Below are 57,400 nucleotides of genomic sequence, written 5' to 3'. Positions count from 1 at the left end.
CCATTCGCAACCCCGAGCGCCACGATGGCACCGACAAGGAACAGATTGCACATCTACAGGCGGGCTTGTTTCGGCGCTCATGGCCGAGGCCCCAGATACGAACCGCTCAGCAGGGCTCCATTCGCTCAGCGGGCACAAGGCCCATGCGAGTTATCGAGCTTGCCTGCTGCCGGTCTGACCTGTGGTGACGATCTGCGCTCGCGTCCGCGTGTGGGAAGATCGGGATGTCTGTCTGGTGGCACATCGCTGGCTCAGGTCACACTTCACGTCTTGGCGGCCCAACAGCGTTGATCTGCGCAGGCTCCTCGATACCCAGGCCTGAATCCATATGCCGAGCAAGCGCGAGACTTTCCCATCCGTTAGGCGTCATGAAGCATCCCCTCCGCATACTCCACCTCTTTGCCATAGCAGTGCTGGCACCACCACTCACCGATCCGGCCTTTGCTCAGGCGCCAGCAGCATCATTAGATCGGCTGGTTCCAACCGAACGGCAGGTGGCCCTGGGACTCGATAAGTTGTCGCCCGAACAGCGGGCGGGAGTTGTCCGCCTGCTCCAAGAAGCCTATCAACTTGGCGTACAGAACGGGAAAGAACAAGGCGCAGGAGGCCGCGCGGCTCCGCAGTCTCCGGCTCCAAGTCCACAAACGCCTAGCGTCATCGAGACACAAGTGAGTGGCGATTTCAACGGATGGGAAGGCGAAACTATCGTCAAGCTGATGAATGGGCAAATTTGGCAGCAAACTGAGTACCACTACTACTATCACTACTCATTCATGCCAAAGGCGTTGATCTTTCGTAGTGGCGGCGGCTACAAGATGAAGATCGACGGAATCGACAAGGCCGTCGGGGTCCAGCGGCTGCGTTGACGCCTCTCAAGAAACTCCACGCAAGTGACTGACGCACAAGGACCTTTTCAGGCCGCCTGCGGTGCCGGCGCAGTCGGCACCAGCGTCATACCCATCTGCTGCGCCCGCTTGTTGAGGTTGTGCAGCACCCGCTGCCGATAACGCTCCTCGTACCAGGCCTGCCCTTGATCGGTGTATTCCTCGCCCTTGGTCAGCATGCTGTAGATCAGCCGTGCCAGTTTGTGCGCGGCCGCCGTCGCCGCCTTGGGTTTGTCCATCCGGGCGCACAGGCGGCGGAAATACGCGCCCAGCGCCGACTGGCTGGTGCGCAAGGCCGAAGCAGCCAGCCGCAGCGCCCGTGCCGCTCGGTTCGCACACCGCTTGGTCTTGCCGCTCATCACTTTGCCGCCCGTGATCTTCGTGCCCGGACACAGTCCCAGCCAGGACGCGAAGTGCTTGTCGGTCGGGAATCGGCTCATGTCCGTGCCGATCTCGCTAACTTGTCGGTTGAAGCGGACGCTTTGCGGCAAGCGGCTGCACGGCACAGTGAAAAATCCTGCACCGTGCGGCCCCTTGCCGCAACTTGCCAGTCACCTTTACGTGAGGTTTCTTGGAAGCCCATGCCAATTGCACTCCAACCTCCGTTCGTGACTTTTTTGATCATTGCGGCAACACTCCTTCTTCAGTACCTGTCCGGCCCTTGGAAAGCGATCTTCCACGTGCCGGCACTGGGAGTGCTGCTTTTCGTGGCAGGCTGCTCTTTGACAGTCTTGGCGCGCACCTACTTCACATTTCGGAAGACCACGTTGTTTGTTGGTGCTACTTCCTCAAGCTTGGTCTGTGACGGGCCATTCCGGTTTTCCCGCAACCCCATGTATGTGGGTGTGGTGATGTCATTGCTTGGCGTTGCCGTATGGTTTGGAACCCTGCCCATGCTGCTGGCTCCATCGCTCGAATTTCTCTTCCTGCACTGTTTCCATATTCCGCGCGAAGAAGTCATGTTGCGAGGCACCTTTGGGCCCGCGTATGTCGCCTATCTGCAACGGGTTCGCCGCTGGCTGTGAATGCCCAACTTTCCTGTCCGACAAGAAACTTTCAAATTTCCCGAGGTATCACGATGAGGCGATGGATTGGGCGCTGGTTGATCGGCGTGTCGGTTATTCACTCTCTACTTTGTTTCGTCGTATTCGGCAAAGTTTTTCAATCCATCTTTCTGAACGGGTTGTTCGATACCGTCGGGCGCGACCCATCCATCGGGGTCGCAGTCTGGTGTGTCTTGTTCGGCGCAGTGCTCTTCATCTGCGGGCTGGCCATTTCTTCACTTGAGCAAGCATGCGCGAACGGCATGTTGCCCAAGTCGCTCGGCTGGAGTTTGTTCGCGCTCTCAGCGGTCGGGGTGGTGCTGATGCCGGCTTCTGGCTGGCATTCCCGCCGGCCATTGCAATTCTCGTCAGGAAGCCGGGCGGGCGGGTTTAACTCGGCGTTCTCAAGTCCGAAATGCAACACCTCGCCATCCGGCAAGGCGTGCGATGACGAGGCGATTCCAGCAGATGCAAGCCGAAGCGCGCGTGACGTTGGCGGCGTCGCGGCAACAGGGGCAGCGCCTGCGGCCGAGCGGGCAGGTGCTCGGCCGCAGTGCGGGTCGGCTGAGCCGGGAACTCACCCCGCCGCCAACGCCTGCCCGATGTCATGCGCCAGGTGATCAACCGCCTCCGGCGTGGTCGCCCACGAGCACATGAAGCGCGCGCCGCCGCCGATGAAGGTGTAGAAGGCCCAGCCGGCCGCGCGCAGGCGGGCGATGGCTGGCTCGGGCAGGTTGACGAAGACGCCGTTGGCCTCGGTGGGCAGCAGGCGCTCGGCGCCGGGCAGGGCGGCCAGGTGGCGCGCCAGGCGCTGGGCCATCGCGTTGGCGTGGGCCGCGTGGCGCAGCCAGGTGCCGCCTTCCAGCATCGCCAGCCAGGGGCCTGACAGGTACCTCATCTTGGAGGCCAGCTGGCCCGCTTGCTTGCAGCGGTAGGCGAAGTCGGCGCCGAGCGCGCGGTCGAAGAAGATCACCGCCTCGCCCACCGGCAGGCCCATCTTGGTGCCGCCCAGGCACAGCACGTCGACGCCGGCGCGCCAGGTGATGTCCGCCGGGCTGCCGCCGAGCGCGGCCGCGGCGTTGGCGAAGCGCGCGCCGTCCATGTGTACCTTCAGGCCGTGGCCGTGGGCCAGGCGGGCGATGCCGGCGATCTCGCCGCTCTGGTAGAGCGTGCCCATCTCGGTGGACTGGGTCAGCGTGACCACGCGCGGGCGGGGGTAGTGGATGTCGCTGCGGCGCTGGATCACCTCCTGCACGCCGGCGGCGGTGAGCTTGCCGTGGCGGTGTGGCGCGGTCAGCAGCTTGGAGCCGCCGCTGAAGAACTCGGGCGCGCCGCACTCGTCGGTGTGGACGTGGGCCGTCTCGCTGCAGATCACCGCCTGGTGCGACTGGCACAGATTGGCCAGCGCCACCGAGTTGGCGGCCGTGCCGTTGAAGACGAAGAAGACCTCGGCATCGGCCTCGAAGACCTCGCGCAGGCGGTCGCAGACGGTGTGGGTGTCGTCGTCGTTGCCATAGCTGGCGGCGAAGCCGGCGTTGGCGCGGACGAATGCGTCCAGCGCCTCGGGGCAGATGCCGGCGGTGTTGTCGCTGGCGAACTGCAGGTAGTGGCCGGCTGGCTGGCCGGTGCCGCCGTGGATGGCGGGGGCGGCGGGGGCGCCCGGCATGGCGGCGGCCGTCGGGGTGCCGGCGGTGCCGGGGATCTCGGGAACGGCTTGGGGCGATCGGGCCATGAGGGTGCTCCGGGGGCGTACACTGGATCGGATGATTTCCGGATTATCGAACAGATTTCCGGTTTATCGAACACGCTGGAGCGTGGCGCCGCAGCCCTGACGACAGCCCGACGCAGACCGTGCCCGACGCCACACGCACGGCCTGCCTCGGGTGCGTCCGGTCGGTCTGCCGCCCCGCTTGCGCGCGCCATCATCGCCGCCCTTCGGTCGTTCCGCGCGGGTGCCTTCGCGTCGATCCTTGCCGCCTCCTGCTTCACCCCGTTCCGTGCCGATGCCCGCCCTGCCTGCCGCCGCTGCTTCCGCCCTCCACGAACCCGCTGCCGGCGGTCCGCCGGCCGTCGGCCAGCGGCTGCAGGCGCTGCGCAAGGCCCAGCGCCTGTCGCTCGACGAGCTCTCGCGCCGGGCTGGCGTGTCGAAGTCCATGCTGTCGGACGTCGAGCGCAACCAGGCCAATCCGACGGTGGCGGTGGTCTGGCGCCTGGCGCAGGCCCTCGGCGTCAGCCTGGGTGATCTGCTGGCCGAGGGCGGCCACGCGGTGCCGGCTCCGGCCGTGAGCGTGCTGCCGGCCCATGCCGCGCCGCTGATCCGCAGCCCCGACGGGCTGTGCGAGCTGCGCATCCTCGGCCCGCTGGACCTGGCCGGCCGCATCGAGTGGTACGAGCTGACGGTGCAGCCCGGCGGCGAGCTGGTCTCCGAAGCGCACGAGGGTGGCACGCGCGAGCACCTGACGGTGCTTGGCGGCAGCTTGAGCGTCAGTTGTGGCGGGGCGGCGGCGGGGGCGGCCGCCGGTACGGACGCCGCGCTGCCCGTCGCACCGGCCGCGGCCGAAAGCCACCTGCTGCGCCACGGCGACAGCGCCCGCTACGCCGCCGACCGCCCGCACGCGATCCGCCATGCCGGCCGCGGCGTGGCGCGCGCGCTGCTGGTGGTCGAGCTGCTGGGCTGAGTCTCGCCCGGCGCCGGGCGCTGCCCCTCCGCCGCCCGCGCCCCTCAGATCTCCGGCATCGGCGCAGCGCCCGGGCGCTGCGCGCACTCGGCGAACAGGCGCACGCTGCAGCCGGCGCAGACGGCCGGATCCAGCCGCGGCACGATGGCCGCCAGCGCCTCGCGCTTGTCGCTGAACACGTGGTCGGTGCCGAGCCGGGCCAGCAGGCCGTCGCGCCGCCACTGCGCCAGCACGTCGGGCCGCGGGCGGTGGAACCACAGATCGCCGCCGCGCGCGCGCCGCGTCTGCAGCTCCTGCCCCCACAGCGCCGAGCCGGCGACATCGACGAAGTTCATGCTCTTGGTCATCACCAGCAAGTGGCGTTGGCCGGGCGCCGCGTCGCGCAGCGCCTGCAGCCGGTCGGCCACATGGGCGGTGGCGCCGAACCACACCGAGCCCTCCATGCGCAGCAGCTTGAGCTGCGGGCATTCGGGCAGGGTGTGCGCCGCCAGCAGCCGTGCCTCGTCCAGCACGACGAAGCGCCGCGGCTCGGCCGCCCGGTCGAAGCCCATGCTGCGCAGCGCCGGTCGTGCGGTGCGCTGCAGATAGGCGCCCAGCGACAGCGCGCTACCGATCAGCACCGCCTGCGCCAGCGGGGCGAACAGCGTGGCCAGCAGCGTCAGTGCGGCGATGGCCAGCTCGGTGCGGCTGGCGGTGGCCAGCCGGCGCCAGGCCGGCGGGTTCAGCAGTGTCCAGCCCACCAGCACCAGCAGGCCGGCGACGGCGGCCATCGGGATGTGCGCCAGCAGCGGCGCGCTGAAGGCCACCAGCGGCACCACGGCCAGGCCGGCGAACACGGCGGCCAGCGGCGTGCGCGCGCCGGCCTCCAGGTTGGGCAGGCTGCGGTTGAGCGAGCCGCAGCTGACGTAGCCGCCGCTGACGCCGGCCGCCAGATTGGCCAGGCCCTGGCCGAGGAACTCGCGGTTGGCGTCGATGCGCTGGCCCGAGCGCTCGGCCACCGCCTTGGCAATCGCGATCGACTGCGCCAGCGCCACCACCGTCAGCGCCGCGGCCGCGCCGAGCAGCTCGCTCCAGCGGGCGGCGGGCAGATCCGGCCAGGCCAGCGGCGGGATGGCCGAGGGCAGCGGCCCGAGCACCGTCAACAGCCAGGCCGGGCCGAGCGTGCCGCGGGCCACGGCGGCCTGCAGCAGCGCCCCCGCCGCCGTGCCGGCACCGAGCGCGATCAGCATGAAGGGCCAGCGCGGGCGCCAGGCGCGCAGCCCGGCGGCCAGGGCCAGCGTCAGCAGGCCGGTCAGCAGCGCGCCGGGGGCCTGGGTCAGTGCGGCGCCGAGCCGCTCCGGCGCGGTGGCCAGTCCGTACAACGCCGACGCCGGCACGCCGGCCAGATCCGGCAGCGCGTGGACGACGATCAGCAGCGCCGCGCCGCTGGAAAAGCCCAGCAGTGCCGTCGGCGAGATGAAGTGGGCGATGGCGCCCAGGCGCAGCGCGCCGGTGGCCGTCTGCAGCAGGCCGACCAGCAGCGTCAGCGCCAGCGCGGTCTGCACCCAGAGCGGGCTGCCAGGCGCCACACCCGGCAGCAGCGGCGCCAGCATCGCGGCCAGCGCCAGCGAGTTCGCGTTGGTCGGCCCGGTCACCACATGCCGGCTGCTGCCGGCCAGCGCGGCGACGATGCAGGGCAGCACCGCCGCATACAGCCCGTGCTGCGGCGGCAGCCCGGCCAGCGTGGCGAAGGCGATGGCCTGCGGCAGCACCAGCAGCGCGCTGAGCAGGCCGGCCAGCGCGTCGGCGCGCAGGCCGGTGGCGTCCAGTCCGTCGGCCCAGGCGGGCCGCAGGCGGGACAGGGCGGCGGTGCGGGCGGAGGTGCGGTCGGACGTGCGGGCGGAGGGGTGGGTGGGCGAGACCGGGGGCGCGGGCGCCGGTGCGCCGGTGGTGCGGTCGGCGGGGGCCGCCGATGCGGCGACAGCCGCCGAGGCCGCTGGGGCTGCTGGGGCCGCTGGGGCCGCTGAGGCGGAGGCGGGTCGGCGGTCAGGGGCGTCGCTCACGGCGCCGATTCCACCATGGGTGCGCGCCGGCGCTGTCGCCGGGCCGACCTGGATCGGCGCGCGGGCGACGGCGCGGTGGCGGTTACCACCACTGCCGCCACCGCCACCGCCACCGCCTCAGCGCAGCTCGAAGTCGACGCCCGGCCCGCGCGTTCCGGCGGCTGGCGTCACCGTGTCGCGGGCCTGGCCCGCAGCCGTGGCGGCGGGCCCTGATGCGGCGGCCGATGCGGCACCTGAGGCGGCGCCCGCCCCAGGTGCTGCCTCAGCCGCCTCAGCCGCCGCCGCTGTCGCCGTCGTCGCCGCCACCGGCGGGCCGGTCTCCACCCGCGAGGCCGTCAGCAGCAGCCGTTCGGCCGGCACCTGGCGGGCCAGCCAGGCCTTGACATGGTCGGCCCGGCGGTCGGCCAGCGTGCGCAGCGCGGCCGCGTCGACCGTCTGCAAGGCCAGCAGATCGGCCTCCATCGCGGCCGCGGCCGGGGGCTCGCGCAGCCGCTGCAACAGCGAGGGGCGCTGCGGCAGCGGGGCCCGGTCCCAGACCTGGCGCAGCCAGCGGGGGCGCTCGTCGGGGCCGAGGCTGACCTCGGCCGGTGTGCCGCCCAGGGCCCGGGCCTTGGCCTCGCGCAGCTGCTGCTCCAGGCCGGCGCGGCGCAGGGCCGGGCCGTCGGCGGCGGCGTCGGCGCGGCCGGTGATCTCCAGCTTGAGCTGCGGCCGCTCCAGCAGGGCCTGCGCCAGCGTCTGCAGTGCGGGCAGCGCGCGCGCGTCGCCGTCGAGGGCGTCGGAGCCGGCCAGGAAGGGCGTGTGGCCCAGCTCGGCCTGACCATCGCCGAAGGCCTGGGCCAGCAGCGTGAACGGTGCCGTCACCGCCTTGGTCACCAGGTTGACCAGCACCTTGACCAGCAGGCCGCCGACCGAGAACTGCGGATCGTCCAGGCTGCCGCTGACCGGCAGGTTGACGTCGATCACGCCGTGGCGGTCCTGCAGCAGGGCCACCGCCAGCCGTACCGGCAGATTCAGGGCATCGGGGCTGTCGACGGCGTCGCCGAAGCGCAGCTGGTCGACGTAGAGCCGGTTGTCGGCCTGCAGCCGGCCGTGTTCGATCCGGTAGTGCAGCGTGGTCGACAGCGTGCCCTGCTCGATGCCGTAGCCGGCATAACGGGCCGTGTAGGTCGACAGGCGGGTGATGTCGATGCCGCGTGCGCTGGCCGTCAGGTCGGTCAGCAGGCGCGGGCCCAGCGGGTGCACCGTGCCGTCGATGGCCAGCGGCGCGCTGTCGTCGACCTTGCCGCCGATGTGCAGTGTGGCCGGCTGCGGGTCGTCCCAGGCCAGCGCCGAGACGCGGCCGTCCAGCCCGGTCAGGCGGGCCGAGTAGTTCGGCCGGATCCAGAGGTCGGTGAAGTCGGCCTCGCCGTCGGTCAGCGCGATGGCCTGCCAGCGCAGCCGGGTCGGCCCGGCGGTGGCGGCGGCGGCCGCCTCGGTGGCGGAGGCCGGCGCGCGTTGCGGTTGGGGCGTGGTCAGCGAGCGCTCGGCCTCGTCGCTGCGGCGCACGATGTCGCGCAGGTTCAGCCGTCCGTCGCCGTTGACGATCACGCGGCCGTAGAAGCCGTCGAGCGTGATGCGGCCCAGATCGGCCTCCCACGACGACGGACGCCACTGCAGCGCGCTGCCGTCGAGCGCCAGCGTGCGCCAGCGCAGGAAGTCGGCGCCGTTGAGCCGGTCCTGGGCCTGCAGCGCGCGCAGCGCCAGGCGGCCGCGCCAGCCCGCGGCCGCGATGGCCGGCGGCGGTGTGCCGGCGGCCGCCGCCGCGGGCGAGGCCGGGCCATCGAGCGTGAGCCGGCCGTCGGCGTCGAAGCGGGCCGAGTGCAGGCTGAGGTTGACGTAGGGGTCCAGCCAGGGCTGCAGGGCCGACAGGTCGATGTCCTGCGTGCGCAGCCGGGCGCGCACCTGCAGCGGCGCGCGGCGCACCTGGCCATCGACGGCCAGCCGGCCGTCCCGGCCGAAGCCGCTGGCCAGCTGCAGCGTGAAGGGCTGGCGGGCGTCGCTGTCGAGCTGGCGCAGCGTCAGCGCCAGATCGCGGGCCTGCCAGTGCTGGCCGCCGGCGGTCTGCGCATCGTCGAAGCTCAGCGCGCAGCGCCGGCAGCGCAGGGTGTCGATCGACCAGCGCGGGGGCGGGCTCGCGGCCGGGGCGTCCGGGCGCGGGCGCGTGGCGGCGCGGTGGGGCGCCGCTGCGGGGCGGGTGCCAGTGGCCGCGGCACGGGCACCGGTGGCCGCCGGTCGTGGGCCGGCGGCCGCCGGGGGCAGCCAGGGCAGCGCGCCGTCCGCGCCGCGGCTGGCGCGCAGCGCGGCGCCATCGAGCGAGACCGTGCCGATGCGGGCCTGCAGCGGCTGGCCGGCCTGTTGCTCGATCCGCACGCCGTCGACGCTCAGGCGGTCCAGCGCCAGATGGTCTGCGCCGCGGGCCGGGGGCCGTCCTGGCGCGGTCCGGCCGGTCGTCGGCCGGTGTGGCGCCAGGCGCAGCGTGTCGAGCTGGGCCGAGCCCTCGTCCAGTCGCCAGCCCTGTGGGTCGATGGCGGCGTGCAGCGCCAGCGTCAGCCGGCCCTGCTGCCAGTCGACCGGCAGGCGCGCGTGCCACGGCGCCAGCCAGGCCCGGGTGTCCAGGCCCTGCAGCGCCAGGCGGCCGGACGCCTGGCCCGCCAGCGGCTGTAGCGTGGCCTCGGCTTCCAGCGTCGCGTCGAGGTCGTCGCGGGCCTGCAGCCGGGCGCGGGCGCTGTGCTCGGGCCGGCTGTCCAGGTCGTCGATCTGCAGGGCCAGCGCGCGCAGTCGGCGGTCGGCCGGCCAGGCCGCATGGCGCAGCCGCAGCTGGCCGTCGTCGAGCGCGATGTGCGCGATGTGCCAGCGCCAGGGCGTGCCCGTCGCATCCGCCGTATCCGTCGTACTGGCCGTATCCGTCGCATCCGCCGCACCGCCGCCCTCCCGCGGCGGAGCCGTGGCGGCCGGCGCCGCGTCCAGCGCCCAGGTGAGGTCCGGCCCCTGCAGCTGCACGCGGCCGATCGTCAGCTGGCGCTGCAGCGGCTGCAGATCCAGCGCCTCGATGCGCAGCCGTTGCCAGGCCAGCGGGACGCTGCGGCCCTGCTGCCACTGGCCACGCAGGCCGTCGATCTGCAGCTCGCCGCTGATCTGCAGGCGGGGCTGCGGCCGGGGCGCTGCGGCTGTCGTGGCCGCGGTCGCTGCCGTGGCCGCTGCCGTGACTGCCGTGGCCGCCGTGACCGTTGCCGCCGTTCCCGCCCCCGTCGGCGCGGTCGAGGCGCCGGCGGGCCGGTCGGCCGCGGCGGGGGCCTTGGTCGTGGCCGTGGGGGCCTGCGGCTGGCTCAGGCGGATCTGCAGCCGTGCCGCTGCCCGGCCGGCGTCGAGCGCCAGCGGCAGCGGGTGGCTCAGCCACGGGCCGGCGGCACGCAGCAGCGGCGCCAGTTCCAGGTCGCGCCAGTCCAGGTCGATCGCCACCTGGCGCTCGGGCCGTGCGAACAGGCGCAGCTGGCCGTCGACGCGCAGCGTGCTGCCGTCGAGGCGGGCCTGTGCCTCGGCCGGGCTGGTGTCGTCCGCGTCGGCCGGCCGGGTGGACAGCCGAGGCAGGGCGAGCGACAGCGCGTCGATGCGGTGCTCGCCGGCGTGCTGGCGGTCGACCCAGCGCAGGCTGCCGCCGTCCAGCCGCAGGCCCTGCAGCACCAGGGCCGGGGGCTCGCCGGGGGCCGCAGCCGGCGCGTCGGCCGGGCGGGCCAGGCGGTCGAGCAGCGGGGCGATGTTGAGGCGGCCGTCGGCCGCGCGCTCCAGGTAGAGCTGCGGGCGCTGCAGGCTCAGGCCGTCGATGACCGGTGCGCGCTGCCACAGGCTGTCCAGCAGGGCCAGGCGGGTGCGGGCCTCGGCCAGTTGCAGCCAGGGGGCGTCGGCCGGGCCGATGCGCAGGCTCGCGATGCCCAGGCGCAGCGACCAGGGCGCGATCGTCAGCGCCTCCAGCTTCACCTCGGTGCCGAGCGCCTGGGCCGCGGCCTGCGCGATGCGCGGCCGCAGCCAGCCGGGCAGGGCCTCGCCCACACCCCAGGTCCAGCCGCCGAGCGCCAGCGCGGTCGGCAACAGCCAGCGCAGGCCACGGGCCAGGCCGTGTGGGGACGGTGACGGGGGGGTGTCCCGGGCGATGTCCGGTGCAGTTTCCGGGGCGGCCGGCGCGGCGGCTGGCGTGGCGAGGCGGGCCGGCGGCGCGGCGTGCTCCGGCTGCTCCGGGTGCTCCGGCATCTGCGGGCGGTCAGTCATGGCGCGGGGTGTCTTGCGGGCCGGCCGTGGAGGTGTGGGCGGTGGCGGTTGCGGTTGCCTTGGCCGCAGCGTTGGCAGCCGCGGTGATGGTCACGGTCGCCGCGGTGACGTCCGCAGGCCCATCCGGCACCGCCGGCCCATCCGCTGCCGTCGCTGCCGCCGGTGCCGACGGTTCGACAGGCGCCACGGGCGCCCGCACCACCCAGGACACGCCGAGCGCGGTCAGTGCGGTGCCGGCCAGCGTCCAGCCGGTGATGCGTTCGCCGAACAAGGCCCAGGCCATCAGGGCCGTGGTCGGCGGCACCAGGTAGAGCAGGCTGGCGACCTGCGTCGCCGCGCCGCGCTGGATCAGCAGGTACAGCAGCGAGCTGCCGCCCAGGGTCATGCCCAGCACCGACCAGACCATCGCGCCGATCAGCGCCCCGTTGGCCACCGGCGTGGCCGCGCCGTCCACCAGCCGCATCCAGCGCATGGGCTCGTCGTCGAGCAGGGCCAGCGGGGCCATCGCCAGCGCGGCGGCGCTGAGCTGGATCAGGTTGGCGGTGCGCACGTCGCAGGGGGCCAGATGGCGCTTCTGGTAGAGCGTGCCGGCGGTGATGCCGGCCAGCGCCAGCAGGGCGCAGCCCAGGCTCAGCGGCCCCAGCTCGCCGTGGCCGAGCTTGGTCCAGACCACCATCAGCAGGCCGGCCAGGCCCGCCCCCAGCCCGGCCCATTGCCGCGGGCTGACGCGGTCACCGGTGGCCGACAGCCAGACCGCCGTCAGCACCGGTTGCAGCCCGACCAGCAGCGCCACCAGACCGGCGCCCATGCCGGCCTTGACCGCCGTCCATACCCCGCCGAGGTAGACCGCGTGCATCAGCACGCCGCTGACGGCCAGATGGCGCCACTGCGCGCGTCCACGCGGCCAGGGCGCGCGGGCCAGACCGGCCCAGGCCGCCAGGCAGGCGACCGACAGACCGAAGCGCACCAGCAGGAAGCTGGCCGGCGGCGCCCAGGGCATGCCGTAGCGCGCGACGATGAAGCCGGTACTCCAGATCAGGACGAACAGCGCAGGCATGGCGCGCGAGTGCACCGGGGAAACAGCGGACATCGGAGACAAGGCGGTGCATTCATGCGGAGCGCGGCGGGGGCCGGATTGTCGACGATGGCGCTCGCCGGTCCGGTCGCCCGGCCGGGGCGTGGGCGCCATGTCCCGGCCGGGTCCGTGCCGTGCGCCCGTTCACGGTGTCCCTGTCCCCACGCAGCGATCCAGAATCCCCGATGGTCGGCGGTCGCGCCGCCGGGGTTGAATCTCGGCCATGGCGGTGCACAGGACCGAGGGCATGGATGTGGAGTCCGGGGAGGGCGCGGGATCGCGTGGCGCGTCGGCTGCAGCCGGCGCAGCGGCCGCAGCCGGTGCAGCGGGTGCAGCGGGTGCAGCGGGTGCGGGCGCCGACCCGGCCGAGCACCGCGCCATCCACCTGCCGGCGCTGCATCCGCTGCCCGTGCCGGCGCTGGCCGCGGCCCTGCCGGCGCCGGATGCCGTGGTCCGGGAGGACCTGGTCATCGATCCCGCTCCCGACGCCGACCCTGACCCCGCCCGCCATGCCGCGCTCCGGCTGCAGGGCCTGATCGACCGGGCGCGTCGCCAGCCGGACCTGCCGGTGCTGCCGGGCACGCCGCGGGCCGTGGCGTCGCGAGCCGGTGCGGCGGCGGTCCATCTGCAGGAGTTGAGCGCGGTCGTCCATGCCGACCCGGGCCTGGTCTGGCGCCTGCTGCGGCGGGCCAACGGTGCGCTGGCGCAGAGCAGCGGCGGCGCTGCCGGGGACGTGCCACGGGCGCTGGCCATGCTGGGCTCCGAGACGCTGGCACGGGTGGCCGCAGGGGGGCCGCGTCTGGACCTGGACGATGCCAGCCCGCACAGCCGCCTGCAGGGCGAGTCCTGTCTGCGCGCGCTGATCGGCGCGCAGCTGACGGATGCGCTGTGCGATGTGCCGCAGCTGGTCGCGCGTGCGCCGGCGGTCGGACTGGCGCCGCATCTGGGCCGCATGGTGGTGGCCGTGCACGCACCACAGGCGGCCCTGGCGCTGCGTGCGGCGCGTCTGGTACAGGATGACGCCGGCACCGAGGAGGTGGCCGTGCGGCGCCACTTCGGCTGCGGCTATGACGGCATCGCGCAGACGCTCAGCCAGGCCTGGGGCCTGCCGCCCAGCCTGCAGCCGGTGCCCGCCCCCGCGGCCGACGACTGGCCCCGCCACCGCAGCGACGATGCCCAGGAGCGTCTGCGCTGGCTGGCCCGCATGGCCCACGAGGCGAGCGACCTGATGCTGGCCTGCGCGCTGCCGCAGGGCGTCGGGCCGGGCGGACGACCGTCGCCGGTGCTGACGGTCGAGGCCGCGCTGGCGCAGCTCAGCCTGCGGGCGGCGCGGGTGCTGGGCCTCGAGCCCGAGACGCTGCGGCAGGACCTCAGCGCGCAGCAGGCCCGGCTGCCGGCCTTGCTGGCGCGCATCGGACTGCCGGCCGAGCTGCTGCAGCCCCCGCAGGGCGACGCGGTGCCGCCGTCGCTGGCGCTGCTGCTGCAGGGCCTGTGGCGTCATCTGGCGCCGCGGCGCGCGGTGCTGTTGCTGTCACCGCATCTCGGGCGTCAGCGGCAGCCTTGCGTGGTGGTGGCCCAGCGCGGGCTGCCGCTGGCCGCGGCCCAGCGCGAGGCCTGGCAGGTCGATCCCTGGGCGGGCCGCGACCTGTACGCGCGGCTGTGCCAGACCGGCCGCCTGACCCTCGTGGCCGACGTGATGGCGCCGAACCTGCAACGCCACCTGCCGCCGGCCTTCCTGCGCCAGCCGCCGGGCCGTCATTTCCTGCTGCTGCCCCTGCAGCGGGCGGGCCGTCTGATCGGCCTGATCTACCTCGACCGCGACGAGCGGCAGCCCTTCGAGCTCGACGCGCCGCGCCAGCAGCAGATCGTCGCGGCGGCCGAGGCCGCGGTCAGTGCGCTGACGGTCGGCTGAGCCGGCGCCCGTCACACGGGCCGGCCGCGCACCGGTGGCCGGTGCGCGGCGCCGGCCTCACTGCATGCTCTGGATGCCGAGCTTGTAGACCTCGGCGGCCAGCTCGGACTGGGCCTGGGCGCCCTTGACCTGCTGCCACTGCGCGCGGTTGTTGTTCATGCTGGTGCTCACCGCCTGCTCGACCACGCGCTTGGCCATGCCCTCGTCGAGGCCGACCAGCACGAACATCGTGCCGTCCGGCGCATAGGCGGTGCGGTAGACGCGCGAGCCGACCAGCGTCTCGGCCGTGATCGCGTTGGCCGTGCTGCTGGCGACCTGGTCGACCGTCTCGCTCTTGCCGCTGCCGGTGGTGGCGACATGGGCCTTCACGCCCGCCGTCACCATCGTCTTCATGCGCTGGGCCAGGCGCACGCGGCCCGACAGCGTGGCCTGGTCCTGCTGGAAGGCGGCGCCGGCGGCGGTCTTCTGGTAGGAGCCGGCCTCCCAGACCGCCACGCCATCGAGTGCGCCCTGGCCGCAGACCCAGATCGGCGCCTTGGCGTTCGACTGCGGGAACACGCAGTCGGGCTGCTCCTCGATGCGGGTCTGCTTGAGCGGGTTGCTGCCGCAGGCGGCGACGAGCAGGGCGGTGGCGACGACGGCCAGCGAGGCGGGGCGGAACGGACGGGTCATGGCGACTCCTGGGGCTGCGGGCCTGGACGGCCCGTTCGGGTGGATGCGGGGTGACGGGGGACTGGGACGCCGGCGGCGTGCCTCAGGGCTGGATCAGGGCTGGATGGCGAGCGCGAAGTCGGGCACGCCCTGGGGCGCGACGGTGACCGCCGACTGGCGGCCCTGGGTCAGCTGCTTGACCCGGTCGGTGATGTAGTAGTCGAGCATGCGGAAGGTGATGCGGCCGGTGCGTGCCTCGTCGGCCTTGCCGCTCAGGCCCTCGACCAGGGATTTGGTGAAGGCGCCGTTGCCCCAGGCCGGGTTCTCCAGCGCCTGCTGGCGCCCGGTCGAGGCACTGAAGACGACCACGCCGGCATCGTCGCTGGCCAGATCGTTGATGACGGCGCTGACGTCGGGCTGCTGCGGCTTCTTGCCCGCACCCAGCACGTTGGCGGAGTGGCAGGTGTCGATGAAGAACAGCGCCTTGCCGGCCAGGTTCTCGGTCGCCGACTTGAACTGCTTGTGGCTGATGGCGCTGGCGCCGACCTTGGCGAAGTCGAAGTCGTGGGTGATGAAGACATAGCCGGCCTGCGGATCGTTCATGCCGTGGCCGGCGACGAACAGCATGCCGACGTCGTGCTGCGTGACCTCGCGCTGCAGCCACTCCATGCCCTTGGCGATCGCCTCGCGCGTGCCCTGGGCGTCGGTCAGCAGGCGGGTCTCGACGCTGCGGTAGAGCCGGCCTTCCTGGCGCTTCATCGCGGCGGTGAAGTCGGTGGCGTCCTTGGCCGGCAGGTTCAGCGCCGGCACGTCGGCCGAGCGGAACTGGCCGACGCCGATGGCCAGCACGTACAGCCGCGGCTTGCGCAGGCCCTGGGCCGAGGCGGCGGCCAGCGCCGCGGCCGGGCTGGTGGCGACCTGGGCGAGCGTGCCGGCGGCCTGCGCGGTGGTGGCGGCCGCCGCACCGGTGGCCGCCGCGGCGGCGGTACCGGCCGTGGTCGCGGCGGCGGCCACGGTGCCGGCCGCCACCGTCCCGGCCACACCGGCCGCCGCGGTCACCGCACTGCCGCTCTTGGGCGCGGCCGCCGGGGGCGTGCCTGCCGCGGCACCCGCGCCGGTCGGCGGCGCCGCGGTGACCATCGCCGCCGCCGTGCCCCAGGGGATGCGCACCGTCATCGCCGCCGAGGTGCCGTGGCGGTTGTCGGCCAGCAGCTGCAGCTGCTGCGGCCGGCCGGCGAACTGCACCCGCACCTCGCGCAGCTCGCTGCCGGGCTCGCCGGCCACCGGGCGTGGCGCGCCGACGGTCTCGATGCGGGCCGGCCGGCCGTCGGCCCGCGCGCGCAGGCCGCTGACCGGCGCCCGCGCGTCGCTGCGCAGGCGCAGCACCAGGCGGGCCTCGCCGCCCTGGCCGTCGGCCGCCGGCGTGACGGCCGGTGCGGCGCCTTCGAGCTGCAGCAGCGGCGGCAGGCTGGCCGACAGCGTGGTGGCATCGGCGGCCGGTGCACCGGTCTTGCCGGCGGCCGCATCGGCCTGCTGCACGGCCTGGGCCAGATCGCGCAGCGCCAGCACGCGGTCGATCACGTCGGCGCGGCGGAAGCGCTCGCGCAGCGTCCACATCGGATGGAAGTCGGCGGCCGCGTCCAGGCCGCGGTTCAGGTGCCAGCCCAGCAGCTCCTCGGCGCCGGGGGCGGCGTCGAACTGGCCGCCGGGCGTCCACAGCACCCAGCGCTTGCGGTCGGCATGCGGAAACAGCGCCAGCAGCTCGGCGCCGTCGCGGCCGCGGTACCAGCGGATCACGCCGTCCTGGCCGGCCGTCACCAGCAGTTCGCCGCCGGCCGTGATCCGGGCCGCCCAGACGAGCGCCGGCGCACGCACCTGCCACACGGGCTGGCCGCTGGCGGCGTCGAACAGCCACAGCTTCGCGTCGGTGCCGAGCGCGAAGCGCCGGCCGTCGGCCGAGAAGGCCAGGCTGCGCGCCGTCTCCAGCTCGCCGATCGGCAGCGGCTGACCGCCGTACTGCGGCTGGCGCTGGTTCTCCCAGCCGTCGACCGTGCGGCCGTCGTCGGCCTGCAGCCGCGGCGGGGCGAAGGTGGCCGGTGGCGTGCCGGCGGACGGCGCGGCGCCGTCGGCGGGCACCGCGCGCAGCACCCGGCTGGCAAGGTCGAACTCGTGCATCGCCTCGCGGAAGCCGAACCAGAAGCGCACTGCCCGGCCGTCCTCGCTGACCTGGAACTGCCGCGCCAGGCTGTTGAAGCTGGCCAGCGGCGAGTGCCCGCGGGGCTGGACCTGCCCGGCCGGATCGACGAAGCCCCAGGCCGGCTCGCCCGACAGGTAGAGCACGCGCTGGCCCGGCAGCGTGGCCAGCGCCAGCACCGAGGCGCCGGCCACCGGCCGGTCGGCGAACTGCTGCCAGTCCTTGCGCGGCCAGACCCGCAGCTGCCAGCGGCCGCCCTCGCGGTGCGTGCCACCGCCCCACAGCTCCTGCCCGTCCGGGCTCCAGGCCAGGCTGGAGAACACCGACTGGCCGTCGGCGGCCGGCGCCGGCCGGCCCACCAGCTGCAGCGACTGGCCGTCGAGCACCAGCACCTGCGGCGAGTCCTCCAGACCGAGGGCGATCAGCTGCCCGTCGGGCGAGAAGCGCACCTGCGCGATCTGGCGTCCGCCCTGCGGCCGGGCCACGCCGGCCAGCGTCAGGCGGCCGCCATCGACGTTGTAGACGCGCAGCCGGCCGTCGATCGCCCCGGCGGCCAGCACCCGGCCATCGGCGCGGAAGTCCAGCGCGTAGAGGCTGCCCGCGTAGTCGGCGTCGTGGGCGATCGGGCGGCCGCTGGCGTAGTCGAAGGTCTTGAGGCCGCCGTCATCGCCGAGACCGACGGCCAGGGTGCGGCCATCGGGCGTCAGCGCCAGCGTGACCACCGGCAGCGCGCTGCCGACGTCGATGCGCCGCAGCATGCGGCCACTGGCACGCTCGAACACGTAGACCGCGTTGCGGCCGTCGAAGCCGGCGCCACTGCGCCCGGCCACGGCCACGGTCGAGGCATCGGGGGCGATGGCCACCGCCTGCAGCCGGCCCTCGGCGGCCAGCGCGCCGCCCTCGGCGATCGGCGGGCGCAGCACCGGGCCGGCCGCGCCATCGGGCAGGCGCCAGCTGCGCGCGGTCTTGTCGTCGGAGACGGTGACGGCCCACTGGCCGGCCGCATCGACGGCCACCGCACGCGCCAGGTTCACGTGCATGCCGGCTTCCAGCCGCAGCAGTGGCAGGGCGGGCGGTGCGGCGGCCTGCACCGCCGGCGCCAGCAGGCCCCACAGCGACAGGCCGCACAGCCACAGACCGCACAGCAGCAGCCCCGCCCGCCCGGCCCCCACGGCCGACAGGACGATCCGGATCCAGGAGCGGCGGCGGACGGCGCCGGAGGCGGCGAAGGGGCTCATGCGTGCGGCGCGGCGGGACAAAAAAATCATTCTAGGCAGCGGGTTCCACGGCAGGATGACACGGATCATGCGGCCGCCCGCGCTTCATCCTTTTCCCTGCGGATGTCGCGGCAGGCGTCCGTGGCGGGGGTCCTGGGCGGCTCCTAGACTCGTCGGCATGACCGCGATGGACGATACATCGACGCCGTGCCCGCACGGCCCCCGCCACTCCCCGATGGCCGGCCCGCACCGGCGGCCCCTGCCGACCTCGCCACCGGCCTCACGTCCGGCCTCAGGTCCAGCCTCAGGTCCGGGCCGGGCGCTGGCTTGGCTGGCGCCCTGGTCGTCGCTCGTGCTGATGGTCGTGCCCGGGCCGGCGTGGGCCGATGTCGCCCATGTCGAGCGGGCGGTGCTGATGCTGCGCGCCGGCTGCCAGATCGAGCAGGCCCGGCTCGATCTGGACCCGCGCGATGACGGCCGCCTGTGGCTGTCGCTGTCCGAGGGGCCGGCGCTGCGGGCCCGCGTCAGCCTGGTGCATGCCGACGTCCAGGCCTTCACCGAGCGCACGCTGAAGCTGCAGGGCACGCAGTCGCTGCAGGCCAGCGGCTGCATGGGCCAGGCCGTCAACCGCATCATCGGCAGCCTGCTGAAGCTGCCGCCGGACGTCGCCTCGCTGCCGTTGAGCGTGCCTGTTCCTTCGCCCGCGCCCGCGCCTGTTCCCGTGCCCGCCGCGCCGCCGGTGGCCGCCGTGCCGCCGCCGCCCGTCGAGACGCCGCCGGTGGTCGCCACCGTCCAGCCGGCACCGGCGGCGCCGCCGCCAGCCACCGGCGAACGCGTGATCGACAGCGGCCCCTTCCGCTGGACCTTCGAGCCGGTGGTGGTGCAGTCCGCCGAGCCCGGTCGCCGCAACCTGGTGCGGGCCGATCTCGGCATCGAGCTGCGCAACACCGGTGAGGTGCCCTTGCGCGTGGCCTTGACCCACCCGTGGCCGGCGCTGCATGCCGATGGCGGCCTGCGCCTCGACAGCGAGTGGGGGCAGCTCAGCGGCCTGCCGGTCGAGCACGACCACCAGCCCTCGCGCTGCGGCGACCATGCCGAGCGCTACCTCGAACTGCGGCCGGGCCAGGCCGTGCACCTGGCCTGGCGCCACCGGCTGGACCTGGGCGACCGCGACCTGCCGGCGATGGCCTGGATGCGGGTGGCCGCGCAGCTGATGGTGCGCGATCCCGCGGCGCGCCGCTGCTGGCTGGAGCAGGTGCCGTCCGAGCGGCTGTCGCTGCGGTCACTGCGCTGAGCTCGGCGCACCGCACCGCAGGCCGGGCGCTCCGCGCAGGCGTCCGCCCGGCGTGACGGGCCGCCGGCCGAGGCCCTCCGCACACGGCCGCTGCATCCGCCTTGACCGTCCTCAAGGCGGCCACGGACGGACACGGCGAGCATCGCGGCCATGGAAGTCTCCGGCTCCGCCGTCGACGGCAGGCCCGTCACCGGCGCTCCTCCCGCATTCGCACCTGCATCCGCCGCCACCCCCGTCTTCACGGCCCGGGGCCTGGCCAAGACCTACCTGGCCGGCGATGTGCCGGTGCCCGCGCTCAAGGGGGCGGATCTGGACATCCGGCGCGGCGAGCTGGTCGTGCTGCTGGGCCCGTCGGGCAGCGGCAAGAGCACGCTGCTGAACATCCTGGGCGGCCTGGAGACGGCCAGCGCCGGCACGCTGGACTACGACGGCCCCGGCCTCGGGCGCCTGCGCATGACCGAAGCGGATGACGCTGCACTGACGCGTTACCGGCGCGAGCACGTCGGCTTCGTCTTCCAGTTCTACAACCTGATCCCGAGCCTGACCGCGCGCGAGAACGTCGCGCTGGTCACCGACATCGCCACCGATCCGATGCCGGTCGACGAGGCGCTGGAGCGGGTGGCCCTCGGCCACCGCGGCGACCATTTCCCGGCCCAGCTCTCGGGCGGCGAGCAGCAGCGCGTGGCCATCGCGCGGGCCATCGTCAAGCGGCCGCAGGTGCTGCTGTGCGACGAGCCCACCGGCGCGCTCGACATCGCCACCGGCCGCCTGGTGCTGCAGACGCTGGCACGCATCAACGCCGAGCTGGGCACCACCACGCTGGTGATCACCCACAACGCCGCGATCGCCGAGATGGCCGACCGCGTGCTGCTGATGGGCGATGGCCGCCTGCAGCGCGAGACCGTCAACGCCCGGCGCAAGAGCGCCGACGAGCTGCACTGGTGAGGCGGCGGGTGAAGGCCCTCGACATCAAGCTCTGGCGCGATCTGCGCCTGATGTGGAGCCAGGCGCTGACCATCGCGCTGGTGGTGGCGGTGGGCATCGGCGGCTTCCTGATGTGCCTGTCGGCGGTGCACAGCCTGGAGCGGGCGCGCGATGACTTCTATGCCGAGGCGCATTTCGCCGATCTGTTCGCCACCGTCAAGCGCGCGCCGCGGTCACTGGTGGCCCCGCTGCTGGCCACGCCCGGCGTGGCCGATGTGCAGCCGGGCATCGAGCAGATCGTGCGCATCAGCCAGGACGGCAGCAGCGATCCGGCGCTGGGCCGGCTGATCGGCCTCGACCCGCGCGTGCCGCGGCGGCTCGACCAGGTGCGGCTGGTCGAGGGCCGCTGGCCGGCCGACGGGGGCGGGCGGCTGGAGGCGCTGGTCTCGCGCGGCTTCGCCCAGGCCCGGGGCCTGGCGCCCGGCAGCCAGGTCTCCGCCCTGGTCAACGGGCGCCAGCGCCGGCTGCACATCGTCGGCATCGCGCTGTCGCCGGAATACATCTTCGCCGGCCTCTTCGGCAGCCCTGACCAGCGCGGCTTCGGCGTCTTCTGGCTCGACGAGGACGCGCTGGCCGCGGCCTGGGACATGGCGGGCGCCTTCAACACCCTGGCCGTGCGCCTGGCGCCGGGTGGCGCGCGCGATGCCGACGGCGTGCTGCCGGGTGAGGCGGCGGCCATCCGCGCCCTCAGCGCGCCGCTGCGGCGCTATGGCGGCGCGCCGCCCTACGGCCGCGAGCACCAGGCCTCGCACCAGATGCTCGACAGCGAGATCCGCACCCAGCGCCTGCTGGGCACGGTGCTGCCGCTGATCTTCCTGGCGGTGGCCGCCTTCCTGATCAATGTCGTCGTCTCGCGCCTGGTGGCCACGCAGCGCGAGCAGATCGCCGCGCTCAAGGCGCTGGGTTACGGGGATGCGCAGATCGCCGGTCACTACCTGAAGCTGGTGGCGGTGATCATCGCCCTCGGGGCGCTCGGCGGCGTGGCCCTCGGCCACGGCCTGGGCCGGCTGCTGCTGGGGCTGTACGCGCAGAACTTCCACTTCCCGCGTCTGGTGCTGCACGTGCCGGCGGCGCTGGTGGCGCTGTCCTGCGGGCTGACGCTGGCCGCCGCGCTGGGCGGCACGCTGTCGGCCATCCTGGCCACGGTGCGGCTGAGCCCGGCGGCCGCCATGCGCCCGCCGGCGCCCGGGCGCTACGGCCCCACGCTGGCCGAGCGCCTGGGCTGGCGCCGGCTGAGCCCCGGCCTGCGCATGATCCTGCGCAACCTCGAACGCCGGCCCTGGCGCTCGGCCGTCAGCGTGATCGGCGTGGCCGCGGCGGTGGCCATCGTGATGATGGGCCACTTCTTCCGCGATGCGATCGACGGCATCGTCGACACCGAGTTCGGCCTGAAGATGCGCAGCGACGTCTCGGTCTGGCTGACCGAGGCCGATGACGCCGGCATCGACCGTGCGCTGGCCCGCCTGCCCGGCGTGCTGGCCGTCGAGCCGACGCGCTTTCTGGCCGTCACGCTGCGCCACGGCCACCGCAGCGAGCGGGTGCAGCTGCGTGCCGGGCCCGCGGATCCGGCGCTCTACCGCATCGTCGATCTCGACGGCCAGGCCCAGCGCCTGCCCGGCGACGGCCTGGTGCTGACCGACCGCCTGGCCGACAAGCTCGGGGTGCGGCCAGGGCAGCCGCTGCTGGTCGAGCTCGACAGCGGCCCGCGGCGCAGCCTGGTGCTCGGCGTGGACGGCACGGTGCGCGAGGCCATGGGCCTGAACGCCTATGCGCGGCTGGACGCGTTCAACCGCGCCACCGGCGAGCCGCCGGCGCTGGCCAGTGGCTACACCGTCACGCTGCTGCCCGGCAGCGAGCCCCGCTTCCTGGAGGCCACGCGTGGCCTGCCGGCCATCAGCGGCGCCTTCAGCAAGGCCAGCATGCTGCGCAACATGCAGGAGGTGACGGCGCGCAACCTCCTCATCATGAGCGGCATGCTGACGGTCTTCGCGGCCGTCATCGCCGTCGGCGTGGTCTACAACAACGCGCGCATCGCGCTGGCCGAGCGGGCCTGGGAGCTGGCCAGCCTGCGGGTGCTGGGCTTCAGCCAGGGCGAGGTCAGCTGGCTGCTGCTGGGCGAGCAGGCGCTGCTGATCGCGCTGGCGCTGCCGCTCGGCCTGCTGGCGGGCCTGGCGATGGTGCACGGCACCGCCGCCGCGCTGACCAGCGACCAGTTCCACTTTCCCGCCATCGTGCAGCCGCGGACCGCGGCCCTGGCCGTGCTGACCGTGCTGCTGGCGGCCGCCGGCACCGCCGCCATCGTGCGCCGGCGCATTGCCCGCATCGACATGGTCTCGGCCCTGAAGACCCGCGAATGAGCCCGGCCCCGATCCGTCGTCCTGCAACCCCGTCCGGTGGGCCGCCCGCGGTGGCCGCCGGTCCTGTCCGAGAGGCGGGCCCGCGCCCGCGCTGACCCATGTCGATGACCTTGCGCAAGCGTGCCGTGCTGGCGGCCGGCGGTCTGGCCCTGGTGGCCGCACTGGCCTGGGCCTTCAGCCCCCGTCCGCTGGCGGTGCAGACCGCCGCCGTCACCCGCGGCCTCTACGAGCAGGCCATCGAGGAAGACGGCCGCACCCGCCTGCGCGAGCGCTGGGTGCTGAGCGCCCCGGTGGCCGGCCGTCTGCAGCGCATCACGCTGCGCGAGGGCGATGCGGTGGCCGAGGGCGACACCGTGGCCTGGCTGCAGCCCGGCGCCGCACCGCTGCTGGACGCCCGCACCGAGCGCCAGAACCGTGCCCAGCGCGAGGCCGCCGCGGCCGCCGTGCAGCGTGCGCTGGCCACCGAAGCCCAGGCCCGCACCGCCCGCGAACAGGCCGAGCTGGCCGAGCGGCGCAGCGCGCAGCTGGCCGCCCAGGGCTTCGTCTCGGCCACCCAGCGCGACGCCGACCGGCTGAACACCCATGCCGCCCGTCAGGGCCTGGAGGCCGCCAGCGCGGCCGTGCGCATGGCGCGCGAGGATCTGGTCCGCGCCGAGGCCGCCCTGGCCCCGCCCGCGGCGGCGCTGCCGCTGAGCCGCGCCGGCGGCCAGGCGCCGCTGCGTCTGCGTGCGCCCCACGGCGGCCAGGTGCTGGCCGTGCCGCTGACCAGCGAGACCTCGGTGGCCGCCGGCACCGCGCTGCTGGAGATCGGCGATCTGCGCCAGCTGGAGGTGGTGGCCGAGCTGCTGACCGCCGACGCGGTCCAGGCCCGCGCGGGCGCGCCCGTGCAGATCGACCGTTGGGGCGGCGAGACGCCCCTGCGCGGCCGGGTGCGCCGCGTCGAGCCCGCCGGCTACACCAAGGTGTCGGCGCTCGGCGTCGAGGAGCAGCGGGTCAAGGTGCTGATCGACATCGATCCCGATCAGCCCGCGGCCGCCGCGCTGGGCGATGGCTGGCGGGTCGGCCTGCGCATCCTGACGCTGCGCCAGACCGATGCGCTGCAACTGCCGGTGGCCGCGCTGTTCCCGCGGCCCGATGCACCGGATCCCCAGGGCCGCGCGATGGCCGTCTACACCGTCGATGCCGAGGGCCATGCCCGTCTGCGCCCGGTCACGCTGGGCGGGCGCAACGGCCAGCAGGCCTGGTTGCGCGACGGCCTGGCCGCCGGGGCGACGGTGATCGTCTATCCGCCGGCCGGGCTCACCGAGGGCGCGCGGGTGCAGGCGCGCACGCCGTGAGGCCGGCGCGGCCCGCTCAGCCCGGGCCCGCCAGCGGCAGGGTCAGCGTGAAGGTCGATCCCACGCCCAGCTCGCTGCACACCTCGATGCGCCCGCCCAACTGCTCGGCCAGCGTGCGCGCGATGTAGAGGCCCAGGCCGGTGCCCTGGGTGGCACCGTCCGGATCGACGCGGTAGAACTTGGTGAACAGCCGGCTCATCATGGCCTGGCTCAGGCCCACGCCCTGGTCCCGCACGGCGATGTGCGCGCAGCCCTCCGCCGGGTCGAACGTCAGCGTCACCGTCACCCGGTCGCGCGAGTACTTCAGCGCGTTGCTCACCAGGTTCAGCAGGATCTGCGTGAGCTTGGCGCGGTGGCTGCGCACCACCAGCGGCCGCGGCGCGGGCCGCAGCTGCAGCCGGTCGGCCGCCTCGGGCGTGGCCAGCGTGCGCAGCACGTCCTGCACCTCGGACTCCAGCGCCAGGTCCTGCAGCACCAGCGGGCCGCCCTGGCCCTGGGCCTCGATGCGGCTGACGTCGAGCAGGTCGTTGAGCAGCTGGCTCAGCCGCAGCGACTGGTGGTGGATGCGGCCGATCAGCTCGCGCTGCACGTCGGGCGCGACGGCTTCGGTCAGCAGCAGGCCGGCGAAGCCGCGGATGCTGGTCATCGGCGTGCGCATCTCGTGGGCGGCGGTGGCCAGGAACTCGCGCTGCATCTGGTGCAGCTGGGTCTCGGCCGTCACGTCGCGCAGCACCAGCAGCATGGCCGCGCTGCGGCTGTCCTGCTGGATGCGGCGCAGCTCGATCACCCGCTCACGGGGCTGGCGCACCGGCCACTGCAGCCAGCCGTGGCGCTCCAGGCCGGTTTCCAGATCCGGAGCGCCTTCGTCGGCCAGCGCGGCCAGCGCCTCGAAGCACTTGCGCCGCGTCAGGCCCACCAGGTACAGGCCGGTCAGGGTCTTGACGGCCGCGTTCTGCAGGCAGACCCCGCCCTGCTCGTCGAAGGCGATCAGGCCGTTGGGGTTGTCGTGGTGGACGGCGTGCAGCATCGCCGACTGCTGGGACAGCCGCGCGATCAGCTCCCGGCTCTCGGTCACGTCGGCCAGCACGGCCACGACATGGGTCAGCAGGCCGTTGTCGGGGTCGTGGAAGGGGGTCAGCGTGAACTGGGCCCAGTAGGGCGTGCCGTCCCGGCGGTGGCTGGCCACCACGGCACCGGCCGCGCGTCCCTCGCGCAGGGCCTGGTCCAGCGTGGCCGCGCCCTCCTGGCCGTTGGGAATGCCGGTGAAAAAGCGCAGCGAGCGGCCGAGGATCGCCGACTCGTCATAGCCGGTCAGGCGGCAGAAGCTGCGGTTGACCAGCACCATCGGGTGCCGCGGCGACATCGCGTCGATCACCACCACGCCGGCCCCGGTCAGGTCGAGGGCGCGCTCGCGGATGTGCTGCAGCTGCTGCTGCCGCACATTGGTGGTGATCTCGCTGAAACAGGCCTCCCAGCCGCCGGCCGACGGGCCGTCGCCGGCGTGCCAGTGCAGCGCGCTGAACTCGATCCAGCGCAGGCTGCCCGGCTGCGGCCGCAGCGGCATCGGCTGACGGCGGTCCAGGGCGTCGAGCGTGCCGGCCCGTGCCCGGGCCAGCAGCCCTTGCCAGGTGCCGACGGCCTGGGGGGCCAGGGCATCGGCCAGCGGCCGGCCGATGCAGGCCTCGGGCGCCAGACCGACGACCGCGGCCCAGGGGCCGTCGATCTGCAGCAGGCGGGCCTGGGCGTCGAGCCGCAGGCGCACCGGGCGGCGGTCGGCATCGGCATCGGCCCCGGTGGCGATCTCGGTGTCGGTGTCCGCCAGTTCGCCGCGGTGCTCGATCGCCGCCAGCGGCGTCAGCGTGACCAGGGCCTGCACGCTGCCGTCGTCGGGCGCTGCGTCCGGCGCTGCGTCGGCCGGTGCTTCCGGTGGCCCCGGTGGCCGGACCGGCGGGCTGGTCGACAGCAGCAGCTCGACCGCCCGGCCGGTGGCATCGGGCAGGCGGATCGGCCAGGCGTTGCTGCTGCCGGCGCGCATCAGGTCCAGCAGGCGCTCGACGCACAGCGCCGGCAGGCCGGCCTCGCGCAGGGCCTCGTCCAGGCGGCCGTGGGCGGGCAAGCGGCCCAGCAGGCTGCGGCCCGCATCGCGCTGCAGCAGCCGGTAGTGGCCGTCGGGTGCCAGCTGCAGCCACAGCACGGCGGGTGCGGTCTGCACCTTCATGAGGGCTCCTGCGTCGGCGGCCAGGCGGTGGCCGGGCCGAACAGCCGGCCCTGGAAGTGCGGGCAGTCCTGGGCCATCAGCCACTGGTGCTCGCCGTCGAGCTCGACGCCCTTGGCCGTCACCTCCAGCCCCAGGCTCTGGCCGAGCCGCAGCAGGGCCCGGCACAGCGTCTGCCGCTCCGGATCGTGGTCGACGCCCTGCACATGGCGCCGGTGCAGCTTGAGCGCCTGCAGCGGCAGGCGCTGCAGCAGGCTCAGCGGCGTGCCGCCCTCGCCGAAGTCGTCGACGGCCAGGCGCACGCCCAGCGCCCGCAGCGCGTCCAGGATCTCGCCGAGGCCGGCGTGCAGGCCGTTGACGCGGCCGTCGTCCTGCGGCGGGGTCTCGATGAGCTCCAGCTCCAGCCGCGGCGCCAGCGCATCGTGCTGGCGCAGCACGCGCTCGACGAGCGCGACGAAGCGCGGGTGCTGCAGCTGGCCCAGGCTGACGTTGACGCAGACGGTCCAGTCGCGCGTGGCGGCCGACCGCTGCCAGCGGCCCAGTTGCTCACACGCGCTCTGCAGCACGAAGGCCGCGATGTCGTGGCCCAGTCCGGCGCGCTCGGCCTCGGGCAGGAAATCGGGGGCCGCCAGCAGCCCGCTGTCCGGGTGATGCCAGCGCAGCAAGGCCTCCTGGCCGATGGTGCGGCGCTGGCGGTCGACCACGGGCTGGTAGTGCAGGGCGAGCTGGCCATCGGCCATGGCCTGACCGAGCTGCTGCAGCCGCGTCTGGCTGGGGGTGGGCGTGGCCTCCTGCGAGCGGGCCAGGCGCCAGTTGTTGCGGCCGGCCCGCTTGGCCTGGTACATGGCCTGTTCGGCCAGACGCATCAGGTCGTCCGCCAGGTGCCAGCTGGCGCCGTCGCGCAGCAGCACCACGCCGAGGCTGGCCGTGGCCGACCAGCGCAGGCCCGAGAGCTCGTAGTCGCGCGCCACGCGGGCCAGCACGTCACGGGCCAGGGCCTGGGCGCTCGCGGTGGCGGCGGCCACATCGGCCGGCAGCCCGGTGATCAGCAGCGCGAACTCGTCGCCGCCCAGGCGGGCCAGCGTGTCCTCGCGCCGGGCCAGGCTGGCCAGATGGCGCGCGACCTGGCGCAGCAGCTCGTCGCCCTGGCCATGGCCGGCGGTGTCGTTCAGGGCCTTGAACTGGTCGAGGTCCAGGTAGAGCAGGGCGCCGTTCTGGCCGAACTGTTCGGCCGTCGCCAGCGCCTGCTGCAGGTGGTCGAGCAGCAGGCCGCGGTTGGCCAGCCCGGTCAGCGCATCGTGAAGGGTCAGTCGTTGCAGATCGCGCGCGGCGGCCTTGCGCTCGTCGATCGGGCGTTCGATGGCCACCCAGTGCGTGTACCAGCCGTGCTCGTCGGCGACCGGCGCGATGGTCATCTCGACCCAGAAGGGCTCGCCGTCCTTGCGGTAGTTGATCAGCTCGGCGCTGCAGGTCTTCCAGGCGGCCAGGTCGTCGTTCAGGCGGGCGACCACGCGGCGGTCGGTCTCCGGGCCCTGCAGCAGGGCGGGCGTGCGGCCGATGACCTCCTCGCGCGCATAACCGGTGACCTCGGTGAACGCCCGGTTGACGTAGAGGATGCGCTGGCCCGGGTCCTCGCCGTCACGGGTGTCGGTGATGACGACCATGTCGTTGAGCCGCTCGATGCACGAGCCCAGCATGCGCAGGTCGTTCTGCATCGTGCGGCCGCGGTGCAGCAGCACGGCCTCGGCCAGGGCCTTGGCGATGTCGTGGGCGTCCTCGACCTGTTCGTCGCTCCAGGGCTCGCTGCGTCCGCCCAGCATCTGGGTCCAGCGGTCGAACGAGGCGCGCGGCCCCAGCACCACCTGGCCGTCGGCCGTCACCACCTCGGTCTTGGCCGGCGCACCGGCCCATTGCACCTTGCGCGGCTGCTCGTGGCGCAGCAGCATCAGCACCGCACCCTTGAGGTTGGGCAACCGCACCGCCAGGGCGCCCGACCAGGGCCGCCACGCGGCGGCCAGCGCGGCGCCGGCCGGACCGGACAGCGCATCGCAGTGCCAGGCCGGCGGGCCGGTCCCGACGTCCGGCGCGGTCGCTCCGGCGCTGGGCGCGGCCGGTGTGCTCGCCTGCAGCACCCAGTCCAGCAGACCGGGCGGGACCTGGGGCCGCAACAGCCAGGCGTCGTCCAGCCGCAGGCCGACGGCGTCGACCTCCAGCGCCGTGCACAGCCCGGGCAGGGCGGTCCGCAGCGCGGCGTCGAGGTCGGCCGCGGCCGCCACCTCGCGGATCACCCGGGTCAGGGCGGTGCGCAGCGCCTGCTGGCGCTGCATGCGCGTGTGCAGCAGCAGGGCGTCCAGGCGCGCCAGCGTCAGCTCGGCCACCAGCGTGCACAGCAGCAGGGTCAGCCGGCGCAGCTCGTAGGGCGGCGCCTTCGGCGTGCGGTGGTGGCAGGCCACCATGCCCCAGAGCTCGCCGTCCTTGAGCAGCGAGATCGTCATCGTCGCCCGCACCCCCATGTTGTCGAGGTAGCGCAGGTGCATCGGCGAGGGCTGGCGCAACAGGCAGTGGCTCTGGTCCAGCGGGCCGTCGGCCGGCTCGGTGGCCTGCAGCGTCACCGGTTCGGCCTGCACGTCGGCGATCACCCGCAGCAGGTTGCTGCGGTAGAGGGCGCGGGCCTGCGGCGGGATGTCACTGGCCGGAAAGCGCAGGCCCAGGAAGCGCTGGTCGAGGCCCGGTGCGGCCGATTCGGCGATCACCTCGCCGCTCCAGTCCGGCAGGAAGCGGTAGATCATCACCCGGTCGTAGCTCGACAGCAGGCGCATCTGCTCGGCGCAGCCGTGCAGGAAGTGGTCGAGCGTCTGCTCCCGGTCCTGCCGGCCGAGCAGGCGCATGGCCTGCTGCAGCTGCGCTTCCTGCGCGCGCAGGGTCGCCGCGTCGTGCTGCGGGCCGTTGGTCCAGGGCAGCACCTCGATCACCACCAGTGGGCCGACGCCGTGGGTGCTGATCTCCCAGGCCGAGGCATCCAGGCCCGCGCGCGGCCGCAGCCGCAGCGCCAGCGGGGTGGACGGCCCGTCGGCCACGCTGTCCAGCAGCCGGGGCAGATCGTCGACGGGGCCCTCCAGCAGCTCGTGCAGATGGCTGGGGGGCGGGGCGTCGGCCGGCCAGTCCAGCAGACGGTCCAGCGCGCCGGTGTGATGGCGCAGGCGGCCGTCGGTGCGCGCCACGGCCAGCAGCAGGCCGTGCGGCTGGCACTGGCCGAGCGTGTGGATGCGCTCGCGGGCGCAGGCGTCGAGCGCGGCGTCGTCGACGCGGTGAGGCTCGTCGGCGCTCATGCGGTGGCGCCGGTCTGCCGGGCCTCGCGGGCGCCGGCCGCGTGGCCTGCGGGGTGGGCCTGCGCCGGAGCTGACAGGCCGGGCGGCGGCAGCGGGCCGTCGAAGTGGGTCGCCAGCCAGACGAAGACCGCCCGCGCCGCCTCCGTCGCCCGCTGCAGATCGGCGGGATCGGCCAGGCGGGCATCCGCCGCCTGCTGCCAGCGCGTCCAGCTCAGGGCCTGCTGCTCACCGGACGCGAAGAAGCGCACCGCCGGGGCCAGGTCCGGCCCCAGGCGCTGCAGCAGGCGGCGGGCGATGACCTGGCCGCCCAGCGCGGCGCCGCGCAGCACATAGGCCCAGCCGAGCGCGCCGGCCACGCTCTGGGGCGCGGCCAGCGTGGGCAGGCCGGTGGACGGGCCGGCGGAGGAGCCGGTGAAGGTGCCGGTGAAGGTGCCGATGGATGTGCCGGTGGATGTGCCGGTGGACAGGCCGAAGCCGGGGTCTGATCCGGCCGGTGTCCGGGCGGCGGCCGGCAGCCGGGCCTCCAGCCACGCCAGATCGGCCCGGCCGATGGCCGTGCGCGGCGCGGGCAGCAGCTGGCCCAGGGCGCGGGCATGGGGTGCGCGGTCCAGCGTCCGTTCCAGCGGCCCCCAGGCCTGCAGCCAGTGCGCGAGCAGCGCCCGGTAGCGCACCGCGTTGAGCGCCGGATCGTCCAGGGCACGGGCCAGGGCCGATCCTTCCAGGTGCCGGTGCTCCGGCAAGGTCAGGTCACGCAGGTGTCGGGTCGGGGCGGACATCGTGGAGGGCGGTCAGGGCAGCCGGACGGGAGCGGACAGGGCCGGGCAGGCCCGGTGCGGTACGGCGGGGACGGCGGGGACGGCGGGGACAGCGGGGACGGCGGATGAACGGCGTGCCGCACGGCGCATCCGATCGGGCCGCGGGCTTCTCCGCTTATCGGTCGCCGCGGCGGCGGATTGAGCGCTGCCGTTCCGGATCCGGTCCGCGGATGACGTCCGCCACGCCGGGGGGCCGCGGCCATCGCGGGCCGCCGGGGGATCCGCACCGATCGGCCCCCTCCTGTTCACGGGAGATGCGGCCCCCGGACCCCCCGGAGTGCGCGTTCCCGGGCGCAGCCGGCGGCGACCGGGCCCCCTCACAATCGGCGTCATGCACCAGGGGGGTGGTCAGCACCGACACCGCCCGGCCCCCGGGGGCCCGGCCCCGGGCCACCGAGAACCGTCGAGGGAGAGTCAACCGTGTTCCATTCCATGCTGGTGGCCCGCCCACCGGCCGATGCCGCTGTTCCGTCACCGCGTGCCCTGGCACGTTCTTCCGCCCGCCGCCCGGGCCTGACGCCGTTGTGGGCCGCGCTGGCGGCCGCCTGCGTCCTGGCCTTCGCCGGCACCGAGGCCCGCGCCGCCACCACCGCCTGGGACGAGGCCGTGCAGGGCGATCTGTCCAACGACTGGCGCAACCCGGCCGAGGTCACGCTGGCCTACGGCGAGAACCTGATCTCGGGCGCCACCGGCCGCGCCGCCCCGGCGGGCACCGGCGTGATCGACCGCGACTACCTGAGCTTCACCGTGCTGCCGGGCCAGACCGTCACCGCCATCACCGTGCTGGCCGGCACCCAGAGCGACACCGTCAGCTACCCGGTGTCCTTCGTCGGCCTGATCGCCGGTGACCAGGGGGTCGATCCGGCCACCACGCCGACCAGCACGCTGGCCGCGCAACTGATGGGCTACCACCTCTACGGCCCGGCCGATGTCGGCAGCGACATCCTGGCGACGATGTCGAGTGGCACCGCCTTCACCGGCGCGCCGTACAACCAGCCGGCGGCCCAGGGCTTCAGCCTGCCGCTGGGCGAGGGCACCTACACGCTGTGGATGCAGGAGACGGTGGTCGGCCAGTTCGACTACCGCTTCAGCGTCACCGTCGTGCCCGAGCCGGCCTCGGCCGTGCTGGCGCTGGCCGGTCTCGGCCTGCTCAGCCGCCGTCTGCGGCGCGGCACTGCGCCGCGCTGACGGCGACCAGGCGCGTGGCCATGCGCCCGGCCTTGGCCACGTAGACCTCGGCGCCGCGGCGCAGCCGCGCCAGATCCGCCTCCTCCAGCGTGCGCACGGCGCGCGCCGGGCTGCCCAGGATCAGCGAGCGTGGCGGAAACACCTTGCCCTCGGTGACCAGCGCACCGGCGCCCACCAGGCTGTCCTCGCCGATGACGGCACCGTTGAGGATCACGGCCTGGATGCCGACCAGGCTGCCGGCCCCCACGCTGCAGCCGTGCAGCATCGCCTGGTGGCCGACGGTCACGCCCTCGCCGAGGGTGATCGGGTAGCCCGGGTCGACATGCAGCACCGCGCCTTCCTGGATGTTGCTGCGCGCACCGATGGTGATGTGCGTGTTGTCGGCCCGGATCACCGCGCCCGGCCAGACGCTGGCCTGGGCGCCCAGGCGCACGTCACCGATCAGTGTGGCCTCGTCGGCGACCCAGCTGTCGGGCGCCAGGGTGGGCATCAGGTCGTCAAGGCGGTAGATCGTCATCGGGCTTCCGTGCGGGAGAACAAAAGGGGCGTCTGCGGTCGGTCGTGACCGCCGCGGCAGACCGGGCCCCGCATGGTGCCAGACCCGCTCCGGTCGTGGTCCGCGTGTGTCCGTGGGGCCCGCCGGGCGCCGGCCGCGTCCCCGAAATTCAGGGGCGTGACCCGGGGTCTGCGTTCGCTGGCGGCGCGTAGACTCTAAGCCTCCAGATACGCGGGCGATCCGCGTCGGTTGCTTCTTTGTCCGTCGTTCCATCCGTCCTGTCCGTTTTCTGCCCGTCGGCCGCCGTGCGCTGCACGGCCGGTGCGCCGGTCTTCCGTGGGCCACGGTCTGCGCCGCTGGCCGCGCGGGCCCGGTGCGGGTGGCGGGCGGTGGTGTGCGCGGGGCTGCGGGTCGGTCTGCTGGCCGGTCTGCTGTGGGCCATCGGTGGCCTTCTGCTCGCCGCCCACGCCGCCGCTGGCGCTCCGTTGCGCGACGAGCCGGCCATCGATCTGGCCGGACCCGCCGAGGCCCTGCCCCTCGTCGAGCGCATGCAGGTCCTGCGCCGTCCCTACGATGACGTCCAGGATCCCGGGCTGCTGCTGCGCCAGACCGGCTGGCTGCCCGCCACCGTGGCCCATCGCAACGCGTCCTGGCAGCCGTCGACGATCTGGTTGACGGCGCGCTTCACCAACCGCGGCAGCCAGCCGCTGCAGCGCCATCTGGTGCTCACGCCCTGGCGGGTGCAGCGCGTGGCGATGTCGTGGCGGCCCGATGACGCGAGCGCCCCCTGGACCACCGTGGCCGGCGGCCGTGATGCGCTGGCCCGCATGGCGCGCACCGAGTCGGCCGAGCCCCGGCTCACGCTGACGCTGGCCCCCGGGCAGACGGTGCGCGTGCTGGTGCGCCTGCAGGACCTGACGGTGCCCACCACCCAACTGACCGCCTGGGCCCCCGCGGCCTGGCAGCGGGCGCAAACGTTGGACCTGATCGGTCAGAGCGGGATGCTGCTGCTGGCCGGCCTGATCTTCGGCCTGCTGGCCCTCTCGCGCGAGCGCGGGCTGATCCTGCTCGGAACCTGGTTCGGGGTCTGCGTCGGCTTTGAGCAGGTGTTCAACGGCATGCTGCTGGTCTGGCTCTGGCCGGCGGTCTTCGCGCCCCTGTCGGTCAGCCTGATCGCCGTCTTCGGCGCCCTGGGCACGGCCTTGTTCGCCTGGATCACCCAGGTGCTGCTGCGCCTGCCACCGCGTGAGCCGCTGACCGCGATCCTGCTCGGCCATGCGCTGCTGACGGTGGCCGTCGCCACCCTGGCCTTCTTCACCGAGGACCATGCCCGCGTGCGGCTGGCCGTCAGCAGCCTGGCGCTGATCGGCCTGCTGTGGTGGCCGGTGGTGGTCTGGCGCCAGCGGGCGCGGGTGCCGGCCGATCGGGCCGGGGTGCGGCGTGCGCTGGTGCTCTCCTGGGCCGTGGTGGTGCTGTATGCGCTGATCGCGCGGGGCGGGCCCAAGACGGCCGGGCTGCAGGTGCTGCGCGAGCTGCTGCGGCTCGATGTGCTGTCCATCGGCTGCGTGATCGTCGTGCAGCTGGCCGCGCGCCGGCGCCAGCGCCGGCTCGAACATGGCCGCATGCACGATCTGGCCTATCAGGACAGCCTGACCCTGCTGCCCAACCGCCTGGCGGCCAGCCAGTTCCTGGGCGCGGCGCTGCAGGCCCTGGACCAGGGCCGGCACGCGGGCCTGGGCGTGCTCTACCTGGACCTGGACGGGTTCAAGCAGATCAACGACACGCACGGCCACGCCGTCGGCGACCGCCTGCTGTGTGCCTTCGCCGACCGGCTGCGGGAGCTGGTGATGCCGGGCGATCTGGCCGCGCGGCTGGCGGGTGACGAATTCATCGTCGTGCTGCCGGCGCGCGAGGCTGAGGCCGTGCGGGCGATCGCCCTCCACATGGACCGCGCGCTGCGCGAGCCCTACACCATCGACGGCGTGGTGCTGCACGCCGGGGGCTCGATCGGCCTGGCCTGCGCCCCGGCCCATGGCCGCGATGCCGAGACGCTGATGCGCCACGCCGACACCGCGCTGTACGCCGCCAAGCGCGACGGCACCCGCCAGGTGCGCGAGTACGAGCCGCGGATGAGCCTGGCGCTGGCCGAGCAGCAGGCCCTGCGCGAGGCGCTGCACGAGGCCTTGCGCACCGAGGCCTTCGAGCTGCACTACCAGCCGCAGCGCCGCCTGAGTGACGGCCGCGTCACCGGAGTCGAGGCCTTGCTGCGCTGGCGCCGCGCCGATGCCACGCTGATCGCGCCCGGCCGCTTCCTGGCCGTGGCCGAGGAATGCGGGCTGCTCGCCGAGATCGGCACCTGGGCCCTGCGCCAGGCCTGTCGCCAGGCCGTCGGTTGGGGCGACCTGACGGTGTGCGTCAATGTCTCGGCACCGCAGCTGCGCTCGGGTCGCCTGCTCGACGAGGTGCGCGATGCGCTGCAGCGCAGCGGTCTGCCGGCGCAGCGCCTGGAGCTCGATCTGACGGAGGCCTCGCTGGCCGCCCTGTCGCCCGAATCCCAGGCCCAGCTGCCGCAGCTGCGGGCGCTCGGCGTGCGCCTGGCGATCGACGACTTCGGTGCCGGCCATGCCAGCCTCGCCTGCCTGCAGCGCTTCGCCGTCGACCGGCTGAAGATCGACCATGGCTGCGTCGCCGCCCTGGAGCAGGGCGCCGGTGGCCAGCAGGCGGCGCTGCTGGTCTCGCTGCTGCAGGTGGCCCGCCGCTTCGGTCTGCAGACGGTGGCCGAGCGGGTCGAATCGGCGGCGGGCTGCCAGCGCCTGATCGAGCTCGGCTGCGACTGCGTGCAGGGCCACGCGGTGGCCATGCCGATGCCGGCCGCGCGTGTCGCGTCCTGGTTGCTGCAGGCGCCTTCCGGCTGGGCCACCTTGCAGCTCGGCGCGGGGACTGCCGGCCGGTCTTGATCTGAGTCAGGTCGGCGCCCGCCGGCTTGAGGCCGAATCGGTGCATCGGTCCTGACCGCACGGGTGGGGACTTCCGGCACGGGCCCTGCCCGTGGACCGATGATGGCGGTGCCGTCCGGCACCGGCGTGCAATCGCGCCACGGCCGAGGCAGGCCCGAAGGGAAGCGGTGGGTGATGAATCCCTGGCAGAACTCTGCGCTGGCGCTCGAGGGTGATCCCCGGGCCTGGTCCTGGCTGCGGCGGCTCGTTGCCGGCGGCCACGGGCTGGTGCTGGCCGTGCTGGTGCTCGGTGTCGTCGGCGTGCCGTCCTGGGCGGAGCGGCTGCTGCACGCCGGCGTCGATCCGGTGCTGCGCACCGGTGTGCACCTGATGTGCGAGAGCCTGCTGGTGGCCAACCGGGTGGCCGTGCTGCTGCTGCTGCTGGGTCTGCAACGGTCGCCCCTGCGGCCGGCGCTGCGCCCGCTCGGTCCGACGCTGGCCGTGGTGCTGGTCTGCGAGACGCTGCATCTGCTGGGCTGGCTGGGCCTGGCCGGTCCGCAGGGGCGCTGGGCCTCGCCGGTCTGGGCCTGGGTGGCGTTGCTGCTGCAGCTGCCGGTGTGTGCCTGGACCGCCTGGCGGCTGCCGCGCACGCTGCCCGATGGCGGGCCCTGGCTGCGCCAGGCGCGGCTGGGCCTGTACGCGTCGGTGCTGCTGCAGGTGCTGGCCGCCGGGGCCTTCATGCGCTCGTCGGCGCCGGCCGATGCCGCCTGGCTGGCCGCCCACCTCGACAAGCTGCTGGCCGCGCTCGGTCTGACCTGGGCGCTGTACGCGCTGGGCGTGCGGCTGCCGCTGGGCGCGCTCGAACGGCAGCGGGCGCAGCAGCGCGCCCTGCTGGCCGCGCTGCCGGCGCCCGTCTGGTTGAAGGATCCGGACGGCGTCTACCTCGCCTGCAACGCGGCCTTCGAGCGCCTGTTCGGGGCGTCGGAGTCGGCCATCGTCGGCCGGCGGGACACCGATTTCGTCGACGACCAGCAGGCCGCCGACTTCGCCCGCACCGACCGCCAGGCCATGGCCCAGATCCTGCCGCAGACCGACGAGAAGTGGCTGACCTTCAAGATCGACGGCTACCGCGGCCTGTTCGAGACCACCAAGTCGGTGATGCGCAGTCCGGGCGGCCGGCTGATCGGGGTGCTCGGCATCGCGCACGACATCACCCGCGCCCGCGCGACCCAGCAGGCGCTGGACCGGCGTGAGGCGATCTTCGGCGCCATCGCCAGCCAGGCCATCGATGCGATGGCGCTGATCGATGCCGACGACGGCCGTCTGCTCGAGTTCAACGATGCCGCGCCGCGCATGCTCGGCCATGACCGGGCCGGCTACACCGGTCTGGGCATTCCGGACCTCGAAGCGGTGATGGACCGGGCCGAGGTGCTGCGCCGTCTGCAGGTCCTGCGCGACGGTGGCGAGACCTCCGTCTTCGAGTCCCGCCACCGCCACCGCGACGGCCGTCTGCGCGACGTGCTGGTGCGGGCCCGGGCGGTCGAGGTCGACGGCTGCTGGCGCGTGGCCGCGGTCTGGTCCGACATCACCGAGCGCAAACAGGCCGAGGCCGCGCTGCGCGAGAGCGAGCAGCATCTGCGCAACCTGGCCGACGCCGGCCCGGCGCTGATCCGCACCACCGACGCCCTGGGCCACTGCGATTACGTCAACCGCCCCTGGCTGGCCTGCACCGGTGGCGCACGCGACGGATCGCTGGCCGAGGGCTGGCTGCTGGCCGTCCACCCCGAGGACCGGCCCCGCGTGCGCCAGACCCTGGCCCGCGGCGTCGAGCTGCGCCAGACCTTCCAGATCGACTACCGCCTGCGCCGCCACGACGGCCGCTGGCGCTGGATGCGCGACCATGCCGCGCCGCGCCGCGACAGCCTGGGCCACTTCATCGGCCACGTCAGCCTGCTGCTGGACGTGACCGAGGCGCGCGAGCAGCAGCTGGAGCTGCTGCGCTACCGCCAGCACCTGGAGCAGCTGGTGCAGGAGCGCACCGCCGAGCTGGCCCGCGCCAAGCTCGCGGCCGAGGAGGCCAATCTGGCCAAGACCCGCTTCCTGGCCAACATGAGCCACGAGATCCGCACGCCGCTGAACGCGATCATCGGCATGGCCCATCTGGTGCGCCGCGCCGGGGTCACCCGCCAGCAGGCCGACCGCCTGTCCAAGATCGATGCGGCCGGCGACCATCTGCTGGCCACCATCAACGCCATCCTGGAGCTCTCGCGCATCGAGGCCGGCAGCCTGGTGCTGGAAGAGGCCGAGCTCAGCGTCGAGGCGCTGGTCGACCAGGTGCGCTCGATGCTGGCCGACGGCGCCCGCGCCCGTGGCCTGCGCCTGCAGACCGGGTTGCATGAGGTGCCGGCGCAGCTGGTCGGCGATGGCACGCGGCTGCGCCAGGCGATGGTCAACTACGTGGCCAACGCGATCAAGTTCAGCGAGCAGGGCACCGTCAGCCTGCGGGTGCGCTTCGTCGCCCAGGATGCCCGTGGCGTGCTGCTGCGCTTCGAGGTGCAGGACGAGGGCCCGGGCATCGCGCCGGAGCTGCAGGCGCGTCTGTTCACGCCCTTCGCCCAGGGCGATGCGTCGACCACCCGGCGCTACGGCGGCAGCGGCCTGGGCCTGGCGCTGACCCGTCGGCTGGCCGAGCTGATGGGCGGCGAGGCCGGCGTCGAGAGCCAGCCCGGCGTCGGCAGCGTGTTCTGGTTCACCGCCCGGCTCGGCCACGGGCGCTCACCGCAGGGCGTGCTGCGGCCGGCCGCCAGCCGCGCCGAGCTCAGCCTGCGCGAGCGCCATGCCGGCGCCCGCGTGCTGGTGGCCGAGGACGAGCCGGTCAACCGCGAGGTCACCAGCCAGCTGCTGGCCGATGTGGGCCTGCAGGTCGAGGTCGTCGAGGACGGCCTGACCGCCGTCGAGCGGGTGCGTCGGCAGCCCTGGGACCTGGTGCTGATGGACATGCAGATGCCGCACATGGACGGGCTGGACGCCACCCGCGCGCTGCGCCAGCTACCCGGGGGGCCGCAGCTGCCGGTGCTGGCGCTGACCGCCAACGCCTTCGCCGAGGACCGGGCCCGCTGCCTGGATGCCGGCATGGACGACTTCATCGCCAAGCCGGTCGACCCCGAGGCGCTGTTCGCCACCGTGCTGCGCTGGCTGGACAGCGGCCGGGCCTGAAGGCGCCGGCCGCACGGGGCGCGGGGCTGGGCGCGCCTCAGGCGCCGAGCGCCACCAGCACCCGGCCGGCCTCGATGCGCACGCGGTGTGCCTGCACCGAGTGCTCGGGGAACTCCAGGCAGGCGCCGGTCTTCAGGTCGAAGTGGTTCTTGTACAGCGGCGAGGCGACGACGATCTGCTCGCCCAGATTGCCCACCAGGCCGCGCGACAGCACGCTGGCCCCGCTCTTGGGGTCGATGTTGTCGATGGCGTGGAAGGCCTCGGTGCCGACACGGAAGACGGCGACGTGGCGGCCGTCCACCCGGGCGCAGACGCCGGTGTCGGGCAGGATCTCGTCGACGCCGCAGATGGCGGTCCAGTTCAGGGTCTCGGTGCTCATGGTCGGATCAGCGGAAGTTCAGCAGGGCGGCGGCGGGCTCAGGACGCGGTGGCGGCGGCGATGTCCCGCTCCTCCGGACGGGCCGGACGGATCTGGCCACGCTCCTCGACGAAGACGATGTGCTCGTCGCCCTTGTCGCTGTTGACGAAGCTGCGGAAGCGGGCGCGCACGGCCGGCGTGGTCACCGCGGTCTTCCACTCGCACTGGTAGGTCTCGACCACGTGCTGCATCTGGGCCTCCAGCTCGGCGGCCAGGCCCAGCTTGTCGTCGATCAGCACGCTCTTGAGGTAGTCCAGGCCGCCTTCCATGTTGTCGCGCCAGGTGCTGGTGCGCTGCAGCCGGTCGGCGGTGCGCACGTAGAACATCAGGAAGCGGTCGATCAGCGCGATCAGCTGGGCCTTGCTCAGATCGGAGGCGATCAGCTCGGCGTGGCGCGGCTTCATGCCGCCGTTGCCGCAGACGTAGAGGTTCCAGCCCTTCTCGGTGGCGATCACGCCCACGTCCTTGCCCTGGGCTTCCGCGCATTCCCGCGTGCAGCCCGAGACGCCGAACTTGATCTTGTGCGGCGCGCGCAGGCCCTTGTAGCGGTTCTCCAGCTCGACGGCGAGGCCGACCGAGTCGTCGACGCCGTAGCGGCACCAGGTCGAGCCGACGCAGCTCTTGACCGTGCGCAGGCTCTTGCCGTAGGCGTGGCCCGACTCGAAGCCGGCGGCGATCAGCTCCTCCCAGATCAGCGGCAGCTGCTCCAGGCGGGCGCCGAACATGTCCACCCGCGCGCCGCCCGTCACCTTGGTGTAGAGGCCGTACTTCTTGGCCACCGTGCCGACCGCGATCAGGCCGTCGGGCGTGACCTCGCCGCCGGGCATGCGCGGCACCACGCTGTAGGTGCCGTCCTTCTGGATGTTGCCCAGGAAGTAGTCGTTGCTGTCCTGCAGCTTGGCCAGCTCGGGCTTGAGCACGAAGTCGTTCCAGACCGAGGCCAGGATCGAGCCGGCGGCCGGCTTGCAGATGTCACAGCCCAGGCCCTTGCCGTGGGCGGCCAGCAGGGCGTCGAAGGTCTTGATCTGGCCGACGCGCACCAGGTGGTAGAGCTCCTGGCGCGAGTAGGCGAAGTGCTCGCAGACGTGGTTGTTGACCGCCATGCCCCGCTTGGACATCTCGGCCTTCATCACCTGCGTGACCAGCGGCACGCAGCCGCCGCAGGTGCTGCCCGCCTTGGTGCAGCTCTTGATCGCGCCGATGGTGCACTGGCCGTCGGCCACGGCCAGGTTGATCTGGCCCTTGGTGACGTTGTTGCACGAGCAGATGACGGCGCTGTCGGGCAGGGCGTCGGGGCCCAGGCCGGGCTTTTCCTTGCCGTCGCTGCTGGGCAGGATCAGGAACTCGGGGTCGGCCGGCAGCGCGATGCCGTTGAGCGCCATCTGCAGCAGGGTGCCGTATTCGTCGGCATTGCCCACCAGCACGGCGCCGATCAGCTGCTTGCCGTCGGGGCTGGCGACGATCTTCTTGTAGATCTGGCGCAGCTCGTCCACATAACTGAAGATCTTGGCGCCCGGCGTGCGGCCGTGCGCATCGCCGATCGAGGCCACGTCCACGCCCATCAGCTTGAGCTTGGTGCTCATGTCGGCGCCGGTGAACTGCACGTCGGTGGCGCCGGCGATGTGGCGCGCGGCCACGCGGGCCATGTCGTAGCCCGGGGCCACCAGGCCGAAGGTCTGGTCGTTCCAGGCGGCGCACTCGCCGACGGCGTAGATGTCGTGGTCGGCGGTGCGGCACTCGCTGTCGATGACCACGCCGCCGCGCGGGCCGATGGGCAGCGCGCACTGGCGGGCCAGTTCGTCGCGCGGGCGGATGCCGGCCGAGAACACGATCATGTCGGTCTCCAGCCAGGTGCCGTCGGCGAAGACCATGCGGTGGTGCGCGGTGGCGCCGTCGGTGATCTCGGTGGTGTTGCGGTTCAGATGGACCTGGACGCCCAGCTCCTCGATCTTGGTGCGCAGCACCTTGCCACCGGCGTCATCGACCTGCACGGCCATCAGGCGCGGCGCGAACTCCACCACGTGGGTCTGCAGGCCCAGGTCGCGCAGCGCCTTCGCGCATTCCAGACCCAGCAGGCCGCCGCCGACGACCACGCCGGAGGTGCAGGTGCGCCCGGCATCCTGCATCGCCACCAGATCCTCGATCGTGCGGTAGACGAAGATCTGGCTGCGATCGCGGCCGGCGACCGGCGGCACGAAGGGATAGCTGCCGGTGGCCAGCACCAGCTTGTCGTAGGACAGCACCTCGCCGTCGGCGGTGGTCACGGTCTTGGCGCGGCGCTCGATGGCCACGGCCCTGGCCTTCAGGCGCAGGCTGAAGCCGGTGCGCTCGAAGAAGCCCTCGCTGACCAGGGACAGGTCCTCCGCGCTCTTGCCGGCGAAGAACTCCGAGAGGTGGACGCGGTCGTAGGCCGCGCGCGGCTCTTCGCACAGCACCGTGACTTCGGCGCCTTGGAGGCCGCTCTCGGCCAGGCTCTCGAGGAACTTGTGGCCCACCATGCCGTGGCCGACGACGACGATCTTCAGGGTCATGGGTGCTCCAGACGGAAGGGGTGTCAAGGGAATCGGGAAAACATCGATGCGCGGCGGATCCGGAAGGCGGAATCGGGCACGGCCGGGCTGCGGCATCGGGGAGAGGGGCGGGCGGGGGACATGGCCGGGCGGCCATGCGGACGGGCCATGGCCGGTCGCGACACCCAGGCACCCGCCAGCGGCAGCAGGTGCGGATCCGGCCAGTGCTGCACGCTGGGGCGATGCGGCCGGTCCGCTTGAATCGAAGCAAGCGGCGTGCCCGATGTCGGATGCCCGGTGAGCGGCCCTGCGCCCGGGGCGGTCACCGGGTGCAGGGCCGGGCGGCGCGCGTCGTGCACCGGGCGGGGCCCGTGTCGATGCACCAGATGCGTGCGTCGTATGCCCCAGCCTGGGGTTCTGCTGCGCCGGACCGGTCGTCGGACTTTCGGCGGATCAAGCAAGGGGGGGCGGGTGGCACCCGGGGGTGCGGCCGGCGACCGCCGACCTAGCATCGCCCGGCCAGGGGCGGTGCATCGTCCGTCCGGGCCTGCCGGCCCCGCACATGGCGCGGCGGCCGGCCCGCAGCAGGAGCCGACCATGCCCGATGTCCCGTCCGCCGATCCCGCCCCGCCCTGGTTCAACGAGGCCTTCGACGGCCCCGTGCTCGACGACCGGCGCTGGGTCGGCGGTTACTGCAACGAGGTCGACGAGGCGCTGCTGTCGGTCGACCGCGGCCTGCACGTGCGCCTGATCCGGGGCAGCCGCTACGTGTCGGCCGCGGTGCTGACGCGGGTGCCGGTGCGCGGCGATTTCGTCGCCACCGTCGGCTTCTCGACCGGGCATCCGGGCCCCGGCACCACGCTGGAGATCGCGGCCATCACGCTGGACGGTCCGCGCGACACCCAGCTCGACCAGAACCTGGCCACGGCCTACGACCGCAGCCTGGTCTTCGATGTCCATGGCGCGCCGCCCTATGTCAGCAGCGAGTTCGACGAGGCCGATGGCGCGCGCATCGGCTGGAACCGCGGGCCGGCCCTGACCACCGTACGGCAGGAGGTGACGGCCGCCGGCACGGCCACGCTCAGCATCTCGGACAACCGCTACAACCGCTACGGCCCGTCGAGCTGGCCCGAGCAGCCGGTGCGCGGCCCGGTGACGGGCTGGCTGGCGCTGGCCCGCCAGGGCGAGGACTGGGCGACCTGGTACCGCTGCCGGGATGAGCCGCAGTGGCGCCTGTCCGGCGTGGTGCGGGCGATGAATCTGGCCGGGCCGGTCTTCATCCGCCTGGGGGCCAAGCACTGGCCGAAGAACGGGCGCAGCGCGCCGGGCACCGCGGTGCGCTTCCACGGCTTCGCGCTGGCGCCGGCGCTGCCGGGCTGCGTGCCGCCGATCGATGCGCCGCTGACCGATGCGCCGTCGTCCTTCGCCGGCCGCGCCACGGCGCCCGGCCGGCCATCGGCTGCCGGCACCGGCACCGCGACCGCCACTGCCGGCACCACCGCCACCGCCACCGCCACCGCCACCGCCACCGCCACCACAGGCGTCTGGCCCGGCCGCGGCGTGCCGCCGCCGGAGGTCGCCATCACCCAGCAGGTGCGTGCCTGCCAGGCCTGCAGCTGGTCGTCCGAGGAACTGCGCTTCGGCGCCTTTCTGCATGTGCGGCCGGTGGAGGCTGCCGATGGCGCCGACACCGCTGATGGCGCCGATGGCACCGCGGCGGCCGCCCCCGGCCCGGCCGGACCGACCGACGAGAGCCCGCCGGTGATCCGCGTCCAGGTGGAATCGCTGGAGCGGCCGCAGCCCGATGCCCTGTACGGCTGCCGCAAGGCACCGCTGATGCTGGTGGGCATCAACCCCAACCTGGGTCAGGGCTGGCTGGCGCCGTCCGCCCGTGACAGTGCCCTGTCCGCCCGCCCGGCCGATGATGACACCCCGGGTGAGCGGGCCACCGAGTCCACCGGCTCCTGGCTGTTGCGCCGGGCCACCCGCGAGGATGCGGCCTATGCCCGCCACCACCGCCATGCGCCCTCGCATCGGCTGTGGGCGACGCGGGTGGCGGACCTGGAGGCGCTGCTGGCCGATGGCCGCAGCCCGGTCGTCGCGGCCGCTGCGTCGGTGCTGGCGCCTGCACCGCCCCGCGAAGGCAAGCCGGATCCCCGCGGCCACACCTGGCGCAGCGTCGACCGGCGCTGGATCAGGCTGACCCTGTGGCCGAGCCCGGCCGAGCCCGCGGGCCCCCTCCCGGCGGCCGGTGCCGCCGAGCCTGCGGCCACCACCACGTCGCCCACGCCGCCCACGCCGGCCGTGCCGTCCTCCCCGGAGGCAGCGGCCGTCCAGATCGCCGAGCGCAGCTGGCCGGCCGACGCCCAGTGGCTGGTGCTGCGCCAGCGGGCGCAGGCCGGGCAGACCGTCGCCGGCATGGCCGATGCGGCCTCGGCGGTCGGTCGCCAGCTCGACGCCCGGGCCGGGCCGGTGGACCGCTACTACGCCCAGGCCGATCAGGTGCTGCAGGCCCTCGGCCGTCATCTGGCGCCCGCGGGCGGCCGGCTGCGCCTGGGCGAGGACCTGTCGTTGCACGACGCGCTGGCCTGTGCCAGTCCGGCCTGGTCGAACTGGAAGATCCCGGCGGAGGCCACCCAGCAGGCCTGTGTCCAGCACCACGGCTGGCTGCACCGCCAGATCGCCCACAGCCGCCCGCGCGTGCTGCTGGTGACCAGCTCGACCGCGTTGCGCCTGATGGCCTCCGATCGCCATGGCCGCTTCAGCCCGCCGCTGCCGCTGCCCGGTGCGTCCGTCTGGTCGGAGATCGGTGGTGCGGACGATCTGCGCCGCTGGGTCGCCGACCACGGCCTGACCTGGACACCGCAGGGCCAGGCCCCCATCCCGGTCGTGCTGGCCGGCCATCTGTCCTACGCCGACAGCCTGGCGCCGCAGTGCCATGTGCCGGTCCGGCAATGGGACGCCTTCTGCGCGCTGTTTCCGGACGCGGTGCAGGTGCTGGTGAACGCCGGCCTGGTGGACGGCCGGACCATTGCCGCGGGATCTGCTGGCGCTCCGGCCCCTGCGGCTCCTGCGGCGCCCGCGGCCGCCCGTCCCCAGGTGATCCGCCTGAGCGCGCGTGGGGCGGACCGGCATGCGCCGGTCTGGCAAGCCCTGGCGGGCTGCCGCCGCAGCGGCACGTTGCCGCCCGATCTGGCCACGGTGCGGCTGCCGGGCGCGTCCGCGGCCGACGCGCTGGAGCCCTGGTGGCACGACCCGCAGCAGGAGCTCATCGCGCGGCTGCTGACGGCCGTGCGCGCACAGAAGGTGGCCTGGGATCCGCAGCGCCAGGCGCTGGCGCGCGAGGTCGGCGACTGCCGCTACTGCGACAACGACTGGTGGCAGATCGACGGCGGCTGCCGCTATGCCGGCGCGGTGCCGCCCGGCCCGCCCAGCCCATCGAATCCGCCGGACCTGCCCAGCCCGCCCGATCCGCTCACCGCCCAGCAGGAGACCCGCCCATGACCGCCCCCGCCCCCGCCACCCATCTGCGCGTCTGGCGCGGCTGGCGCCTCGATGCGCTCAAGCGCGAGCGCTTCGAGGAGCACCTGAGCGCGACCTTCATCCCGGCCACCGCCCAGCTGATGGCGCAGTTCGGCCTGCAGTGCTACATCCCCGGCCTGCCCAGGCCCGTGCCGGAGTCGGGCCCCCCCGACGCCGTGACCGATCCGGTGCCCGATGAGGTGGCGCTGCTGTTCTACCGCAGCCGTCGCGACTACGACGCCGCCCGCGACACCGTGGCCGGCCGCACCTACAGCCTGCTGCACGAGGCGGCGTTCCGCTTCGGCACGCCGACGCCGGGTGCGCCGACCTCCTCCAGCGACGTGGCGGCGCATCCGGACCGGCCCGAGGACGAGCCCAGCCGCACGATCTGGCGGCCACCGCCGGACGCGGGCGCGCCGGCCTTGGAGGATCCGGGCTCGGTCGTCGTGTTCGCGGTGCTGCGGCTCAAGCCGCCGCGCGTGCTGCACGATCCGGCCCGGCTGCTGCGCCTGCTGGCCGACGCGTCCGACGAGCTTGGCACGCCCGCCGAGTCCGGCGAGATCACCGCGGTCGGCGAGGCCGTGGCCTTGCCCGAGCGCCAGCACATCCTGCTGTGGCTGGCGGTGCGTAAGGCCTCGTCGCCATCGCCACCTCCGGCAGACTCGACCGAGTGGGCGCAGCGTCGGGTCTCGCCCGAGGAGCGCCTGCTCAAGCGCATCGCCCTGGAGCTGGGCGCCACGCTGGCCGACTGGCAGATCGCCACCGACCTGAAGGCCCCCCCGCCGTTCTCCGCCGCGCATCCGACACCTTCCGGTGCGGTCAATATCCCGGGCGCCGGTGGGGGCAAGGACCAGCCAGCCCCCCGCGTCTGGCGTTATGCCGGCCTGCGGCCCGGGCCGCTCTGAGGCAGGTCGAGCCGGGCCCGGCCGAGCCGGGGAAGGGGCGGACCCCGCCCCGGCCCCGCCCGGACTCAGACCCGCCGGAACACCGGGCTGCGCACGCGCTGGGCGTCGGCGGCGCTGAGGAACTGCTCGGTGTGGATGTCGCGCTCGAACAGCCGGCCCTGCATCAGCGCGCCGATCGCGGCCTCGACCATCGCCGGCGGGCCGCACAGATAGGCCTTGCGGCCGCGGAAGTCGCCGTCGTGCAGCGCGACGGCGGCCTCGTGCGCCCAGCCGCGGGCGCCGTCCCAGCCGCTGCCCTCGGGCTCGTGCGAGAGCACCGGCAGGTAGCGGAAGTGCGGGTGGCGCGTGGCCAGATCGCGCAGCAGGTCGTCGTCGTAGAGCTCCTCGCGCGTGCGCTGGCCGACCACCAGCGTGATCGGCTGCGGGCAGCCGCGCTGCAGCAGCTCCAGCACCATCGCACGCGGACTGGCCAGGCCCGATCCACCGGCGATGAACAGCAGCGGCACGCCACCAGAGGCCGCCGGTCCGTGGGCCGAGCCGCGCACGAAGAAGCGGCCGTAGGGCCCGGCCAGGCGCAGGCCCATGCCCGGGCGCAGCTGCCCATGCAGCCAGCCGGTGGCCGCGCCGCCGGGCACGCGGCGCACGTGCAGCTCGATCTCGCGCGTGGCCGTCACCTCGTGTGGCGGGTTGGCGATCGAGAACGCGCGGCGCAGCGGCGGGCCACCGGCAGGGTCGGGCACTTCCAGGTTCACGTACTGGCCGGCCTGGAAGGGCAGCGGCTGCTCCAGCTGCAGGCGGATGCGGCGGATGGTCGGCGTCACCGCCTCCGACAGGCTGCACACCGCGTCGACATCGCGCACCGGGATGCTTTCGGCATCGGGGTCGTCCTCGATCTCGGCCTCGATCGTGGCGTCGGACTGCAGGCGCGCGCAGCAGGCCAGCGTCAGCCCCTCCTCGCGCTCGAAGTCCATCAGCGCGAAGGGCGAGGCCTCGCCGTGGTCGACCTCGCCGTCGCTCACCCGCACCTTGCAGGTCGCGCACAGGCCGTGGCAGCAGGCATGGGGCAGCCACAGGCCGGCGCGCAGGCAGGCCTCCAGCACGGTCTGGTCCTCGGGCACCTCCAGGCTCTGGCCCAGGGGTTCGATGCGCAGGGTATGGGCCATGGGGCGGGCTCCGGTGCGCTCAGAAGGCCACGCCGTGCAGGCCGGCCAGATCCGGCGTGCGCAGCTGCAGCAGCGACTTGTGGCCCAGCCCGTTGTCGGCCAGCGAGGCGGCCGGATCGGGCGTGAACGGCGTGTCGTCGCGCATCCATTCGGCGCGTGTCCAGTCGATCCGCGCGGCCTGCGGATGGCCGGCGTACAGCGTGGGCAGCACCTGGTCGCGCAGCGCCGCGAAGGGCATGCCGGGCGGCACCGGGATGCAGTGCGGGGTGGCGTACATCAGGTGCTGCTCCCACAGCACGTACAGCAGCTGCTGGCCGTGGAAGTGCTCGGCGCTGTCCTTGCGGTCGCCGTGGTAGTCGGGGGTGATGGCGCGGACGGTCATCGGGTGTCTCCTGGGGATGGATGTCAGGCCTGGGCGGTGCCGGCGTCGACCGCTGCCGCCGGCATCGGCTGCATCGGATCGTGCAGGCTGGCGCTGCGGCCGCTCCAGGCCTGCCAGTTCAGCGCGTCGACATGGCCGGTGAAGTCGCCGCCGTCCAGCCCGGCGGTGATGCCCATGTAGCGCAGCGCCTCGACCAGCGGGTTGAAGCCCGGCGCCGTCGGGTCCACGTCGGGCTTGAAGTAGTGGCCCTGGTAGATCTGGTGCACCGGCAGATGGGCATGGACGTACTTCTCGGGCTCGGCGCGGAAGATGTCGCGGCAGCCGTCGGAGCAGCAGTGGAAGCGCTCGCCCAGATAGGTCTCGGCGCGGTGGCTGATGCGTGTCGGGTCGCCCGGCTCGGTGAACAGCAGCGGCCACTGGCAGACCTGGCACAGCATCGGCAGCGTGGCGTTGGCGAAGGGCCTGCCGGCCGCGGCCTCGGCCGCCCAGTGCGCGTAGCGCGGCCGGTAGTACCGGTCGAAGGTCTCGGGGTACTTGGCCGACAGCCAGTCCTGCTCCTCGGCGCTCGGCAGCCAGACGGCGAAGCCGGCCGCATGGCGGAACTGGTAGAAGGTGCTCCACAGCTGGTGGCTGACGTGCTGCTTCTCCTCCACCGTCTGCTCGGCGTACTTCGGCGGCCGGATGCCATAACGGGCCAGATCGGCGAACAGCGCGCCGCCGTTCTGCTCGTAGTAGATGCTCCAGGCCTCGGCCCAGCTCATCACGCGCTTGGGCAGCATGTAGTCCATCATCGCCGCCACCAGGCTCAGCAGCCGGTAGCCGCGCCAGAACCACTTGTCGATCCAGCCCTGCACGATGGGCACGTTGGCCGGGTCCTGCTCCAGCAGGAACTTGATGACCTCGATGCCGAGGGTCATGTGGCGCGCCTCGTCGCTCTGCGCCGAGAAGCCGAAGCTCACCGTCGACATGTCGCCGTTGTAGGCTGCGCCCGACATCCAGGGCATGAAGACGAGGTTGGTCAGCACGTACTCGAAGGCGAAGCAGATGCCCACCACGAACTCGAACGGACCCGAGGCCACCGCATCCTCGAAGAAGCTCTTGGGGATCGACAGGTACCAGGTGCGGTCGTACTGCTCGGGGAAGTTGGACATCCCGGCGAAGTACTTCGCGTAGTGCGACAGCGCGTGGGTCTGGGTCTGCGCGTGGCGCAGCTCGTCGATGGCCTGCATCTGCGCGGCGATGCGCGCGGCCGTGCCCGGAAACTCCCGTCCGATGATGCAGAAGCCCCGGTGCGACGCGTACTCCATGCCGATCACGCCGTTGATGAACAGCTTGAGCGCCTGCACGTAGCGCGCATCGCTGACGTTCAGGTGCGCGCCGTTCTGCTGGAAGGCGTCGAGGATCGCGTAGAGCTTGCGCTCCTTCTCGCCCTGGTACTTCCAGTAGGCGTCCATGGTCAGGCGGAACGGGTCCTCCCAGGCGTTCCAGTCGTGGATGACGATGCCCTCGAAGCGCGCGGTGCGGAACACGTCCTCGGGCCTCTCGTAGTCCGGCTCCCAGCCCAGATCGCGGGTCAGCAGCGCGTAGTTCTCCTTCAGGCCCAGCTTGCGTGTGGCGGCCGTTGCGGCGGTGGCCGTCGGGCCGGCGATGCCCGGATGGGCCTGGCCGCCGGCGCTGCGGGTGGCTTCGGCGGTGGTGTGGCGGTCGGTCATGCGCATCTCCTCAGATCGTGTGCCAGGTCAGGACGAACTCGTCGTCGCCCTCGTCGACCTCGCCGGACAGCGAGATCAGGTTCAGGTGCAGCTCGCGCAGATCGAAGTCGCGGCCGCAGGCCTCCTCGATCGAGGCGCGGCGCAGCACCAGGCGGCCGGGGGCGTCGATGCGCACCATGCCGGGGTACTCGTGCACGCGGGCCAGCGGGTTGTCGGCCCGCACCGCCTCGATGATGGGCAGGGTCTCGTGGTTGGCCTGCAGGGCGATGAAGACCGGCGGGCGGGCGGTGGCGTGGCTGGCCGGGGTGTCGGCGGCCGGCGGGCTCAGGGTGTCCATGGGGCTTGTCTCCTCTCAATGATGGGTGGGCCTGGTCGGCGGACTCAGGAGCGCACGATGCCGGCCTTGGTCAGGCGCCGGGCCAGCGCCTCGCGCGCGCGGTCGAGTGCGGCCGGGGCCTCGCTGCCCAGCGCCAGCTCGGCGATCGGCACCAGTGCCTCGCCCAGGCGCGCGCCCCACTGGCCGGCCCAGTCGGCCAGCTGCGCGCGGTTGGCCTCGTTCTCGGCGGCCAGGGTCTTGAGCAGGGCGTCGATCCAGCGGCCGTGGTCCTCGTGCCAGCGCAGCGGGAAGTCCAGCACCGTGGCCAGCACGGCGCTGCCGTGGCGGTGGCTGAAATCGGCCTCCCAGTCGCGCAGCAGCAGGCTGTGCAGCAGGGTGTCGCACAGGGTCTGGGCCAGCAGCGTCTGCGCCCAGTCGCGGCTGACGAAGCTGGCCTCCAGCGCGCCGCGCAGCGGCTGCCAGGCCGGGTGCGTCAGCCACTGCCGCTTGGCCTCGGCCAGGCTGCGGCCGGTCTGGCCGTCCAGCAGCAGGCCGATGCGCGAGTGGTGCTGGGCCTGGCCCAGCCGGTCCATCATCGCCATTGCCGCGGCCTGGGTCAGCGCCGTGCCGTAGCCATAGGCGCTGACGTAGGCGAAGTTGGTGTTGGCCGCCCACTCCACATGGCGCAGCGGCAGCAGCACCTGCTGCAGCTCGTGGCGGGCGGGCTCGGGCAGACGGGCCAGCTGGCCGCGCTGCTCGACCATCTCCAGCTGCCGGTCGGCCGCATCCTGCTGGCGGGCGCGGGCGATGGTCCAGCTGCCGTAGTAGTACTGGCGCGGGTCCTTCAGCGCGTACCAGTCGGCCATCGTCAGCGCGGTGCGGCGGGCATCCCACAGATCACGCTCGGGGTCCCACAGCGGCTTGTAGTGGAAGTTGGTCGTGCTCTGGATGTCGTAGGCGCCCTCCTGGTAGCGGCTGGCCGGCTTGTCGCCGAAGCGCTGCGCCAGGTGGGTGAAGCTCTGACGCAGCGGCTTGACGCTGCGCACGCGGATCTCGACGGTCATCGGGGCTGTCTCCTGTGGTGGTCGGTCAGGGGGAAATCCAGGGCGGCATTCAGGCGGTGGGCATCGGCGGCGCGGACGGCGGCCGGGCCTCGCGCCAGCGCGCGGTCTGCGCATCGAGTGCGGCCGACTGCGCCGCATCCAGCGGCTGCACCGCGTGTTCGGCACAGAAGCGGGCGAAGGCGGCCGCCGGCAGGATCAGCTCGGCGCTGAGCATCGGATCGCCGATCGACAGATCGAACTCGACGAAGCCGTCGGGCCGACGCTCGCGCACCCGCACCCAGCAGGGCAGGCCGGCGGTCGCGGACGGGGTGGAGACGGGCGGCAGCCCGGCGGCCGTGGCGTCTGCCGCGCTCCTGGCGGGGGCCGCGGTGTCGGTGTGGATGTCGGTGTCGGTGTCGGTGTCGGTGTTTCTGGCGTGTGCATCAGCAGGCATGGCGGGCACTCCGGTTCAGCGCCGGCCGGGCTGTCTGCGTTTGCGCAGCGCCGGCCGTCCTGCGGGCTGAAGTGCGAGGCGCGTGCCAGAAGCGGTCGCCGGCCGGCGCACTGCGGGTAGTTCCGGAGGAGGTCGGCGCCCGACGCGGCTGGACGAGCCGGATCCGCCCCTGCCGAACCCCGCTTCCGGCCCCCTGCACCCGCTGGCGCGGCCCGTGACCCACCGCCGACGGCCCTGGGGCCCGTCCGTGTATCCGGATCAGCCCCAGGGCCGGGCGAATCCGGATGTGGAAATTTCCGCAGGGGCCGGCGCGGCGCCCACCGCCGTCCCTGTGCAGGAAGCCGCAGCCCGGAGCCGCGCCGCCCGCCACTGTTGCGGCACGCCGAGGTGCAGCACGCTGCGCCCAGCGCAGCGCCACCGCCGCGCGCCGGATCCAGCGCCTGATCGACGACTGCGGTGCAGCAGGTGAGCACCGGCAGCGCCCTGGTGCGCAACGCCGGCCAGGCGCTTCCCGGCGCGGTCGGGCCTGGCCCGCAGGGCGGCCTCGGCCGCTCAGTCCCGCCGGTGGCGGTCGGGTGCGGCTAGGGCCGGTGCATCCGCCGCGGGGGGCTTCGCCTTCCGTGCCGCGTCGGCGGTGACATCACCATCGATGTCTGCGCCAGCGGGCGGCCAACGGCCGAACAGCGCCTGAAGGATCCGGTCGCTGAAGTCCGCGGGGCTGTCGACGGCGATCGGGGCGTCGGCGGACGCGGTGGCCTCGGCCGAAACCTCGACGACCCCGTCGAGCCGGCCGGCGTCATCCCCGGGCCAGGCGCCCAGATCCAGCACATGGCCCGGCTGCGCCAGCGCGCGGGCGTGGTCGGCCGCTGGCTCGGCGCCGGGCTTGGCCACGGGGATGGCCTTCAGGGCGAGGGCGGCGCGTTCGGCGGGGGTCATGTGCGGGCTCCGTGGTGTGTGGGCGACCGCTCCGCGCGCATGCCGCCGATGCGCGGACGCCAACCGTCTTCAGTCGAGAAAGCCGCCGCGGCGGTGATGGTAGCGGGCGTCCTGGCGCCCACGTCCAGTGGCCGGGGCGGGTTTGACGGATACGGTCCGGTGCTGCAAACTGGTCAGATGACTGGTCAATCAGGGGTTGCCATGCAGACATGGCCCGTTCAGGACGCGAAGGCGCGTTTCAGTGAGTTTCTGGATGCGTGCCTGCAGGAGGGGCCACAGATGGTGACCCGACGCGGCGCGGAAGCCGCCGTGCTGATTACGGTGGACGAATGGCGCCGGCTTCAATCGGCGGCGCGCCCCTCGCTCAAGCAGCTTCTGCTGTCCGATGACGCCCGGGCTGACCTCGAACTGCCCGCGCGGGGTCAGGCCCGGCGCCGCAAGGCGGAGCCTTTGCCGTGAGGCCGAAGTACCTGTTGGACACCAACGTGGTGTCCGAGCTCCGCCGACCGCGCCCCCATGGCGGCGTGGTGGCGTGGCTGCAATCGCTGGATGACGCGCAACTGCACGTCTCTGCCGTGACCCTGGGCGAGATCCAGGCCGGCATCGAGCTGACCCGGCAACAGGATCCCCGCAAAGCGCAGGAGATCGAGGGCTGGCTGGAGCGCGTGGCCGGCAGCTACGACGTGATGCCGATGGACGCCGCCGCCTTCAGGGCGTGGGCGCGCCTGATGCACGGGAAGTCCGACACCCTGTACGAGGACGCCATGATCGCTGCCACAGCCCTGGTGCACGGGCTGACCGTCGCGACCCGGAACGTCAGTGACTTCCACGCACTGGGACTGGACGTCTTCAACCCGTTCACTGCGACCTAGACCGGACGTTCCCGAGGGGCGACGTTCAGGCCGGCACGGGTCGCAGCGACCCGGCCCCGACAGGAGCAGACATCGCCGTGACTTCACGGTGACGCGATCTGGGCCGCTCAGTTCAGCGCATAGCGCGTCAGCACGAAGGCATCGCCGCGGCCGTTGAAGATCACGCCGCCCACCAGCTGGCTGCTGCTGGTGCGCGCCAGCACGCCGGCGGCCGTGCCGTTCGGCGTGCCGCTGAACGAGGACGCGCCCTGGTAGCCGGTGAACGTGCCGCTGGCCTGCGTGCCCGAGGTGCTGACCGAGCCGCGGTAGAGCACATAGGGCGAGGCATCGGTCTCGATCGCCCACATCTCGCCGGTGCCGGTGACCAGCAGGCCGAAGTCCTCGGCGCTCCAGAAGCCCTCGCTGATGCCGGCCGAGCCGGCATCCGAATCCCCACCACCGCCGCCGCAACCGGTCAACGCCATGGCCGCCAGCGCCAAGGCGCCGGCCCAAGTTCCATAGCGCATCTGCCCTCCCTGGGCCCGCTTCCAGGTGATCCGATCCGGGTGTGCGCGGCGCACCCCGGGCGCCACCGTGGCCGCCACCGCTTCGATCGGGCGATGTCGATGCGACCGTGGTGTCGCTGCGGCTGCCACCTGTCGCGCACCGCATGTAAAGGATTGTGAAGCGGCAAGCGAGGTGCGAGGACGCTCACTCCTCAGGTCAGGGAGTCGGGCGAGGTCAGGACAAGAACGAGGCGGTGAGGGTGAGCCGTGGTGCGCCCAGACCGTATCCCCCCGCCCACCGTCAGCTCGCCAACTTGAGACCGACGACGCCTGCGACGATGAGCCCGAGGCTGGACAGCCGCCCCAGTGTCGCGGGCTCGTCGAACAGGACCATCCCCAGGATCGCGGTGCCCACCGTGCCGATGCCCACCCACAGGGCATAGGCGGTGCCGAGCGGAATCGCCTTCATGGCCAGCCCGAGCAGGCCGAGGCTGGCCACCATGGCACCCACGGTGAGCGCCGTGGGCACAGGCCGCGTGAAGCCATCCGTGTACTTGAGGCCGACGGCCCAGCCCACCTCCAGCACGCCTGCAACGAACAGAAGAAACCAAGCCACGCGAACACTCCGAACCATGACATCCGGATTGTGCGGACTCACCCGCGCGATCCCGCTGTTGTAGCGGAACCACCCACGCGGATCAGGCGTTTGCGTGACCGCCGGTCGACCGACCGGTTCACTTGTTCTTCAGCTTGCCTTTGGGCATGACGGCGGTCATCGGCGCCGTCGGCCGCGTGGAAACGGATGACGAATCCTTGGGTGCGCTGGTGTCCTTCTTGGGCTTCTTCACCATCTTGTTGCTGCGCTGCTCGCCTTTGGCCATGGCACGTTCCTTCCAAAAATACGTTGAGGTGTGTGCGGCGCATTGTGTACGGGATGGGCGCGGGTCGGGCGCTGCTGCGCGCACCGGACCCGGAGCGCTCGTCGACCGACGGCTTGACCACATGCCGAGGCACCGTCGCCACGCTGTGACCTGAGCCCGCGACCCGCCACCTGACAGACATCCCCCTCTTCCCACACGCAGACGCGAGCGCAGATCGTCACCACAGGTCAGACCGGCAGCAGGCAAGCTCGATCACTCGCATGGGCCTTGTGCCCGTTGAGCGAATGGAGCCCTGCTGAGCGGTTCGTATCTGGGGCCTCGGCCTTGAGCGCCGAAACAAGCCCGCCTGTAGATGTGCAGTCTGTTCCTTGTCGGTGCCATCGTGGCGCTCGGGATTGCGAACGGGAAGTCGGTGCCGGTGCGTGGCCGTCAAACTCAGCTTTTCAAGCCGTTGACGCGGAGGGGAGTCCCTGTAGAAGGGTTAGGTGTCGAGACCCGTGAGATCCTTTGGCCGCTTCTTGAACAAGTCGGGTGACTTGGCGCGCCAGGACTTGAGGGCATGGAGTGGCGTGAGATGGTCCAGAGCGCGCTGCGGGATGCGGGTGTTGTAGACCTTGACGTACTGCAGCAGGGTCTGCTCCAGCTCAGCGGCGCTGCGGAATCGGGTCTGTGCGACGACCTCGGCAATGCGAGCGTTGAAGCGCTCGACCAGGCCGTTGGTCTGGGGATGCTTGGGCGGACACAGACGGTGCTCGATGCCCAGGGCGCGGCAGCGAACGTCGAAGTGGTGCTTACCGCTGGGGGTCCTGGATTTGCGCTGGAAACGGTCGGTGAAGCACGCTCCGTTGTCCGTCAAGAGCTTGTCGATGCGCATGGGCGCCGCCTCGTGCAGGCGGTTGACGAAGTCCACCGCACTGGTGGTTTCCATGTCCGCGTAGATGCGCACGAACACCCAGCGCGTGGCGCGGTCAATGCCCACGTACAGATAGCGCCGCGCGGTCTCGTCGGGCATCTGCGGCAGGTACTTGATGTCCACGTGCACGAAGCCGGGCACGTAGTCCTTGAAGCGCTTGGGCGCGGCGGTCTGGGCCGGCTGCCCGCTCGCAGCCGCCTGCAACTCGCGCAGGTTGTTCACCCCGTGGCGGCGCAGGCAGCGGTCCAGCGCCGAGCGTGAGGCCTGCGCGTTGACGAACTCGCGCGTGACCACCAGCAGGTCGTCCAGGGGCAACAGCAGCAGTCGACGCAACTCCACCACGATGGCTTCCTGCGCCTCGCTGAGGGTCGTGCTGAGCTTGTGAGGCCGATGACTGCAGTCTTGCACGCTGTCTCGCCCCTGCCACTTCGCCGCGGTCGGCTCGGAGATGTTGTACCGGCGGGCCAACTCTGCCGGGCTGTCCGTGGACGCCTGGATCTCGGCTCGTACACGCGGCGTCGTGCGTGCCTGCGGGTGGATCTGGCTCATGTCGTCGACCTCTGTTGCCCGTTGCTCAACACCTCGCCCATGACCTGTCTTGCTCGGTACAGCGGCCAGCTGCGAGTGGGCCAATGATCACATGGGACCCAACAGTTAGGCCGCACTGGGCACTTGGCTGCAATGGCTGCCTACCTCTGATTGCGCGATCTCGAATAGTTCGGGAGGAACGTGGGAGAAGACGCTTACACAGGCGTTCTCTCCAGTTATGAAGTACTCGGGCATTCCTGGCTGCGTGTCGCGCTTCAGAAATCCTTCGCGCTGCGACTCTTGCTCGAACCAGCCTCCTGCCTGAATTCTGAATATGCTTCCGTTTTGAGTTGAGCAGGCGGGCCAATACTCCAGAAGATCACCTTCATCAAGAACTCTATGACCTTCAGCACCGAGGAAGCGGACTCGCCAGATGCGACCTGTAGCTTGCGACTGAAGATCGACGTGTGTCTCCTTCGGGGTGAAGGTGAGGCAAACGACGTCCAAGTCGCGTGGGAGGTCTTGTGCTTCGTGTAGTGCAACGACATTCACTTTGTACGGCCTAACGGAGTCCCTGTAGAAGGGTTAGCGACCCAATCGGCCCGCCCCGCCCGCAAATCGTCCCGAAGAAACTCCTGGCACCAGCGAGGCGAGCGTGGCAAGGTAGAACGTGGCGCCGGGGAAGACCGATACGGCAATGGTGCGCACTGCCCGCGGGTTAGCGTGGTCTTGGGCTGCGGCATCGACATTGGTGAGCCGTTTGGCTGGTGTGCAGCCAGCCAGGCAGCATCCCGTTTGAGAGAGTGATCACGACGACGAGCCCGATCCGGCGCCACTTTCCATTTCGCATGATGGAGGACGCCGTGGCCGCACGCAATCGCAGTTTGAGCCGCAAGGGGTTGGAGTTGACCCACCCGAACGCGGCCGGTATCGACATCGGCAGCGCCAGTCACTACGTGGCTGTGCCCGCTGACCGCGACGACCAGCCGGTGCGCGAGTTCGCCTCGTTCACCGCGGATCTGCACCGCCTGGCCGACTGGCTGCAGACCTGCGGTGTGGACACCGTGGCGATGGAATCGACCGGGGTGTACTGGATCCCGCTGTTCGAGTTGCTCGACGCGCGGGGCTTCAATGTGCTGCTGGTCAATGCCCGACACGTCAAGAACGTCTCGGGCCGCAAGAGCGATGTGCTCGACTGCCAATGGCTGCAGCAGTTGATGAGCTACGGCCTGCTGCGTGGCGCGTTCCGGCCGGACGACCAGGTGTGCGTGCTGCGCGCCCTCGCTCGCCAGCGCTCGACGTTGGACGCATTCGACTTCTGCGGCCAGCAGCTTCAGGAGTGCGACGAGGAAATCGAGGCGCAACTGCAGCGACTGCACATCACCGAGATCGAGCCCGACAAGGGCAAGAAGCGCAGCAAGGCGCGTAACGCGCCGAAGTTCGACCTGCGCACCCGCCTGTTCCAGATGTGCGGCGTGGACCTCACGCGCATCGACGGCATCGACGTGACGACCGCGCTGGTGGTCGTCAGCGAGATCGGCGCGGACATGAGCCGATTCCCGACCGACAAGCACTTCGCGTCCTGGCTGGGGCTGTGTCCGGGGGCTCTGTTGCACAAAGCGAGCGGCCGCGTGCTCGTAGACTGAAGCTGTGAGCGAAGCGAAGAAGAAGCGGACGAAGTACCGCACGACGAACTGGAAGGTCTACAACGCGGCGCTGAAGGCGCGGGGGGCGTTGACGATGTGGCTGGACCGGGACATGCAGTGGCTGGCTGCGCCGTCGGGCAAGCGCGGTCGCAGCCAGACCTTTTCGGACGCGGCGATCCAGTTCTGCCTGAGCATCAAGTGCCTGTTCGGGCAGGCGTTGCGTCAGACGTTGGGGCTGGTGGAGAGCCTGCTGCGGCTGGCGGGGCTGGACTGGCCGGTACCTGACTACAGCACGGTGTGCCGACGCCAGAAGACGCTGCAGACCCAGCTGAGCTACCGTCCGAGCGCCGAGCCCTTGCAGCTGCTGGTCGACAGCACGGGGGTCAAGTTCCTCGGTGAGGGCGAATGGAAGCGCAAGAAGCATGGCGCCGAATACCGCCGCGAGTGGCGCAAGGTGCACCTGGGCATCGACGCGCAGACGCTGGAGATCCGCGCAGTTGAAGTGACGAGCAATGCGATTGGCGACGCGCCGATGCTGCCCGAGCTGCT

Annotated in this window: 40 protein-coding genes and 4 pseudogenes; 20 read left to right on the top strand and 24 right to left on the bottom strand. The window is 72.9% G+C overall.

Annotated features, from left to right (window positions below; all coding sequences use genetic code 11):
* The first annotated feature begins 368 nt into the window (after positions 1-368).
* Positions 369-866, top strand: coding sequence for a hypothetical protein (locus AACH11_RS22030; protein ID WP_341376433.1), 498 nt, complete (start codon positions 369-371; stop codon positions 864-866).
* Between the two features lie 47 nt (positions 867-913).
* Here the strand turns inward: AACH11_RS22030 and AACH11_RS22025 are convergent, their stop codons facing one another.
* Entirely contained in the window at positions 914-1,390 is a 477-nt protein-coding gene (locus tag AACH11_RS22025) for a transposase (protein ID WP_341376432.1), read from the bottom strand.
* A 102-nt stretch (positions 1,391-1,492) separates the two neighbouring features.
* Between AACH11_RS22025 and AACH11_RS22020 the strand changes: the two genes are divergently transcribed.
* The 3 genes and pseudogenes from AACH11_RS22020 to AACH11_RS24850 form a co-directional block, all read left to right on the top strand.
* The gene (locus AACH11_RS22020) at positions 1,493-1,909 is read left to right on the top strand and encodes a methyltransferase family protein (protein ID WP_341376431.1); all 417 of its coding nucleotides are present in this window, start codon (positions 1,493-1,495) and stop codon (positions 1,907-1,909) included.
* Between the two features lie 53 nt (positions 1,910-1,962).
* Positions 1,963-2,205: pseudogene (locus tag AACH11_RS24855) on the top strand (DUF6463 family protein); the annotation flags it as partial.
* A gap of 169 nt (positions 2,206-2,374) precedes the next feature.
* Positions 2,375-2,506, top strand: a pseudogene (locus AACH11_RS24850) (IS30 family transposase); the annotation flags it as partial.
* Here AACH11_RS24850 and AACH11_RS22010 read toward each other — a convergent pair.
* Positions 2,505-3,593: a threonine aldolase family protein gene (locus AACH11_RS22010; RefSeq protein WP_423228800.1), complete on the bottom strand. Its 1,089-nt coding sequence runs from the start codon at positions 3,591-3,593 to the stop codon at positions 2,505-2,507. The pseudogene AACH11_RS24850 and the gene AACH11_RS22010 overlap by 2 nt on opposite strands.
* Before the next feature lie 337 nt (positions 3,594-3,930).
* Here AACH11_RS22010 and AACH11_RS22005 point away from each other — a divergent pair, with 337 nt between their 5' ends.
* Complete coding sequence (locus tag AACH11_RS22005) at positions 3,931-4,605, top strand: helix-turn-helix domain-containing protein (protein WP_341376428.1); 675 nt, start codon at positions 3,931-3,933, stop codon at positions 4,603-4,605.
* Positions 4,606-4,649: 44 nt separating this feature from the next.
* On the opposite strand, the gene AACH11_RS22000 is transcribed toward AACH11_RS22005, so the two are convergent.
* The 3 genes and pseudogenes from AACH11_RS22000 to AACH11_RS21990 all read right to left on the bottom strand — a co-directional run.
* Positions 4,650-6,446, bottom strand: a complete 1,797-nt coding sequence (locus AACH11_RS22000) for a SulP family inorganic anion transporter (RefSeq protein ID WP_423228799.1) — start codon at positions 6,444-6,446, stop codon at positions 4,650-4,652.
* Between the two features lie 318 nt (positions 6,447-6,764).
* Positions 6,765-10,949, bottom strand: coding sequence for a DUF748 domain-containing protein (locus AACH11_RS21995; RefSeq protein WP_341376426.1), 4,185 nt, complete (start codon positions 10,947-10,949; stop codon positions 6,765-6,767).
* Between the two features lie 190 nt (positions 10,950-11,139).
* Positions 11,140-12,039: pseudogene (locus tag AACH11_RS21990) on the bottom strand (DMT family transporter); the annotation flags it as partial.
* A 232-nt stretch (positions 12,040-12,271) separates the two neighbouring features.
* Between AACH11_RS21990 and AACH11_RS21985 the strand changes: the two are divergent.
* Positions 12,272-13,936: an HDOD domain-containing protein gene (locus AACH11_RS21985; protein ID WP_341376425.1), complete on the top strand. Its 1,665-nt coding sequence runs from the start codon at positions 12,272-12,274 to the stop codon at positions 13,934-13,936.
* 57 nt (positions 13,937-13,993) lie between these two features.
* On the opposite strand, the gene AACH11_RS21980 is transcribed toward AACH11_RS21985, so the two are convergent.
* Together AACH11_RS21980 and AACH11_RS21975 are read right to left on the bottom strand one after the other, a co-directional pair.
* The gene (locus AACH11_RS21980; RefSeq protein WP_341376424.1) at positions 13,994-14,608 is read right to left on the bottom strand and encodes a hypothetical protein; all 615 of its coding nucleotides are present in this window, start codon (positions 14,606-14,608) and stop codon (positions 13,994-13,996) included.
* A 93-nt stretch (positions 14,609-14,701) separates the two neighbouring features.
* Positions 14,702-18,019 carry a hypothetical protein gene (locus AACH11_RS21975; RefSeq protein ID WP_341376423.1) on the bottom strand — a complete coding sequence of 1,106 codons (3,318 nt, stop codon included), beginning with the start codon at positions 18,017-18,019 and terminating at the stop codon, positions 14,702-14,704.
* Positions 18,020-18,233: 214 nt separating this feature from the next.
* Between AACH11_RS21975 and AACH11_RS21970 the strand changes: the two genes are divergently transcribed.
* The 4 genes from AACH11_RS21970 (at position 18,234) to AACH11_RS21955 (ending at position 23,970) form a co-directional block, all read left to right on the top strand.
* Positions 18,234-19,292, top strand: coding sequence for a hypothetical protein (locus tag AACH11_RS21970; protein ID WP_341376422.1), 1,059 nt, complete (start codon positions 18,234-18,236; stop codon positions 19,290-19,292).
* A gap of 150 nt (positions 19,293-19,442) precedes the next feature.
* Positions 19,443-20,237, top strand: coding sequence for an ABC transporter ATP-binding protein (locus AACH11_RS21965; protein ID WP_341376421.1), 795 nt, complete (start codon positions 19,443-19,445; stop codon positions 20,235-20,237).
* A gap of 8 nt (positions 20,238-20,245) precedes the next feature.
* On the top strand, positions 20,246-22,633 hold the full coding sequence (locus tag AACH11_RS21960) for an ABC transporter permease (protein ID WP_341376420.1): 2,388 nt from the start codon (positions 20,246-20,248) through the stop codon (positions 22,631-22,633).
* A gap of 98 nt (positions 22,634-22,731) precedes the next feature.
* Positions 22,732-23,970 (top strand): efflux RND transporter periplasmic adaptor subunit, encoded by a 1,239-nt coding sequence (locus AACH11_RS21955; RefSeq protein ID WP_341376419.1) that lies wholly within the window; start codon positions 22,732-22,734, stop codon positions 23,968-23,970.
* A gap of 16 nt (positions 23,971-23,986) precedes the next feature.
* Here the strand turns inward: AACH11_RS21955 and AACH11_RS21950 are convergent, their stop codons facing one another.
* From AACH11_RS21950 to AACH11_RS21940, 3 genes are read right to left on the bottom strand one after another with little or no spacing between them, the layout of a single operon-like run.
* Positions 23,987-26,188, bottom strand: coding sequence for a PAS domain-containing sensor histidine kinase (locus tag AACH11_RS21950; protein ID WP_341376418.1), 2,202 nt, complete (start codon positions 26,186-26,188; stop codon positions 23,987-23,989).
* Positions 26,185-29,514: a bifunctional diguanylate cyclase/phosphodiesterase gene (locus AACH11_RS21945; protein WP_341376417.1), complete on the bottom strand. Its 3,330-nt coding sequence runs from the start codon at positions 29,512-29,514 to the stop codon at positions 26,185-26,187. The genes AACH11_RS21950 and AACH11_RS21945 overlap by 4 nt, the downstream gene beginning before the upstream one ends.
* Entirely contained in the window at positions 29,511-30,290 is a 780-nt protein-coding gene (locus tag AACH11_RS21940; RefSeq protein WP_341376416.1) for a biliverdin-producing heme oxygenase, read from the bottom strand. Before AACH11_RS21940 ends, AACH11_RS21945 begins: the two co-directional genes overlap by 4 nt.
* A 459-nt stretch (positions 30,291-30,749) precedes the next feature.
* On the opposite strand from AACH11_RS21940, the gene AACH11_RS21935 reads away from it, so the two are divergent.
* On the top strand, positions 30,750-31,517 hold the full coding sequence (locus AACH11_RS21935; RefSeq protein ID WP_341376415.1) for a PEP-CTERM sorting domain-containing protein: 768 nt from the start codon (positions 30,750-30,752) through the stop codon (positions 31,515-31,517).
* Here the strand turns inward: AACH11_RS21935 and AACH11_RS21930 are convergent.
* Positions 31,480-32,034, bottom strand: a complete 555-nt coding sequence (locus tag AACH11_RS21930; protein ID WP_341376414.1) for a gamma carbonic anhydrase family protein — start codon at positions 32,032-32,034, stop codon at positions 31,480-31,482. The genes AACH11_RS21935 and AACH11_RS21930 overlap by 38 nt on opposite strands.
* Positions 32,035-32,405: 371 nt before the next feature.
* Between AACH11_RS21930 and AACH11_RS21925 the strand changes: the two genes are divergently transcribed.
* Both AACH11_RS21925 and AACH11_RS21920 read left to right on the top strand, forming a co-directional pair.
* A complete protein-coding gene (locus AACH11_RS21925) occupies positions 32,406-34,970 on the top strand; it encodes an EAL domain-containing protein (protein ID WP_341376413.1) in 2,565 nt (854 codons plus the stop codon).
* Positions 34,971-35,144: 174 nt separating this feature from the next.
* On the top strand, positions 35,145-38,165 hold the full coding sequence (locus tag AACH11_RS21920; protein WP_341376412.1) for a PAS domain S-box protein: 3,021 nt from the start codon (positions 35,145-35,147) through the stop codon (positions 38,163-38,165).
* Positions 38,166-38,202: 37 nt separating this feature from the next.
* Here AACH11_RS21920 and nirD read toward each other — a convergent pair whose 3' ends face one another.
* Together nirD and nirB are read right to left on the bottom strand one after the other, a co-directional pair.
* The gene (gene nirD / locus AACH11_RS21915) at positions 38,203-38,544 is read right to left on the bottom strand and encodes a nitrite reductase small subunit NirD (protein WP_341376411.1); all 342 of its coding nucleotides are present in this window, start codon (positions 38,542-38,544) and stop codon (positions 38,203-38,205) included.
* A 38-nt stretch (positions 38,545-38,582) separates the two neighbouring features.
* Positions 38,583-41,108, bottom strand: a complete 2,526-nt coding sequence (gene nirB, locus AACH11_RS21910) for a nitrite reductase large subunit NirB (protein WP_341376440.1) — start codon at positions 41,106-41,108, stop codon at positions 38,583-38,585.
* Between the two features lie 582 nt (positions 41,109-41,690).
* Here nirB and AACH11_RS21905 point away from each other — a divergent pair.
* Complete coding sequence (locus AACH11_RS21905) at positions 41,691-44,597, top strand: hypothetical protein (protein WP_341376410.1); 2,907 nt, start codon at positions 41,691-41,693, stop codon at positions 44,595-44,597.
* On the top strand, positions 44,594-45,520 hold the full coding sequence (locus tag AACH11_RS21900) for a hypothetical protein (RefSeq protein WP_341376409.1): 927 nt from the start codon (positions 44,594-44,596) through the stop codon (positions 45,518-45,520). The genes AACH11_RS21905 and AACH11_RS21900 overlap by 4 nt, the downstream gene beginning before the upstream one ends.
* A 65-nt stretch (positions 45,521-45,585) precedes the next feature.
* Here the strand turns inward: AACH11_RS21900 and AACH11_RS21895 are convergent, their stop codons facing one another.
* The 7 genes from AACH11_RS21895 to AACH11_RS21865 form a co-directional block, all read right to left on the bottom strand.
* The gene (locus AACH11_RS21895; protein ID WP_341376408.1) at positions 45,586-46,683 is read right to left on the bottom strand and encodes an NADH:ubiquinone reductase (Na(+)-transporting) subunit F; all 1,098 of its coding nucleotides are present in this window, start codon (positions 46,681-46,683) and stop codon (positions 45,586-45,588) included.
* 19 nt (positions 46,684-46,702) lie between these two features.
* Positions 46,703-47,065: a phenol hydroxylase subunit P4 gene (locus tag AACH11_RS21890; RefSeq protein ID WP_341376407.1), complete on the bottom strand. Its 363-nt coding sequence runs from the start codon at positions 47,063-47,065 to the stop codon at positions 46,703-46,705.
* A 23-nt stretch (positions 47,066-47,088) separates the two neighbouring features.
* Positions 47,089-48,777, bottom strand: coding sequence for a YHS domain-containing protein (locus AACH11_RS21885; protein ID WP_341376406.1), 1,689 nt, complete (start codon positions 48,775-48,777; stop codon positions 47,089-47,091).
* A gap of 10 nt (positions 48,778-48,787) precedes the next feature.
* On the bottom strand, positions 48,788-49,114 hold the full coding sequence (locus tag AACH11_RS21880; RefSeq protein WP_341376405.1) for an MmoB/DmpM family protein: 327 nt from the start codon (positions 49,112-49,114) through the stop codon (positions 48,788-48,790).
* 44 nt (positions 49,115-49,158) lie between these two features.
* Positions 49,159-50,157 (bottom strand): ferritin family protein, encoded by a 999-nt coding sequence (locus AACH11_RS21875; RefSeq protein WP_341376404.1) that lies wholly within the window; start codon positions 50,155-50,157, stop codon positions 49,159-49,161.
* A 49-nt stretch (positions 50,158-50,206) separates the two neighbouring features.
* Positions 50,207-50,590 (bottom strand): phenol hydroxylase subunit, encoded by a 384-nt coding sequence (locus AACH11_RS21870; RefSeq protein WP_341376403.1) that lies wholly within the window; start codon positions 50,588-50,590, stop codon positions 50,207-50,209.
* Between the two features lie 552 nt (positions 50,591-51,142).
* Positions 51,143-51,526: a hypothetical protein gene (locus AACH11_RS21865; RefSeq protein ID WP_341376402.1), complete on the bottom strand. Its 384-nt coding sequence runs from the start codon at positions 51,524-51,526 to the stop codon at positions 51,143-51,145.
* Positions 51,527-51,565: 39 nt separating this feature from the next.
* Between AACH11_RS21865 and AACH11_RS21860 the strand changes: the two genes are divergently transcribed.
* Together AACH11_RS21860 and AACH11_RS21855 are read left to right on the top strand one after the other, a co-directional pair.
* The gene (locus AACH11_RS21860; protein ID WP_341376401.1) at positions 51,566-51,985 is read left to right on the top strand and encodes a type II toxin-antitoxin system Phd/YefM family antitoxin; all 420 of its coding nucleotides are present in this window, start codon (positions 51,566-51,568) and stop codon (positions 51,983-51,985) included.
* 14 nt (positions 51,986-51,999) lie between these two features.
* On the top strand, positions 52,000-52,398 hold the full coding sequence (locus AACH11_RS21855; protein WP_341376400.1) for a type II toxin-antitoxin system VapC family toxin: 399 nt from the start codon (positions 52,000-52,002) through the stop codon (positions 52,396-52,398).
* 107 nt (positions 52,399-52,505) lie between these two features.
* On the opposite strand, the gene AACH11_RS21850 is transcribed toward AACH11_RS21855, so the two are convergent.
* The 4 genes from AACH11_RS21850 to AACH11_RS21835 all read right to left on the bottom strand — a co-directional run bounded on the left by AACH11_RS21850 (position 52,506) and on the right by AACH11_RS21835 (position 55,226).
* Positions 52,506-52,904: a hypothetical protein gene (locus tag AACH11_RS21850; protein WP_341376399.1), complete on the bottom strand. Its 399-nt coding sequence runs from the start codon at positions 52,902-52,904 to the stop codon at positions 52,506-52,508.
* Positions 52,905-53,184: 280 nt separating this feature from the next.
* Positions 53,185-53,499 carry a quaternary ammonium compound efflux SMR transporter SugE gene (sugE, locus tag AACH11_RS21845; protein WP_341376398.1) on the bottom strand — a complete coding sequence of 105 codons (315 nt, stop codon included), beginning with the start codon at positions 53,497-53,499 and terminating at the stop codon, positions 53,185-53,187.
* Between the two features lie 118 nt (positions 53,500-53,617).
* Positions 53,618-53,764, bottom strand: a complete 147-nt coding sequence (locus AACH11_RS21840; protein WP_341376397.1) for a hypothetical protein — start codon at positions 53,762-53,764, stop codon at positions 53,618-53,620.
* 481 nt (positions 53,765-54,245) lie between these two features.
* Positions 54,246-55,226 (bottom strand): IS481 family transposase, encoded by a 981-nt coding sequence (locus AACH11_RS21835; protein ID WP_341376396.1) that lies wholly within the window; start codon positions 55,224-55,226, stop codon positions 54,246-54,248.
* 830 nt (positions 55,227-56,056) lie between these two features.
* On the opposite strand from AACH11_RS21835, the pseudogene AACH11_RS24845 reads away from it, so the two are divergent.
* The 3 genes and pseudogenes from AACH11_RS24845 to AACH11_RS21825 form a co-directional block, all read left to right on the top strand.
* Positions 56,057-56,509, top strand: a pseudogene (locus tag AACH11_RS24845) (IS110 family transposase); the annotation flags it as partial.
* 162 nt (positions 56,510-56,671) lie between these two features.
* Complete coding sequence (locus AACH11_RS24840) at positions 56,672-56,851, top strand: transposase (protein WP_423228798.1); 180 nt, start codon at positions 56,672-56,674, stop codon at positions 56,849-56,851.
* 4 nt (positions 56,852-56,855) lie between these two features.
* The coding region (locus AACH11_RS21825; protein ID WP_341376394.1) for an IS5 family transposase at positions 56,856-57,400 on the top strand (545 nt) is incomplete at its 3' end.

This window comes from Pseudaquabacterium rugosum, from assembly GCF_038066575.1.
In the GTDB taxonomy this organism is placed as follows: domain Bacteria; phylum Pseudomonadota; class Gammaproteobacteria; order Burkholderiales; family Burkholderiaceae_C; genus Pseudaquabacterium; species Pseudaquabacterium rugosum.
Note: the sequence above shows the minus strand (reverse complement) of the source record. Positions and strands in the feature narration are given on the sequence as shown.

What these genes read in the sequence shown, in the direction of transcription:
- AACH11_RS22030 (WP_341376433.1), top strand. Translation starts at nt 369, where the DNA reads ATGAAGCATCCCCTCCGCATACTCCACCTCTTTGCCATAGCAGTGCTG.
- AACH11_RS22010 (WP_423228800.1), bottom strand. Translation starts at nt 3,593, where the DNA reads ATGCCGGGCGCCCCCGCCGCCCCCGCCATCCACGGCGGCACCGGCCAG.
- AACH11_RS22005 (WP_341376428.1), top strand. Translation starts at nt 3,931, where the DNA reads ATGCCCGCCCTGCCTGCCGCCGCTGCTTCCGCCCTCCACGAACCCGCT.
- AACH11_RS21995 (WP_341376426.1), bottom strand. Translation starts at nt 10,949, where the DNA reads ATGACTGACCGCCCGCAGATGCCGGAGCACCCGGAGCAGCCGGAGCAC.
- AACH11_RS21985 (WP_341376425.1), top strand. Translation starts at nt 12,272, where the DNA reads ATGGATGTGGAGTCCGGGGAGGGCGCGGGATCGCGTGGCGCGTCGGCT.
- AACH11_RS21980 (WP_341376424.1), bottom strand. Translation starts at nt 14,608, where the DNA reads ATGACCCGTCCGTTCCGCCCCGCCTCGCTGGCCGTCGTCGCCACCGCC.
- AACH11_RS21975 (WP_341376423.1), bottom strand. Translation starts at nt 18,019, where the DNA reads ATGAGCCCCTTCGCCGCCTCCGGCGCCGTCCGCCGCCGCTCCTGGATC.
- AACH11_RS21970 (WP_341376422.1), top strand. Translation starts at nt 18,234, where the DNA reads ATGGCCGGCCCGCACCGGCGGCCCCTGCCGACCTCGCCACCGGCCTCA.
- AACH11_RS21965 (WP_341376421.1), top strand. Translation starts at nt 19,443, where the DNA reads ATGGAAGTCTCCGGCTCCGCCGTCGACGGCAGGCCCGTCACCGGCGCT.
- AACH11_RS21955 (WP_341376419.1), top strand. Translation starts at nt 22,732, where the DNA reads ATGTCGATGACCTTGCGCAAGCGTGCCGTGCTGGCGGCCGGCGGTCTG.
- AACH11_RS21950 (WP_341376418.1), bottom strand. Translation starts at nt 26,188, where the DNA reads ATGAAGGTGCAGACCGCACCCGCCGTGCTGTGGCTGCAGCTGGCACCC.
- AACH11_RS21945 (WP_341376417.1), bottom strand. Translation starts at nt 29,514, where the DNA reads ATGAGCGCCGACGAGCCTCACCGCGTCGACGACGCCGCGCTCGACGCC.
- AACH11_RS21940 (WP_341376416.1), bottom strand. Translation starts at nt 30,290, where the DNA reads ATGTCCGCCCCGACCCGACACCTGCGTGACCTGACCTTGCCGGAGCAC.
- AACH11_RS21930 (WP_341376414.1), bottom strand. Translation starts at nt 32,034, where the DNA reads ATGACGATCTACCGCCTTGACGACCTGATGCCCACCCTGGCGCCCGAC.
- AACH11_RS21920 (WP_341376412.1), top strand. Translation starts at nt 35,145, where the DNA reads ATGAATCCCTGGCAGAACTCTGCGCTGGCGCTCGAGGGTGATCCCCGG.
- nirD (WP_341376411.1), bottom strand. Translation starts at nt 38,544, where the DNA reads ATGAGCACCGAGACCCTGAACTGGACCGCCATCTGCGGCGTCGACGAG.
- AACH11_RS21905 (WP_341376410.1), top strand. Translation starts at nt 41,691, where the DNA reads ATGCCCGATGTCCCGTCCGCCGATCCCGCCCCGCCCTGGTTCAACGAG.
- AACH11_RS21900 (WP_341376409.1), top strand. Translation starts at nt 44,594, where the DNA reads ATGACCGCCCCCGCCCCCGCCACCCATCTGCGCGTCTGGCGCGGCTGG.
- AACH11_RS21895 (WP_341376408.1), bottom strand. Translation starts at nt 46,683, where the DNA reads ATGGCCCATACCCTGCGCATCGAACCCCTGGGCCAGAGCCTGGAGGTG.
- AACH11_RS21890 (WP_341376407.1), bottom strand. Translation starts at nt 47,065, where the DNA reads ATGACCGTCCGCGCCATCACCCCCGACTACCACGGCGACCGCAAGGAC.
- AACH11_RS21885 (WP_341376406.1), bottom strand. Translation starts at nt 48,777, where the DNA reads ATGACCGACCGCCACACCACCGCCGAAGCCACCCGCAGCGCCGGCGGC.
- AACH11_RS21880 (WP_341376405.1), bottom strand. Translation starts at nt 49,114, where the DNA reads ATGGACACCCTGAGCCCGCCGGCCGCCGACACCCCGGCCAGCCACGCC.
- AACH11_RS21875 (WP_341376404.1), bottom strand. Translation starts at nt 50,157, where the DNA reads ATGACCGTCGAGATCCGCGTGCGCAGCGTCAAGCCGCTGCGTCAGAGC.
- AACH11_RS21870 (WP_341376403.1), bottom strand. Translation starts at nt 50,590, where the DNA reads ATGCCTGCTGATGCACACGCCAGAAACACCGACACCGACACCGACACC.
- AACH11_RS21865 (WP_341376402.1), bottom strand. Translation starts at nt 51,526, where the DNA reads ATGACCCCCGCCGAACGCGCCGCCCTCGCCCTGAAGGCCATCCCCGTG.
- AACH11_RS21860 (WP_341376401.1), top strand. Translation starts at nt 51,566, where the DNA reads ATGCCGCCGATGCGCGGACGCCAACCGTCTTCAGTCGAGAAAGCCGCC.
- AACH11_RS21850 (WP_341376399.1), bottom strand. Translation starts at nt 52,904, where the DNA reads ATGCGCTATGGAACTTGGGCCGGCGCCTTGGCGCTGGCGGCCATGGCG.
- AACH11_RS21840 (WP_341376397.1), bottom strand. Translation starts at nt 53,764, where the DNA reads ATGGCCAAAGGCGAGCAGCGCAGCAACAAGATGGTGAAGAAGCCCAAG.
- AACH11_RS21835 (WP_341376396.1), bottom strand. Translation starts at nt 55,226, where the DNA reads ATGAGCCAGATCCACCCGCAGGCACGCACGACGCCGCGTGTACGAGCC.
- AACH11_RS24840 (WP_423228798.1), top strand. Translation starts at nt 56,672, where the DNA reads ATGTGCGGCGTGGACCTCACGCGCATCGACGGCATCGACGTGACGACC.